We start from the raw sequence: 57,671 nt of genomic DNA on the forward strand, positions 1-57,671 counted from the left end.
GCTTTTTGGCAAGATCGCAGCCTTTTTTCTTGGGGACTTTTTTTACAGCCCCTTTTTTCGTTCATATCAGAAACCACGTCCTCCGCCATGACCTCTGCCAAAGCTCATTCCCGTGGAATTAGAAGTAACAATGCCGTCAATAGTCACGGATTCCGACTGCGACCCTGCCGTAATGGTGTAGGTTTCGCCTTCCTTCAGGTCAGTGCTTGTGAATACAACGCTCTGCCAAGTCTTTATTGGGGTAAAGCTTAAGATCTCCTTGTCGTCACTGTCAGTGATAGTCAGTTTTTCGTTTGCTGAAACTGTCGAACCAAGATCGTGCAGAACACTGTATTGTGTGGAGTTGTCACCGAAGCCTTCTTCCATTCCAACTGCACCACAGGCGATGAGCGTTCCCCCTGTTACAGTTGCAGTGCCGTTGTAGTCAAGTGCACCGTTGCCACCGTTAGTAGGTCCGCAAACGCAAACTGTACCGCCTGCCATTGTGAAGTTGCCATTTGAGTCAAGTCCGTCGCCGTCAGCGTCAACGGTTACAGTTCCTCCGTTGATGTTAAGTTCAACACCGTCCTGTGACGAGAATTGGTCAGCACCCATTCTGTCTGTTGATCTAGTGTCGCTTCCGCCTGCGCAGTTTATTCCGTCATCGCTTGCTACCACTGATATGGTGCCACCGTCTATTGTCACGATAGATCCCTCGATGCCCTCGTAGCTCTTTGTGATGTCTACAGTGCCGTCGGATATGGTCAGATTTCCGTCAGCGTGCATTCCGTTGTCACCAGACGCCACAGAAATGTTTCCCCCTGTTATAACAATGTTTCCGTTGCTGTGTACTGAATCGTCTGCCGAATCTATCTTGAACTCGCCGCCGCTTATGTTCACCTCGTTGCCTGCCTTTAAAGCCTTTGCAGATGTTGAAGTGCTGTCCGTTGTATCTGTGCTGTCGCTGTCTGTAGTAGTGTTGGCCGTAGTCTCGATAGTCAGTCCCGTGTCGTCAGCCGTAGGCATTGCAGGCGGATCTCCACCCATACCGTTTCCGTTATCGTCAGGTCTGCCCATTCCGTTCGGACCACCACCACCGTTGCTCATGTTGTTCTGCCAATTTCTGTTTGGTGTACCGTCAGACTTCATAGAAGCGTTTGCACTTCCACCTCCTGTGGTGATGTCAAAGCTTCCGTTCTCGATAGAAAGCACAGTTTCCGCCTCGAATGCGTCATTGTTTGCGACTACTGTGAAGCTTCCCCCTGTCACGCTTATAAAGCCTTTGTCAGAAGCCTCTGCGTTAGTGGATTTTATGCCGTTCGTGCCTGCGGAAATGTTGAATGTTCCGCCAGATATCTTAACGCTGTCCTTGCCCTCCATAGCGGTTGAAGCCGAGGTCACATTGATATTGCCGTCAGTGATAACAAGATCGTCCTTTGAAACTATGCCGTGCTTGTAGTTCGCATTCACAGTAAGTGTACCGCTGCCGTTTATAGTAAGGTCGGCTTTGGAGAAAATAGCACCGTCTGTGTTGCTGTCATCTTCTCCTAAAGAGTAGCTTGCACTGTCCGTCAAAACGTTCTCTATGCCGTCCTCCAGCACGATATAAACTTTTTTAGCTTTGCTCACAAGCAGGGGAGCGTTGTCAGCACAAGTTATGTCAACTCCATTGAAAATAAGCTTTATTTCAGACGTCTTGTCCGCTGAAACGATTATCCTGCCGTTGGTCGCCGTGCCTGAAAGAATGTAAGTGCCTGCCTGCGAAATGGTAACAGTTTCCCCTTCTGAGGTCGCACCCTCACCGTCTATAGCCGCACTGCCATCAGCAAATCTGATCCCTACTGAGCTTTCCTCGTCATATCCAACGTCAATATCCTCTGCCGCAATGCTTGCGTCAATGTCAGACTTTGCCGCCTGAGAAACACTGCTTGTGGTCTGTGAAGAATTTGCACTCTCTGAACAGCCTGAAAAAGCAGTTACCGTGATAAAAAGCGCCGCCGTGATAGCTGCCAGCTTTTTAGTGTCCGAAATTTTCATGAAAATACCCCCTTGTATGGTAAAAAAGGTTGAAAAAAACCGCACAAGACCGCTTTAGCCTTGTGCGGTTTTGCTTATGGATACTTTTGTTATTTTGTCAGAATGATTGTTCCTCAATGTCTGCTGCCACTGCACACATTATCTCAAGGTTGCCGTTTCTGCATCTAAGTTCGTCAATAAGCTGCTTTTCGTTAGCATCACCCTTTAGCTCAATGCGGTATTTCAGCTTGAAAAGACTTCCCATATTTGTGGTCTTTACCGAAACAAGCTCACATTCTGAAAGATACTTTTCAAATATATCGTCAAATACCTCAGTGTAATCAAGGCTTTCAGGGATAGTGATACTAAGATCCTTGTGACCCGACTTCTTTTTGCCAATAGGCAGAAGCGTGTAAATAATGTTCAGCAGGCTCACGCACACAGCAAGCATAAGAGCCAACGCAAGGTGGTTCGTGCCCGTCGCAAGACCGACAGCCATTGAAAGGAATATAGCGCATATGTCCATGGCACTTCCCGGTACAGAACGGAATCTTACCAAGCTGAATGCACTCATAACAGCCACACCGGTACCGATGTTTCCGTTTACAAGCATTATCACTACCTGTACTATCACAGGCAGCAAAGCAAGCGTCATCATAAAGCTCTTAGTTTTTTTCTGCCTAAAGTTGAATGCAAACGCTATTATAAGACCAAACACCAACGAAGCCGCAGTGCAGAAAACAAATTCGTTTGTAGTTATCGCCGCCACGGTCGTTTCAGTGGTGGTCACAGTAGTAGCCGCAAGAGTAGTTGAATTAAGCACAGCTTATCACCTTACCTTTATGTATTTTTTCAGAAAATTCATTAAGATACGCAGTTCCGTATTTTGAGAATGACGCAGGATATATCTCCAGTTCATCAAGTATAGCCGATAACCAAAGTGGCATAGCGTTCGGTATCTTTATCTCCATTACCCTCATGCCAGCAGGCAGAAGCTCTTTGCCCCAAATGCCATTGTCAAGCTCCTTTTGCTCCTCACGGTAAAGAATGTGCGTGTCAAAGGTCAGCCTGAGGGACGGGTCTTCTGCACCGCAGTAAGCAAGCCTGTCATAGCTAAGATACATTGCAGGAGCAATGCCCTCATAGAATTTGAGAAAATATTTCAGCTCGTTCTCTATCTGTGGATTATCATGAGGTACATCTTTGCCTGCAAAGAAATCACGGGTCTGTGCAAGGGTCATTTCAATACGTCTCTTGTAGACCACACCCTTGTATTTCTTTTTAAGCTCCACAAAGACCATGTCTTCATCATTAGGTACGCCGTAGCTCCTCACTCTCAGCTTTTCCTTGTAAACAGGCTTTTCAATGGAGTTTCTCACAAGCTGATGACTTGGTGTGTCATAATATATGTTGCAGATAGTGCTTTTGTAATATCTGTCTTTGACAAAATGCCCATCGAGCTTTTTTATAAGCTTTTCATAAGTCGGTTCATCAACGATATATTTTTTCTCTATCCGTCTGAACACTTCCTGATTGCCATTCATATCCACGCCTCTTTTCGTGATTTTTTCGTATGTTTCGTGTAAACTTTCCTTTGATTAAAAGTATATATGAATAACTTTAAATATAGCTAAACCTTATATGTATTTTGTGTGAATGTTTATGAATATTGCAAAATACCTTATATTTATATACAAAAAAACGGGTGAACTTCTGTCCACCCGTGGAAATTATTTTGTACTATATTATTCCGCAATAGCCTTGTGGAAGATCTTCTTACCCTTTTTGATAACAACAGGCTCAGAGAGATCAACAAGACCCTTAGGGTCAGTGAACTTCTCACCATTCACCGCAATGCCGTTCTGTGTAACAAGACGTCTAGCCTCGCCATTTGAAGGGCAAAGTCCGCACTTAACAAGAAGCGTAAGAATACCTATCTTGCCGTCAGTAAGATCAGCCGCCGCAATAGTCGTGCTAGGCATATCGTCGCTGTTTCCACCGCCTGCAAAAATAGCCTTTGCCGCAGCGTCAGCCTTGTCAGCCTCCTCCTTGCCGTGAACAAGCTTTGTCAGCTCGTAAGCCAAAAGCTCCTTAGCCTTGTTGTATTCAGCACCCTCCATGTGTTTCTCCATTTCCTCTATCTCCTCGATAGGAACGAATGTGAGCATCTTCAGGCACTTGATAACATCAGCGTCGCCAACGTTTCTCCAATACTGATAGAACTCGTATGGAGAAGTCTTTTCAGGGTCGAGCCATACAGCACCCTTTTCTGTCTTGCCCATTTTCTTGCCCTCAGAGTTGAGCAGGAGAGTGATAGTCATTGCGTAAGCGTCCTTGCCAAGCTTCTTTCTGATAAGCTCAGTACCGCCCAGCATATTAGCCCACTGATCGTCACCGCCGAACTGCATATTACAGCCGTAATCCTGGAAAAGTCTGTAGAAATCGTAGGACTGCATTATCATGTAGTTGAACTCAAGGAAAGTCAGTCCTCTTTCCATTCTCTGCTTGTAGCACTCGAATGTAAGCATCTTGTTTACAGAGAAGCAAGCACCAACGTCACGAAGTACATCAACATAATTAAGGTCGAGAAGCCAATCGCCATTGTTTACAATAATAGCCTTGTCATCAGAAAAATCAATGAAGTGTGACATCTGCTTTTTGAAACATTCAACATTGTGGTTGATAGTTTCCTTTGTCATCATTTTTCTCATATCTGTTTTGCCTGACGGGTCGCCTATCATAGCCGTACCGCCTCCGATAAGAACGATAGGCTTATTGCCTGCCATTTGCAAACGCTTCATAAGGCAAAGCGCCATAAAGTGACCAACGTGGAGTGAATCAGCGGTCGGGTCAAAGCCGATGTAGAAAGTTGCCTTACCAGCGTTGATAAGCTCCTTTATTTCCTCCTCATCAGTAAGCTGAGCGAGAAGACCTCTTCTTTTCAGTTCTTCAAATACTGTCATTTTTCATACCTCCGTATTATTTTTTTGCGGTACATAAATAAAAAATCCCCTGACAGAATATCTGTCAGAGGACGAATTATCGTGGTACCACCTCAGTTTATCGGGGAAACTCCCGACCTTACAGGCTCAGCAGAAAGCGAAGCCATAGCACTGTAACGTGTGCAAAACGTTTCGCCTTACGCAAAAGCTTTCTCAGCGAACAGCTCAGGAATGTATTCACACTTTGTAGAAATGCTTTCTCGCACCGACCGAAAGCTCTCTGAAATTTCGCAAAAGGCTACTTATTTCCGTCATAGCATTTAAACCTATTGATATGACTATAGCACACTTTCACCCTTTTGTCAACCCCCTTTTTGTTAGAAGTGAGGAGTGAGGAATGAGGAGTGAGGAATGAGAAGTGAGGAGTGAGGAATGAGGAATGAAGGTATCGCCTGCGGCGATGATTATTGTAGGGGACGACGCCCTCGGCGTCCCGCTCGGAGGTGCGAGGCTTGAATCATCACAAACTATGCCGATGTATAAAGACGGGCAAACTTTTTACCCCTGCATTATCCCCCGCTTTTTTAAAGAATTAACTTATTCGTCTACAAATGTACAAAAACATATGATATAATAAAATTTATATGATTTTATTTAGTTGGGAGAAAGAAAAATGCTGAAGCTTTTTAGGTATCTGAAAAACTATAAAAAAGAAAGCATAATCGGTCCGCTGTTTAAGCTTATCGAAGCCTGCTTCGAGCTTGCAGTGCCACTCGTTATGGCTAATATCATCGACGTGGGTATAAAAAATCAAGATAAGCCCTATATCTATAAAATGGGTGGCGTGCTTGTCCTCCTCGCCTTCTGTGGTCTGGCTTGTGCGCTGACTGCTCAGTATTTCGCCGCAAAAGCGTCCCTAGGCTTTGGAACAGCCCTCCGACGTGACCTTTTCAAGCATATCAATTCACTGTCCTATGCGGAAATAGACAGCGTTGGAAGTCATACCCTCGTCACAAGAATGACAGCGGATATCAATACCGCTCAGCAGGGTGTGAATATCCTCCTTCGTCTGTTTCTTCGTTCGCCTTTTATCGTTTTAGGCTCAATCATAATGGCATTCTCTATCTCAGTGAAGCTTACCCTTATCTTCCTGATAATCGCACCTTGCCTTGCCTATGTCATCTACCTTATAATGCACATCACTATCCCGCAGTATAAGAATATCCAGAAAAAGCTGGATAAAACTAACCTTATGACAAGCGAAACTCTCACAGGCGCAAGAGTTATCAGAGCCTTTTCCCGTCAGAAAGACGAGGAGAAAGAGTTCGCTGATAATACAGAAGAACTTAGACGCCAGCAGATTATCGCAGGAAGAATTTCCGCCCTTATGAACCCTGCCACATATGTCATCGTAAACTTTGCAATAATGGCTATCATATGGTTCGGCGGCAAAACGGTTTATACAGGCTTTATCTCACAGGGCGAAGTGATAGCCCTTGTAAACTATATGAACCAGATACTCTTAGCACTCCTTGCTATGGCGATACTTGTTACAAATATCACCAAAATGCAGGCTTCCGCTATCAGAATAAATGACGTTTTCGATGTGGAGCCAAGTGTATCCGATAAGGATAATAAGCCTGTCGCAACTGACGGTAATGCCCCATGCGTAGAGTTTAGGAACTGTTTCTTCTCGTACGCATCAGCAGAAGCCGACTCCCTTTCGGGTATAAGCTTCAAAGCCATGAAAGGCGAAACTATCGGTATAATCGGTGGTACAGGCTCGGGTAAAACCTCTCTTATCAACCTTATACCAAGATTTTATGACGTCCGTCAGGGCGAAGTCCTCGTTGACGGCGTTGACGTAAAAGAGTACCCATTCTCACAGCTCAGAGGCATGATAGGCATTGTTCCTCAGAAAGCTGTACTTTTCAAAGGAACAATAAGACACAATATGCAGTGGCGTGATAAAAACGCCACGGACGAGGATATCTGGAACGCTCTTGATATCGCTCAGGCAAAAGACTTTGTAGAGAAAAAGCCTGATAAGCTTGACGAAATGATCTTGCAGGAGGGCAAAAACCTCTCAGGCGGTCAGCGTCAAAGACTTACCATTGCAAGAGCATTGGTTGGTGATCCTGAGATACTCATTCTCGATGACTCTGCCTCTGCCCTCGACCTTGCCACAGATGCAAGACTAAGAAAAGCTATCCACGAAAAAACAAGCGGCATGACCGTTTTCATAGTTTCACAGAGAATCTCATCTATAAAAAGTGCCGATAAGATAATCGTTCTTGACGATGGCAAAATAGCAGGTATCGGCACTCATTCAGAGCTTTATAACGGCTGCGAGGTATATAAAGAAATATGCCTTTCACAGCTTTCAGAAAAGGAGGCGCAGGCAAATGGCTAAGCAAAGCACAAAAAACAAGCTTGATACCTCAGCTCTCAGACCGCTTCTAAGATACGCAAAACCGCATATGTGGCTGTTCATACTGTCCATGGTCTTTGCGGTCATAACCGTTGCCACCACACTTTATGCTCCTATCCTCGTCGGCAACGCTGTTGACCTTATCATAGCCAAGGGACTTGTAGATTTTGACGGAATTATCAATATCATCATCAAGCTTGGCGTAATAGTCACCGTAACAGGCATTGCCCAGTGGCTTATGTCACTTTGTACAAATAAGATAACCTATTGCGTGGTAAGAGATATCCGAAACGATGCTTTCGCAAAGCTCCAAAAGCTACCCCTTTCTTATATCGACTCCCACCCTCACGGTGATATAATCAGCCGTATAATCTCCGACTTGGAGCAGGTGTCAGACGGACTTCTCATGGGCTTTTCACAGCTTTTCACAGGCGTATGTACAATTTTTGGTACACTTGGCTTCATGCTCTCTATCAACGTGAAAATAACTCTTATCGTGGTTATCCTCACTCCGCTTTCCCTATTTGTCGCAAGATTTATTGCCAAGAACACATTCAAGCTTTTCCACCAGCAATCAGTTGCAAGAGGCGATATGACCAGCCTTGTTGAGGAAATGACAGGCAATCAGAAGGTAGTAACAGCATTCGGCTATCAGGAAGAAGCTGAGGAGCAGTTTGAAGAAGTGAACCTGAAACTCCAGAAAGTTGGACTTAACGCCACATTCTTCTCCTCACTCACCAACCCATGCACACGTTTTGTAAACAACCTCGTCTACATGGCTGTCGGTATCGTGGGCGCACTCTCTGTAATAAAAGGCGTGGGCTTCACAGTTGGTAACCTTAGCTGTTTCCTCACCTATGCGAACCAGTATACAAAGCCTTTCAATGAAATATCAGGCGTTATCACCGAGCTTCAAAGTGCATTCGCTTCTGCAAAGCGTGTCTTTGAGGTCATAGACGAAACAGAGGAGATACCTGACAGCTCTAACGCTACTGTCCTTACCTCCGTTGACGGCACATTGGACGTTGACAACGTGTCATTTAGCTATGTGCCTGATGTGAAGCTTATCGAGAATTTTAACCTCCATGTAAAGAGCGGTCAGCGTACAGCTATCGTAGGACCAACAGGCTGCGGCAAGACCACCATGATAAACCTCCTTATGAGGTTCTATGATACCGACAGCGGCGAGATACGCATAAGCGGCGAGCCTATAAAGGATTGTACCCGTGACTCCATGAGAAGTATGTACGGCATGGTCTTGCAGGAAACTTGGCTGAAAACAGGCACCATAAGAGAGAACCTCTGCTATGGCAAACCTGACGCCACCGAGGAAGAAATGATAGCCGCCGCCAAGTCAGCCCATTGTCACGGCTTTATAAAGCGTTTGCCAAAGGGCTATGATACCGTTATTTCAGACAGCTACAGCACTATCTCCGCAGGACAGAAACAGCTTCTCTGTATCGCACGAGTAATGCTCTCGCTGCCGCCAATGCTCATTCTGGACGAAGCTACATCGTCTATAGATACCCGTACGGAGATATTGGTACAGCGTGCCTTTGAGAAAATGATGCAGGGCAGAACGAGCTTTATAATCGCCCATAGACTTTCTACTATCAAGAACGCAGATACTATCATAGTAATGGATTCGGGACACATAGTAGAGCAGGGAAGTCATGATGAGCTTATGGCAAAGAACGGCTTCTATGCTGATCTCTATAACTCACAGTTTGCTGTGACCTGATCCCAGCGTTTGTTTATAAAAAAACTGATGTAGGGGCGGCCTTTGGTCGCCCTTTTGTATTTTGCACTATTTTTTATCCCGTCTGTCTTTTCGATCCCTCCATTACCCCACCCTTATTTTTATCATAAAAATTATTGACTTTTATCTTAAAATTGTTGTATAATGTTATATATTTCACGGGATATACACAATCGTGTTTTATAATGTATAGTAACGAAAATCTAAGGAGTGCCTATGTTCGGATATGTCCGCCCTTTCAAACCATATATGCGAATGTTTGAATATGATATCTATAAAGCTGTCTATTGCGGACTTTGCAAGGATATGGGCAGGCGCTATGGCTTTGTGACACGCTTTACCCTTAGCTACGATTTCGCATTTCTCTCCCTTATGGATCTCTCTGTGAGGGGAGTGAAGCTTGACGCAGAAAAGCAACGCTGTATCGCACACCCTCTTAAAAAGACCATGTGCGCAAAGTGTACCTGCAATCTTAAATATACGTCCTCAGCCGCCGTGATACTCACATATCATAAGCTTCGTGACGATATAGCCGATAAAGGGCTAAAAGGCAAGCTTGCCGCATTTGCACTTCTGCCTTTTTTCAAAAAGCCCTATAAGAAAGCGGCTCGCCTTTATCCGGATCTTGCCCCTGCCGTTGAAAACGCAATGGAATTGCAAAATAAAATAGAGCGTGAAAAAACAGCAGGCATAGACCTTGCCTGCGAGCCTACCGCACTTATGATGCAAGCCGTTGCAGGAAATCTTTGCACCAGGCAGGACGAACGCCGACCGCTCCTTGAACGATTCGGCTACCTCCTCGGCAGATTTATCTATATCTGCGATGCTCTTGACGACCTGCCCGATGACCACGAGAGTGAAAGCTACAATCCGCTCCTTGCAAAATTTCCACCCACCGAGGGCATAAATGCGGACTATCTCAAAAAAGTTCACGCCTTTTGTGATGACAGCATAAACTTCACCCTGGGCGAAATGGCAGATATCTATGTGAAGCTCGATCTTAAAAGATATCGTGATATACTTGATAATATCGTGTATCTTGGACTTAAAAATGTCTATACTCAAATAAGAAGCGGAAAATTCCGCAATAACAGGAAAGGAAATAACGATCAATGATCTCCAAAGACCCTTATAAAATTTTAGGCGTATCCCCAACAGCTTCAGACGCTGAAATAAAATCAGCTTATAAAGAGCTTGTGAAAAAATATCACCCCGACCAGTATCAGGATAACCCCCTAGCTGACGTAGCTGAGGAGAAAATGTCCGAGATAAATGCCGCCTACGATCAGATCATGACTTCAAGACGTGGGGGAGGATACCAGTCCGCGGAAAGCGGCTATGACGGCTATGCCTCTTCGCAGGGCTTTGACTCAGGCTATATCAGAAGCCTTATCCAAAGCGGAAGCTATACTCAGGCAGATCAGATACTTGATAATGTGTCCTCCTCGGAAAGAAATGCCGAGTGGTATTTCCTTAAAGGCACTATCTGCCACCGCAGAGGCTGGCTCAATGAGGCTTATAACAACTTCACAAGAGCCGTTCAGCTCGACCCAAATAACATGGAGTACCAAAGCGTGTTAGCCCAGATGAACAGACAGCGAAGCGGCTATATGAGCGGCAACCCAACTCAGGGCTACCAAGCAGGTGGCATGAGCGGACCTGACTGCTGTTCCTCCCTTTGCTGTGCAGACTGCTGCTGTGAAATGATGGGCGGCGACCTTATACCGTGCTGCTAAAGACCCATGAGAAATAAAATAGCTTTTCGAGTGGCACTTGGCGGCATATGCTCTGCTGTCTGCCTGCTTTTGATGTTTTCAAGCAGCTTTTTGCCCATGCTCGATTATACTATCCCTACCTTTGCCGGCTTCATGATGGTTGTGATGATAGTGGAGGTGGATAAAAACTGGGCGATAGCCACCTATTGCGCAGTGAGCCTGCTGAGCATCTTTGTCACCCCAAATTATGAAGCGACCCTGCTTTTCATATTGTTCATGGGGTATTATCCAATACTTAAATATTATCTCGACCAAAAGAAAAACCGCCTGTTGGTGTGGGCAATAAAGCTTGCAGTGTTCAATGTGGCGATAGTCATATTCTTTTTGGCTTTTCAGTATATCTTTACTTCGGTGGATATGCTCGAGGGCATGGAGATGTTTGGCAAGTATGCCGTGCTTGTTCTGTGGGCGGCGGCAAACCTGTTTTTCTTTATCTATGACTATGCCCTCACACAGTTGACAGATATGTACATAAATTGGTTTAGGAAAAAAATACTCAGAAGAAAATGACGGTGACGTTTTTATGAACGAAGAACAAGAGAAAGAAATATTAAACGAGGCGAAAATACAAACTGCAAGGCACAAGAAAAAAATACAGATAATAAGCCTTGTTGCAATAATAGCGGTCATAGCAATGGCTACAGTGGCGTGTATACCTCTTATAAAAGCGCTTCACAGCAAGGCAGGCATTGCAGCCTTGGAGCGTAAGCTTGATAACTACAGTGGCATTGTGGGAGTGCTTATCTTTACTTTCATACAAGCTCTTCAAGTGGTCATAGCGGTCATACCGCCTATACAAGTGGTGGGTGGAGTGCTGTTCGGCTGGTTCTGGGGTGGATTGCTATCATTCTTAGGTACGCTCCTTGGCACAATGGCAATATTCGTGCTTGTGAAAAAATTTGGCAGACCGATAGTGGAAGCCTTTGTTGACGAGAAACAGCTAAAAAAATTCAAATTCCTGCAAAATGAGAAAAAGATAACCGTTATCCTTATAATCCTCTATCTCATACCGGGAATACCCAAGGACGTTATCTCATATATCGTCCCCCTGACTCCCATAAGCAAGAAGGATTTTTTCTATTATGTCATGCCATGCAGACTTCCAGCAATAATGCTCTCCACGATTTTGGGGAGCAATGTAAAAAGCGGCAACTTCACAGTTGTACTTGTGGTGCTTGGAGTAGCTCTAGTAGCAGGTATCGTTGGCTTTTTGTTCAAAGATGTTATAGTGAATAAAATGAAACAACATAAGAAGAACAAATAAGTAAAATTGCACAAAGTTGAGTTTAGATGAAAAAAATATAAAAAAGTGCTTGACAAAAGGCTCTTGTAGTGGTATAATAAATATCGTTGATTGAGCGGTAAGCTTGAAAGACCACCAAAAACGCCTGGTCAGGCAGTATGCGGGTGTAGTTCAGTGGTAGAACTCCAGCCTTCCAAGCTGGTCATGTGGGTTCGATTCCCATCACCCGCTCCAATATATCTTAAACTTTTATCCGAGTTTGAGATATCAATGAGTACAGTATGCGTCATTAGCTCAGTTGGATAGAGCAACCGCCTTCTAAGCGGTAGGTCACTGGTTCGAATCCAGTATGGCGTACCATTAAACTCGTTCCAGATGAAAATCTGCTGCGAGTATTTTCTTCTAATATGTATGGTGGGTATAGCGTAGCTGGCCTAACGCGTCAGTTTGTGGCACTGAAGACCGTGAGTTCGAATCTCACTACCCACCCCACTGAATACGTTCTGCATTATGCAGAGCGTATTTTTTTTTTGTTTACATATCGTAGGGCGACCTTTGGTCGCTCGTTTTTTATGTACCTACGACAATGACCTATATCCTACCGACTTGAAATATATCCCACCTGCAAATAGACAGAAAAAGGACGGCAACTTAAAAGCTGCCGCCCCGATCCAGAGGTTATATATTTTATAAAGCGAAATTTTTGTTGTAAACAGCCTCGGCTATCCTGAATGTTTCGTCATCAAGTGCAGGAACAGCGTCAGCAGTAATCAAGGCGGCACCTCTCTCAAAAGCGTCCTCCGCAATGCCATCGGCACCATGCTGAATAACAACGCTTCGTAACTCAGAGCAATCCACGAAAGCCTTTGCGCCAAGCTTCTTTACAGATGATGGGATAACAACTTCTCTCAAAGCATTACAGCCACGGAAAGCCTCGCTTCCAACATAAGCGATCTTGCCTGATATTCTCACCGTCTTAACTACAGTATTCTGAGCAAACGCTCTCTTGCCTATCCTGCTAACGGAATCAGGAAGATAAACGCTCTCGAGCTTCTCACAAAGTGCAAATGCACACTCGCCTATCTTTCTTACAGATCCTGCGAACTCAACCTTTTTCAGAGCAGAGCAGCCGAAGAATGCGTAGTCGCCAACAACCTCGATCCCAAATGGTATAGAGATCGCTTCCAGACCTGAGCAGAATGTGAAAGCATTCTCTGCGATCTCGATCATTGTTGACGGTATCTCAAGCTCTCTCAGAGAAATGCAGTTCTGGAAAGCTCCGTTTCCTATGGAAACTATATTTTCATTAAGATAAATTTCTTTCATTGAAGAGCAGAAACCGAATGCAGACTCACCGATCTCTCTTACGCTCTCAGGCAGGTCAGCTCTCTCCAAACTGTCGCAATTGTAGAATGTGAAAGGCAGTATCATTTCAACACCATCAGGTATAGTCGCAAATCTCAGAGATTCACAACCGCAGAATGCCATCTCACCAATAAACCTTACGCTCTCAGGTATAGTCACATTCACCAGTGAACAGCATTTGTAAAATGCCTTTCTTCCGATGATAACAACGTCCTTTGAGATAACAGCACATTTAAGGTCGTAAAGATGTGCGAAAGCACCGCCTGCAACAGCTATGACCTTTTTGCCGCGAAGCTCAAAAGGAAGCTCCAGCACTTCGATATGGCTGTCACCGCAGTATCCAGTGATAATACACATATCGTCAGCCGTAACATATTTAAAACAGCCCGAGATCTTCTCGCTGCTGATACTGCTGCTTGCAGTTACACCAACGCTCTCAAGTGCTTTTTTGAAACCATTGTCGCCCATAAAATTAATGCTTTTCATCAGCGTGACCTCCATTATACCCACTATAAATATATACCTCGTAACTGAACTTAAACGTTTTCTGTATTTTCTAATGAAATTATACTACAGTATACTATGTTTGTCAATGGTATTCGCAATATTTTATTTATAAAAAATTAATTTTCAGAACTTTTTCACTGATTGTGAACGGCTTTTTTGTCACTTTTCACAATTAATTTACGCAAAATAATTTTAGTTTTCACATATCGTTCTCAATCTATGAGAACACTGTAATTTTATGGTAGCAAACGTTTTCGCAAATGACGCAAAAGACTAATACCAATTTATAGAATTCGCTTGATTAAATCGACCAAACCATAAGATGATGTATTTCTTATATTTGTAAGATTGTCATAAATTATGTTTATATAATATTAATAAAGAATGATATACCGTTCATGATAATGCAAGAAAGCACCAGTAACTGCATTAAAATAGGAGATTAACATACTAATAATAAGCAAAAATGTATAATACTATCATAAAGGTTTACAAAATAGAAACTTAATTATTACAGATTGTAATAATTTATGGCGTATAATAATATAAATGAAATCGTATAAGTACATAAATACAAAAACTGGAAAGGACTGATCCGTTATCAACATAATAAGAAAAATAACAGCAGTGATAATTTCATCAGTTATAATGATAAGCTTTGTGGCATTTGCACCGCAGGAATCCACTAAGACTTATGTGAATGTTATAACAGCTTCTGCCGCTGACTCGATGACAAAACCTGTTTTGATAAAAAGACAAGCGTATTCAAACAAAATAGAAGCAGGAGTAAAAAATCTCGCCACCTTTTCATCAAAGACTACATTTGAGGTCTATGTAAACGGACGCTATGTAAGAAAATATACATGGCAGGCACTTAAAAAGGATAACTATATAAATATAACCGATGACGGCAAGCTTTATCTTAAAGCTTCCACAAAATATAAAGTCACCGTCAAAGCGGTAAACGGCAGTGCCAAGTCAGAGTCATCGGTCCTCAACGTAAAGACGGCAGCAAAAACATACTATCATATAGATAAAAACGTTCAGCTTTATAGCTTTAAAAACGGTAAGTTCAAGAAATCCTCAAATACAAAAGCCTCTGTGGCTGTGTCGGGTACTCTCACTACCGATAAAAATAAGCGTGTGGCAGGTCAGAGCAAGAATATCGGCGGAGCAGATTATGTCCTTATCAATGAAGGTGATCATAAGGGTAAGTACGTCAAGGTAGGAAAAGGTGTGAGGCGTACACCTGAGAGAAAAGCAAGAATAAAAACAGCCGTTGATTATGCCGCAAGCATGAACGGCGGAAGATATGTCTGGGGCGGAACAAAGTATAAGGCAACGGACTGCTGTGGATTGACAATGCAAGCCTATAGAAAAGCCGGTGTGAATATGTATAACAGCGTATATTCGCAGGCGAAAATGGGAAAAGCAGTGTCTTTGAAGAATATAGAAGCAGGCGACCTGATAATCTGTAATAACTATGGCCATGTAGCAATGTATATAGGCGGTGGGAAAATAGTCCATGCCATGAGTACATATTATGGGATCAGAATACAGCCTCTTGCAAATATCAAGTATTGCGGAAAGATAAACACTATCAGGAGAATACTGTAAAGCAAAGCAATCTTGCGGCATAACAAACTGTCGAATAACTGTATCGGCAAATTTTCAAATGTAAATGTAGGGGCTGGCGCCCTCGACAGCCCGATTTTGTTTGCTCGATAATACTTGCGATATCTGCACAATTTTTCCTTGACAATCTCGCTGACCAGTGTTATAATAAAAAAGCAGAAAAACTGCGAAAAATCGAATAAAGTTTGCAGGGGGACCCAGGCAAAAAGCTGGGTTGAGAAGGTAAAACCTGACCCTTTGAACCTGTTGGTCAAGACCAGTGTAGGAAGCAAGTTTTGTGTAAATTTACCTCCTGCATGGTCAGGAGGTTTTTTGTTTCCCCTTTTCCATAAGAAAGGAATAAAGTATGTTAAAATGTTTGTCAGTGGCAGGCTCGGATTGCTCCGGTGGCGCAGGTATACAAGCCGACCTTAAAGCCTTCAGCGCTAATGAAACTTTCGGCATGAGCGTTATTACCTCTGTCGTCGCTGAAAATACTACCCGTGTGCTGTCTGTTTTCAACGTACCCGTTGAGGAGATACAAAAACAGATAGACGCTGTGTTTGAGGATATCCACGTCGATGCCGTAAAACTCGGTATGCTCCCAACTGCCGAAATTATTTCAGCAGTTGCGGATAAGCTTAATGAGTATAAACCAAGTATTATCGTCTGCGATCCCGTCATGGTCGCTACAAGCGGCGACGCTCTCTCTGAGGGCGGAACTGTTTCCACCATGAGGGAAAAGCTCTTTCCTATAGTTACGCTCCTTACACCGAATATCCCCGAAGCCGAAGCTATCTCAGGCTTGGAGATAAAGAATGAAAACCATATGGAAAAAGCCGCAAGGATAATAATGGATATGGGCGTAAAAAACGTCCTCGTCAAAGGCGGTCATCTCACTGGCGACGCTGTGGATTATCTCTGTACCCCAGAGGGCGTTCATAAGCTTGCCTGCAAGCGTGTTGATTCGCCTAATACCCATGGCACTGGCTGTACTTTGTCATCTGCCATAACTGCAAACCTTGCCCACGGTATGGATATGCTCTCCGCTGTAACAAAGGCGAAAAACTATATCACCGAGGCAATAGAAAAATCATTCACAGTGGGCAAAGGACATAGCCCCGTTAATCACTTTTATGACTATTACGATTTGAAAGGAACTGTTCTATGAGAAATTATAAAACTCAAATGGAAGCCGCTAAAAAGGGTATCGTTACCCCTGAAATGGAAACAGTGGCTAAGAAAGAAAATATGGACGTAAACGAGCTTATGGCTCTTGTTGCAGCAGGTCAGGTGGCGATCCCTGCTAATGTGAACCATACTGCTCTCTCTGCCGAGGGTATCGGTAAAGGTCTTAAAACTAAGATAAACGTAAATCTCGGTATCTCAGGTGACGCTAAGAATTATGACATTGAGATGCAGAAAGTGGATATGGCTATCAAGTTCGGCGCTGAAGCTATCATGGATCTGTCAAACTACGGTAAGACCAATACTTTCAGAAAAGAGCTAGTAGCAAAGTCGCCTGCCATGATAGGCACTGTTCCTATGTATGACGCTATCGGCTACCTCGATAAAGACCTCCTTGAGATATCCGCTCAGGACTTTCTTAAGGTAGTAAAAGCCCATGCAGAAGAGGGCGTTGACTTTATGACTATCCACGCAGGTATCAACAGACGTGCAATCGAAGCTTTCAGACGTGAGGGAAGAAAAATGAATATCGTTTCCCGTGGCGGTTCACTGCTCTTCGCATGGATGATGATGACAGGCAACGAGAACCCATTCTTTGAGTATTATGACGAGGTGCTTGAAATACTCAGAGAGTATGACGTTACTATCTCACTTGGCGACGCACTCCGTCCGGGATGTCTTGCAGACGCTTCCGACGCTGCTCAGATCTCCGAGCTTGTCGAGCTTGGCAACCTCACAAAGAGAGCGTGGGAAAAGGACGTTCAGGTAATGGTAGAGGGTCCGGGTCATATGGCAATGAACGAGATCGCCGCAAATATGATAATGGAAAAGAAGATATGCCACGGTGCACCTTTCTATGTCCTTGGACCTCTGGTAACAGATATCGCCCCTGGCTATGACCATATCACATCAGCTATCGGCGGAGCTATCGCCGCAGCAAGCGGTGCAGACTTCCTCTGCTATGTTACCCCTGCCGAGCATCTCAGACTTCCTGACGTTGACGACGTTAAGGAGGGCATAATCGCCAGCAAGATAGCAGCCCATGCTGCAGATATCGCAAAGGGCGTAAAGGGTGCAAGAGATATCGACGATAAAATGGCAGCGGCACGTCACAAAATGGATTGGGACGAAATGTTCGAGATAGCACTTGACGGTGAAAAGGCAAGAAGATTCTTTGAGCAGACCCCACCTGCCGACAGACATACCTGCTCCATGTGCGGCAAGATGTGTGCCGTTAGAACAACAAACATGATACTCGAGGGCAAAGAAGTGAAATTCTGCTCAGAGAAGTAGAAAACTCGATGTAGGGGCGAACAGCGTTCGCCCGCATGATATAAAAATTGAATGTCAGCTCGACAATTGTACGAAAAATCGGACAATTACATGAGAGCAGATATAAAAAGAATGTAATGTGCAAGAGGAGCGTCTTGCGAACTTTTTCATAAAAAGTATTCAGCGAGGGAACCCGTGTTTCGGGGTGAGAGGGTGCAATGGAGCACCGACCGAAAATAATTTACGTCAGATCGTGAGCGGATAGCATAGCCACGGTCTGTGCGCCGCTGGATAACTTGCTCTTTTTCGTTCGGCGGTGCGATACGATATGGAGGAATAAAAATGAAAAAGACAAACATTCACAAATTGGTATTCGCAGCAGTATTGGTAGCCCTTGCAGTGGTAGGCTCGCTTGTTTCGTTCCCTATCGGCGCTTCAAAGTGCGCACCTGTTCAGCACCTTGTAAACATAATCGGTGCAGTTTTCCTTGGACCTGCATGGGCAGTGGGCGTTGGCTTCACAGCCGCACTTCTCAGAAATCTTCTGGGACTTGGCTCTCTCCTTGCGTTCCCAGGCTCAATGGTTGGCGCATTCGTTGCAGGTATGCTCTATAAGTACATAAAGAAGCTCCCTGCCGCTTATGTTGGCGAGCTTTTCGGCACATCAGTCCTCGGTGGACTTCTTGCATACCCTGTTGCAAGATTTCTCGTTGGCGCACCAGCCGCAGCAATAACAGTTTATATCCTGCCTTTCTTTGTAAGCTGTGCAGGCGGTACAGTTCTTGCTATCGTTATCGTTACAGCTCTTAAAAAGGCAAAAGTATTTGATAATTTTCTTGGCTTCTCAAAGGAGGTAAGAGCATAATGGGCTCTATAATTGAAAGCTGTGCGAAAGCAGCAGACAAGGTAAGAGATATATGCCCTTTGGTGCATTGTATCACAAATTATGTTACTGTAAATGACGTTGCAAACTGCATTCTCGCCATTGGCGCTTCACCTATCATGGCAGACGATATTGCAGAAGCAGCAGATATAACTTCTATCTCAAAGGCTCTCGTTATAAACATGGGTACTCTCAATGCAAGAACGGTCGAGTCAATGGTAGCCGCCGGAAAGAAAGCCAACGAGCTTGGCGTTCCTGTGGTTTTTGACCCGGTTGGAGCAGGCGCATCAAATTTCAGAAATGAAACTGCAAAGCGTATACTTGAAAATGTGGAAATAAGCATACTCAGAGGAAATCTTTCTGAAATGTCATATCTTGCAGGACTAGAAGTTTCCACAAAGGGTGTTGACACCTCGGAAGCTGACGAGAAAAACGACCCTGTTTCCGTTGCGAAAAAAACAGCCGCAAAGTATAACTGCGTTGCAGCTATCACAGGTGCGGTGGATACTATAACAGACGGAAAAAGAGTCGCAAGGATATCAAACGGTCACCCATATCTTTCAAAGGTAACAGGCACAGGCTGTATGACAACAGGACTTGTAGGCTCATTCGCAGGTGCTTGCGACGATATGTATACCGCCGCTGTAACAGGCATTGCAAGCATGGGCATAGCAGGCGAGTTCGCATATGAAAATGCTGGAGAGATAGGCTCAGGAAGCTTCCATATTTCTATCATTGACGCAATCAGCAAAATGAATAGTCAGGTATTTGCGGCTAAGGCTAAGATAGAAGAAGTTTAGTATTGCAATATTTCAAATCTAGTGGTATCATATCAATGTGATGCCACTAAATTTTATGTGGTGATGTTGCTTGCAGGGGCGAACAGCGTTCGTCCGTTTGCATTGCATATTATACTTTTTCATACAAAGGAGAATGAAAAATGACCGTAAGATTTGCTTGTGAAAAGGATATACCGCAAATGAACAGCTTGCTCTATCAGGTAGAGAGAGTTCATCAGCAGGGCAGACCTGACCTTTTTAAAGAGGGTGCGAAAAAGTATACTGATAACGAGCTTAAAGATATGCTCAAGGATAAAACCAAGCCTATATTTGCCGCAGTTGATGAAAATGATGTGATGAAGGGCTACGCTTTTTGTGTGTTTCAGGAGCATAAGGGCGACAATGTTCTCACGGATATAAAGACTTTGTATATCGACGATCTGTGCGTTGATGAAAATTGCAGAGGTCAGCATATCGGCTCGGTACTTTACGAGGCGGTGAAGAAATTCGCTAAGGAGCAGGGCTGTTATAATGTTACTCTCAACGTGTGGGAGTGTAATCCGTCGGCAAGAAAATTTTACGAAAAAGCAGGGCTGAAGCCATACAAGACAGGTATGGAAGTTATTTTATGATAAAAGATAAGAGGGTAAAAAAATGGACAAATCGAAAATTGACTACACGCTTTATCTCTGCACTGACCGTGGACTTATGTCCTGCGAAACTATCGAGCAGTCGGTAGAGGAGGGCGTAAGAGGCGGATGTACAGTTATCCAGCTAAGAGAAAAGGACTGCACTTCAAGAGAGTTCTATGAGCTTGCAGTCAGAGTAAAAAAGATAACGGACAAATACAATGTGCCGCTTATCATCAACGACAGACTTGATATTGCACAGGCTGTTGATTGTGCAGGCGTTCATCTGGGACAGAGCGATATGCCATGTGCAGTTGCAAGAAAAATCCTCGGTGAGGACAAGATAATAGGTATTTCTGCGGCAACTCTTGAAGAAGCTAAAAAAGCACAGGCAGACGGTGCAGACTACCTTGGCGTTGGTGCAATGTATGCCACCAACACAAAGACAGACGCAAGAGCTGTCACAAAGGAACAACTTGTAGAAATAAGAGCCGCTGTGGATATCCCTATCGTAATAATAGGCGGAGTTAATCAAAAAACTGTGCCGAACTTTAAGGGCATGGGTATTGACGGCGTTGCGGTAGTTTCTGCGGTGGTTTCTCAGCCTGATATTGAAAAGGCGGCAAAGGATCTTCGTGAGCTTTGCGAGGATTGCTTCGGAAGATAAGATGTTGAACGGGCGGTTATTAAGACCGTCCGTTTTTTGTTTTGAAAAATGTATGATTTTGTTTTTCGATTTTACACAAATTATACATTGTGCTATTGACGATTAAGTCAAAATCGGTTATAATAAATGAAAAAGCTTTGTTTTTTTGGATTAAAACGCTAATGCGTTGAAATAGTAATGTATGTTAGGAGAGTAAAAATGAAAAAAACTAAGATCGTATGTACTATCGGACCTTCCACAGATGACGAAAACATTATGCGTGAGCTTATGAAAAACGGCATGGACGTTGCGAGATTCAATTTCTCACACTCTGACCACAGTGTTCATAAGGCTCGTTTTGAAACTGTATGCAAGCTAAGGGAAGAACTTGGCGTTAATATTGCAACTCTTCTTGATACAAAAGGACCTGAGGTAAGACTTAAAAACTTTAAGGATCACAAGCCTGTTACTATCAAGGACGGCGATACGTTCACACTTACCACAAGAGAAGTGGAGGGTGATGAAACTATCTGCTCTATCACATTTCCACAGCTTCCAAAGGACGTTTCTGTAGGCACTAGAATACTTATCAATGACGGAAATATCGAGCTGAAAGCACTGAGAGTTGACAACACTGATATCGTCTGCGAAGTAATTCACGGCGGCGTTGTTTCTGACCACAAGGGTATAAACGTACCTGATGTGAACCTTTCTATGCCTTACATTTCTGATGCTGATATGGCTGACCTTGAATTTGGCGCAAAAATGGGATTTGACTATATCGCAGCTTCATTCGTAAGAACAGGCGCTGACGTTATTTATCTTAGAAAATTTACTCAGAGCCTTGGCTGGTTCAATCCTAGAATTATCGCTAAGATAGAAAACGCTCAGGGTGTTGCCAATATCGACGAGATCCTTGACGCTGCTGACGGAATAATGGTAGCAAGAGGAGATATGGGCGTTGAGATACCTTTCGAGCAGATACCTGCTATCCAGAAAGAGCTTATCAGAAAAGCCTACAACGCAGGCAAGAACGTTATCACAGCAACTCAGATGCTGGAGTCTATGATAACAAACGCACGTCCTACAAGAGCCGAGATAACCGACGTTGCAAACGCTATTTATGACGGCTCGTCTGCTATAATGCTTTCAGGGGAAACTGCCGCAGGTAAATATCCTGTTGAGGCTGTCAAGACCATGAGCCTTATCGCAGAAACGACCGAAAAGGATATCGACTATATCTCACGTTTCAAGAAAAGAGCAGACGAGAGAAATTCATCTATCACTGACGCTATCTCACACGCTACTGTTACAACTGCCCATGACCTTAATGCTGTAGCAATCCTGACAGTAACAAAGGGCGGAACAACAGCAAGAACGCTTTCAAAATTCCGTCCGAACTGTCCTATAATCGCACTTACAACTGACGATACAACATATCATCAGCTCAGCCTTTCATGGGGTATCAGAGCAGGCGTTATCGAAGAGAAAACAAACACTGACGAACTCATCAGACACGCTCTGGAGCGTTCTGTGGAGCTTGGCTATCTGAAGAAGGGCGACCTTGTCGTTATTACAGCAGGAGTACCGCTTGGAATGAGCGGAACGACAAATCTGCTCAAAGTCGAGAGAGCGTAGTTTTTATGTGAGGAGTGAGGAATGGCAGTGCCATACCGAGCAAATCACCAACACAAAGTAAAAGCACCCACGAGCGAAGATAGCAAAAGGTACAGGGGCACGCCCCTGGTCAGGGTCAAGGGGTGAAACCCATTGTGGGTACAGGGCAAAGCCCTGTCGGAGCTTGAGGCAGAGCCTCTATAGGTGCAAGCCTACTAAGCGGTGCAGAAAAGCAACAGAAGAATTGCAAAAATATCAATTACAAAGCGGTGTGGGAGCGGAATGCTCTGCACCGCTTTTGTAGCAAAAAAATGTTTGAGCTTTTTGTAGGCGATCACTTTTTTATTCAAATAATTTTCCGTGAATTGGGTAACCAATTCTAACATATGAAAGAAGTATGGCGTAAGAGTAATATTTCTGAATGTGACTTGACTTTGATTTTGAAGTATGTTATTATTTTAACATACGAGCGGTAGTATTATTAATAGGTATGCAATACAGAATATTGAGGTAATATGTGCTGCCCGAAATCTTATGTCAGGAGAGTATAAAATGGAAAGACAGTTTTATGACGAATGGGAAGGCTTTAAGCCCGGCAGATGGTCAAACACTTCTATCAATCTTCGTGATTTTATCCAGAAGAACTTCACACCATATGACGGTGACGACAGCTTCCTTACAGGCCCTACAGAAGCAACTACTAAGCTCTGGGAACAGGTAATGGAGCTTTCAAAGAAGGAGAGAGAAGCCGGCGGTGTTCTCGATATGGACACTAAGATCGTTTCTACTATCACCTCACACGGCCCTGGTTACCTTAACAAGGATCTTGAAAAGATCGTTGGTTTCCAGACTGACAAGCCTTTCAAGCGTTCTCTTCAGCCTTTCGGCGGTATCAGAATGGCTATGAATGCTTGCGAGCAGAACGGCTACACAGTTGATCCTGAAGTTGTAAAGATCTTTACTGAATATAGAAAAACTCACAATCAGGGCGTTTTTGACGCTTACACACCTGAGATGAAGCTTGCCAGACACGCTGCTATCATCACAGGTCTTCCAGACGCTTACGGCAGAGGAAGAATCATAGGCGACTACAGAAGAGTTGCTCTTTATGGTATAGACTATCTCGTTGAGGACAAGAAGGATCAGCTTGCTACCTCACTGGTAAGAATGACTTCTAAGAACATCAGACTCAGAGAAGAGCTTTCAGAGCAGATCAGAGCCCTTGGCGAACTCAAGAAGCTTGGCGAGATCTACGGCTACGATATCTCACGTCCTGCTAAGAACGCTAAGGAAGCTATCCAGTGGCTGTACTTCGGCTACCTTGCTGCTGTTAAGGAGCAGAACGGTGCTGCTATGTCACTTGGCAGAACTTCTACATTTATCGACATATACATCAAGAGAGATATGGACAGAGGTATCCTCACAGAGCAGGAGGCTCAGGAGCTTATCGACCACTTCATCATGAAGCTCAGACTTGTTAAGTTCGCTAGAACACCTGAGTATAACTCACTGTTCTCAGGCGACCCAACTTGGGTAACAGAGTCTATCGGCGGCGTTTCTATCGACGGTGTTCCAATGGTAACAAAGACTTCATTCAGATATCTCCACACACTTGAGAACCTTGGCCCTGCACCAGAGCCGAACATGACAGTTCTGTGGAGCACAAAGCTTCCTTCAAACTTCAAGAAGTTCTGTGCTAAGACTTCTATCAAGACTTCTGCTATCCAGTACGAGAACGACGACCTTATGAGAGTTACACACGGTGACGACTACGCTATCGCTTGCTGCGTATCTTCAATGAGGATCGGTAAGGAAATGCAGTTCTTCGGTGCAAGAGCTAACCTTGCTAAGTGCTTGCTTTATGCTATCAACGGCGGTGTTGACGAAAGACTTAAGATACAGGTTGGTCCTAAGTATCGTCCAGTTACAGGCGATTACCTCGATTATGATGATGTAATGGCTAAGTATGACGATATGATGGAGTGGCTGGCTGGTCTGTATGTAAATACACTGAACGTTATCCACTATATGCACGATAAGTATTCTTATGAGAGAGTTCAGATGGCTCTTCATGACAGAGATGTTAAGAGATACTTCGCTACTGGTATCGCAGGTCTGTCAGTTGTTGCTGACTCACTTTCTGCTATCAAGTACGCTAAGGTAAAGTGCATCAGAGATGAGGACGGAATCGTAACTGACTACGAAGTTGAGGGCGATTTCCCTAAGTATGGTAACAACGACGAGAGAGTTGACAAGATCGCAGTTGACCTCGTTAGAACATTTATGGACAAGATCAGAAAGCACCACACATACAGAGATGGTGTTCCTACAATGTCTATCCTTACTATCACATCTAACGTTGTTTATGGTAAGAAGACTGGTTCTACACCTGACGGAAGAAAGATCGGTGTGCCTCTTGCTCCTGGTGCTAACCCAATGCACGGCAGAGATACTCACGGCGCTTCTGCTTCACTTTCTTCAGTTGCTAAGCTGCCATTCAGACACGCTCAGGACGGTATCTCAAACACATTCTCTATCATTCCTGACGCTCTTGGCAAGGACGACAAGGTATTCATGGGCGACCTTGATATTGAAAGCATAGCTAAGGAGCTTAACGAAGATGGGGTTTAATGTTAAAAAGGACGAGGACGAGGCTCAGGTAAACGAGCTTGTTGACGTCATTGACAGACTTATGATGGGCGGTCAGGGTCATCTTACGATAGACATTGACGAAACTGAAGAAGGTCTGAACGTTAAAACTTACAGCACTTCCGATTGTGGCGGTGACGGCAAGACGGCTTGCTGTCAGCCTACAGAAGAGGACGCTGTTGACAGAGATGAAGATTAACTCCCTATTTTAGAAAACGGCGGAGGTTCGTTCTCCGCTTGTTTTCCATAAATACTAAGAAAGGAATGTAATACTATGGCAAACTTTGAACCAACAGAGGCACAGGTAGACAACCTTATCGGACTTCTTGACGGATATGCTGAAAAAGGCGGTCATCACCTTAATGTAAATGTACTTAACAGAGAAACTCTTCTGGACGCTCAGGCTCACCCTGAGAAGTATCCACAGCTCACTATCAGAGTTTCAGGCTATGCTGTAAACTTCGTAAAGCTTACTAAGGAGCAGCAGGACGACGTTATTTCAAGAACGTTCCACAAGAGCCTTTAATTTGAGCTTTGCCGCATAGAATGAGTTTCTTTGCGGATAATATGCACACGGGCGGTCGGCGTCGTCTTACATGGAACATCTTGTTTTATGTGGATGAGAGCTGCCGCTCGTTTGTTACTTTTTGTGGATAGGTGTGCGGTGATATAAATTTGTGAGCGAGCAGAAACGGGACGTCGAGGGCGCCGTCCCCTACAGAATGGTTTGTGCAGGCTGAACGGGCGTGCGTTTATGTGAAATAAAAAAGGAGGGATATCCCATGGAGGGATTTATACATTCTACGGAAAGCTTTGGTACGGTGGACGGACCGGGGATAAGGTTTGTTATTTTCTTTCAGGGCTGTCCTATGCGGTGTCTTTACTGCCACAATCCTGATACTTGGAAGATAGGCACTGGTACAAAGAGGACGGTTGAAAGTCTGCTGGCGGAATATGACTCGGTAAAAGAGTTCATGAAAAACGGCGGCATTACCTGCACGGGCGGCGAGCCTTTGGTACAGATAGACTTTGTGACGGAGCTTTTTGAAAAGGCTAAGGAAAAGGAGATACACACTTGTCTTGACAGCTCGGGCATCACTTTTACGCCTGACAGCACGGAAAAGTTTGAAAGGCTTTGCAAATGCACTGACCTTGTTATGCTGGATATCAAGCATATTGACCGTGAGAAACACAAAAAGCTTACGGGACACTACAATGACAACATTCTTGCGTTTGCGAAGTTTTTGTCGGAGCATGGTGTGCCTATATGGATACGTCATGTTGTTGTGCCGGGTATCACGGACAAGGAAGAATACCTTTTCAGGCTGGGCGAGTTTATCTCACAGCTCAAGACTTTGAAAGCGCTTGACGTTCTGCCTTACCACACTATGGGCAAGGTAAAGTATGAGCAGCTCGGTATAGATTATCCTCTTGGTGACACGCCGCCTCTTGACAAGGAGGACGCTGTTAAGGCGAGAGATGTTATCATGAGAGGGCTTAAAGCGGCGTTGAAAAAGAGAAAATAGGCTTTGCATAAGCCGTAAAAGCGGGCGAACGCTGTTCGCCCCTACAGATTATATTGGGTCATTTTAATACGGGCAGGCTTTGGTCTGCCTGTTTTTTTGTGTAAAAGTATATATTTTTCTCGACAAGTTTTTGAAAATATTCTGCATATTTGGATAATTGACGGCAGGCTTAAAATATGGTAAAATGAATGAGTAAGGAATACAGCAATAGAATATTGTTAGGACAGGTTTATATTGGAAACGCACATTCTCTGAATGATAACGAACAACACAGCGTCTGCGAAAGGGCTGTAGGTTTGATATCATAAGGAGGATTTTTTTATGCCAAAGAATTTGTTTCAGGAGATAGTTTTTACGGTGCTGATGGTGTTTGTGATGGTATACGCCATGATATGCTACAACATTGCACTCAACATGGGCGGAATGTCAAATGCCGTATTTCTCAAGGCTTTTCATGAGCTTGTGATAATGGCTCCGATAGCCTTTGTTCTTGACTTTTTTGCTGTGGGAAAGATAGCAAAGAAAAAGGCTTTCAGCATTGTTGATGTGAGAAAGGATAATCCTTTTCATCTTGTGCTTGCCATATCTGTTATCTCTGTTATTTTTATGTGCCCGCTCATGAGCCTTGCGGCTACGCTGCTTTTTAAGGACGCAGGCAGAGAAGTTATTGCGGTATGGTTAGAAACAACGGCTATGAACTTTCCTATGGCTCTTTGCTGGCAGCTTTTCTATGCAGGTCCTATAGTGAGGTTTGTCTTCGGACTTATTTTCAGAGAACGTGAACAGAAAAGCGGGGCTGTATCTGCAGCTGCGGAATAAGGTTTTTACGAGTGGACTTCAGTCTGCTCGTTTTTTATTTTACACTGAAAAATAAAAACTAAAAAAAGTGTTAAAAGCCTTTACAAAGGCAGGCGGTTGTGTTATAATAGTAATCGTAAAAATTTGCGTGAAAAAGGAGGAGCTTATAGTGCAGAAGGCGTATCTGATTTTGGAGAACGGTACTATTTTCGAGGGTAAAAGTTTCGGCGCAGCTGGCGAAGCTATTGGCGAAATTGTTTTTACTACGGCCATGACAGGCTATCTCGAAACACTTACTGACCCTAGTTACTACGGACAGATAGTTGTTCAGACATTTCCGTTAATTGGTAACTATGGTGTTATTCCTGAGGATTTTGAAAGTGAATGTCCTCATGTTAAAGCTTATATTGTTAGAGATTGGTGTCAAGAGCCTAGCAACTTCCGTTGTGAGGGTGATCTTGACACTTTTTTAAAGCAGCATAACATCGTTGGTCTTTACGGTATCGACACTCGTCAGCTCACAAAAATAGTTCGTGAGTCGGGTGTTATGAACGGAAAGATCGTTCCTGAGGGTTCAAGCTTCGGACTGACAGATCTGAAGAACTACACGATAGTTGAGGCTGTAAAGAACACGACCTGCTCGGAGGAGAAAACATTCGAGCCTGAGGGAGAGGTCAAGAGAAAGGTAGTGCTTTACGATTTTGGCGCAAAGCACAACATTGGAAGAGAGCTTGTTAAGAGAGGCTGCGAGGTAACTGTTGTTCCTGCATACACAAAGGCAGAGAGGATAAAGGAGCTTGCACCTGACGGCATAATGCTTTCAAATGGACCTGGAGATCCTGCGGAGAATGTGGAGATAATCGAGGAGCTTAAAAAGCTTTCTGAGATGAAGATACCTACTTTCGGAATTTGTTTGGGTCATCAGCTTTTGGCGCTTGCACATGGTGCGATGACACACAAGCTGAAGTATGGTCACAGAGGTGCGAACCAGCCTGCTGAGAACACTGAAACAGGCAGAGTTTACATAACATCACAGAACCATGGATATGCAGTAGAGAACGATTCGCTCCCTGAGGGTGAAGCAAAGGTGCTTTATGTAAATGCCAATGACGGCACTTGTGAGGGTATCAGATATCTCAACGAGCCTGCATTTTCTGTACAGTTCCACCCAGAGGCTTGTGGTGGTCCGCATGATACTGACTTCTTGTTTGATGAGTTTATTGAGCTCATTGATGAGAATAAGAAATAAGCTCTGATTTTTTGAAGTATAGAAATTATTGATCTCAGTTTCTGCAACAGTAGGGGCGAACAGTGTTCGCCCGTGGCTGACGGAATGTGTTTGATATGACTATTGTAGTGTTCATTATTCGAGCGGCTTTTATATGGGGCGGTCGTGATAGTGAACGGGCGAACGCTGTTCGCCCCTACATTATGTTTTACTGAGGTCGTTAAGCTTTAACACAGAGGGCTGCTGGGTGCGGTTTTCGAGAGTGTGAGAAGGGATAACTCCTCACTCCTCACTCCTCACTTTCAGCGTTTCCCTAAACTTTTCAGAAAGGATTGAATTTAAGTGCCTTTAAATAAAGATATAAAACGAGTTCTCGTTATCGGCTCGGGTCCTATCGTTATAGGTCAGGCTGCAGAGTTTGACTATGCAGGTACACAGGCTTGCCGTGCGCTCAAGCAGGAGGGTCTGGAGGTTATTCTTATAAACTCTAACCCTGCTACTATCATGACGGACAATGCTATGGCTGACAAGATATACATTGAGCCGCTTACTCTTGAAACTGTTAAGAGAGTTATCAAAAAAGAACGTCCTGACAGCCTGCTTTCTACCCTTGGCGGTCAGACGGGTCTTACGCTTTCTATGCAGCTTGCTAAGGAGGGATTCCTTGACAAGTATAATGTTAAGCTTCTTGGTGCTAACCCTGAAACTATCGACAAGGCTGAGGACAGACAGATGTTCAAGGACACTATGGAGTCTATCGGTCAGCCATGTATCCCGTCTAAGGTCGTTAATACTGTTGAGGACGCTGTAGACTTCGCTAATCAGCCTGGTATCGGTTATCCTCTTATCATCAGACCTGCTTTTACCCTTGGCGGTACTGGCGGAGGAATCGTTAATGATGAAGAAGAACTGAAAGAGATCACAAGGAATGGTCTTTATCTTTCACCTATCACTCAGGTGCTTGTTGAGAAATGTATCGCAGGCTGGAAAGAGATCGAGTTCGAGGTAATGAGAGACGCTAAGGGCAACGTTATCACTGTTTGCTCAATGGAGAACTTTGACCCTGTTGGTGTTCACACAGGCGACTCTATCGTTATCGCTCCTGCTGTTACGCTGGCCGATAAGGAATATCAGATGCTCCGTTCCGCAGCTTTGAAGATAATCGATACTCTTAAAGTAGAGGGTGGCTGCAACTGTCAGTTCGCTCTTAACCCTGACAGCTTCGAGTATGCTGTTATCGAGGTAAACCCTAGAGTTTCACGTTCTTCCGCACTTGCTTCTAAGGCGACAGGTTATCCTATCGCTAAGGTTGCAGCTCAGATAGCTATCGGATATACTCTTGACGAGATAAAGAATGCTGTAACAGGCAAGACTTATGCTTGCTTTGAGCCTGCACTGGACTATGTTGTTGTTAAGCTCCCTAAGTGGCCTTTCGACAAGTTCGTTTATGCTAAGCGTGAGCTTGGCACACAGATGAAGGCTACAGGTGAAGTTATGGCTATCGGCTCAACTTTTGAGCAGGCTATAATGAAGGCTGTAAGAGGTGCTGAGATAGGTCATGACTGCCTTATCTCACCTAAGATGCTTGACCTTGATGACAAAACTATCCATGACAGACTTTCTGACTGCACAGACGAAAGACTTTTCGTTGTATACGAGGCTCTCAGACGTGGCGTTTCTGTTGATGAGATACACAGCATCACTAAGATAGACGAGTGGTTCCTCTACAAGCTCTGCAAGCTTATAGACATGGAAAAGACGCTCAAGAATGACTTCAACGAGGAAACTTATCTTGAAGCTAAGAAGATAGGCTATACTGATAAGGTCATCGAGAAGATAACCGGCAAGAAGATAGAAAAGCCTGTTCATGCTGTATTTAAAATGGTTGATACTTGTGCGGCTGAGTTTGCGGCTATGACACCTTACTTCTACTCAACATATGACAACGAGGACGAGGCAAGCGAGTTCATTGCAAACAGGGGTCATGACAGAAAGACTGTTATAGTATTCGGTTCAGGTCCTATCAGAATAGGTCAGGGTATCGAGTTCGACTATGCGTCAGTTCACTGCGTATGGGCTTTGAAAGAAAAGGGCTATGACGTTGTTATCGTAAACAACAACCCTGAGACAGTTTCAACTGACTTTGATACTGCTGACAGACTTTATTTCGAGCCTCTTACTGACGAGGACGTTATGAACATCATCAGAGTTGAAAAGCCTGTTGGAGTTGTTGTGGCATTCGGCGGACAGACTGCTATCAAGCTCACAAAGCATATGGCTGAACATGGTGTAAACATTCTGGGTACTCCTCCTGACGCTATCGACGCTGCTGAGGACAGAGAGAGATTTGACGAACTGCTTGAACAGCTTAAGATAAAAAGACCGCAGGGCTTCACTGTTATGACTTGTGACGAGGCTCTTGAAGTTGCAAATAAGATACATTATCCTGTTCTTATGAGACCTTCTTACGTTCTCGGCGGACAGAACATGATAATCGCATTCAACGATGATGATATCAAGGAATACATGGCTATCATTCTCGACCAGGGAATAGAGAACCCTGTACTTATAGACAAGTATCTTATGGGTACTGAGCTTGAGATAGACGCTATCTGTGACGGCGAGGATATCCTTATCCCTGGTATCATGGAGCATATCGAGAGGACAGGTATCCACTCAGGCGACTCTATTGCGGTTTATCCTGCATGGAACGTTTCTGACAGCTTGATAAACAGAATTATTGAGTGTTCAAAGAAACTTGCTATCGCACTTAACACAAAGGGTCTTGTAAACATTCAGTATATTGCATACCATGACGAGATATATGTTATCGAGGTAAACCCACGTTCTTCAAGAACTATCCCTTACATTTCTAAGGTAACGGGCGTTCCTATGGTAGACCTTGCAACTAAGTGTATGCTTGGCGAGAAGCTGAAAGACATGGGCTACGGCACTGGTCTTTACAGAAATTCACCATATGTTGCCGTTAAAGTTCCTGTATTCTCATTCGAGAAGCTTATCGGCGTTGACAACCACCTTGGACCTGAGATGAAGTCAACAGGTGAGGTACTTGCAGTTTCTAATTCTCTTGAAGAGTCACTGTATAAGGGCCTTACTGCTGCTGGCTACAAGCTTGGCAAGAAGGGCGGAGTATTCATCACTGTCAGAGATTCTGACAAGGGCGAGATACCACAGACGGCTAAGATGTTCGCTGATCTTGGATTTAAGATATACGCTACAAACGGCACTGCTAAGGTGCTTCACGAGCATGGCATTGACGCTGAGGTAGTTGCTAAGATACACGAGAACGAGGACAACAACACTCTTACACTTATCGAGAGCGGAAAGATAGCTTATGTTATCTCAACTTCTTCAAAGGGCAGGATACCTACAAGAGATTCTGTTAAGATAAGAAGAAAGACAGTTGAGTGGAACATTCCTTGTCTGACTTCTATCGACACCGCAAACGCTATTGCGGCATCTATCAGAAGTAAATACACTGAGTCAACTACTGAGATAGTTGATATCAACAACATGAGAACTGAAAAGCAGACATTTGAGTTCACAAAGATGCAGGGCTGCGGCAATGACTACATCTACTTCAACTGCTTTGACCAGAGAATAGACAATCCTGAGGGTCTGGCACTCAGTCTGTCTGACAGACACTTCGGTATCGGCGGCGACGGTGTTATCCTTATCTGCCGTTCAAAGGTCGCAGACGCTAAGATGAGAATGTTCAATCTTGACGGTTCTGAGGGTAAGATGTGCGGAAACGGTATCAGATGCGTTGCTAAGTTCATGAGAGATAACGGCATTGTTGACAAGGACGAAATGACTATCGAAACACTTTCGGGTATCATGACAGTTTCACTTATCCGTCACTACAGTGAGGTAAGCGGTGCTACTGTAAACATGGGCAAGGCTATTCTTGCTCCTCACCTTGTTCCTGTTGAACTTGAGCCTGACGAGAACGGCAGGGTAGTTGACAGAAAGGTGAACATTGCAGGAAATGACTACAACATCACCTGCGTTTCAATGGGCAACCCACACGCTGTTGTATTCATGAACAATGTTGATATCCTTGACATTGACAAGGTAGGTCCTGAGTTCGAGCATGACAAGATATTCCCTGAGAGAGTGAACGCTGAGTTCATCAAGGTGATCGACGACCACACACTCAAGATGAGAGTATGGGAGAGAGGCTCCGGCGAAACTTGGGCTTGCGGCACCGGTGCTTGTGCAGCAGCAGTTGCGGCTGTTCTTAACGGATTCTGCAAAAAGGACGAGGAAATATCTGTTATACTTAAGGGAGGCACTCTTAAGATAAGATACACAGACGAGGCTGTATATCTTACAGGCGACGCTGTAACAGTATTCTCAGGTCACATCGTAATGTAAATTTCGCAGCGGACACTGCGTTAAAAAAGCGGCAGCCGCAGAGCGTTTTGAATGTGCTTTGCGGCTGTGTGCGTTTTATAAGTTTGACCCGTGAAACTTCGGGTCGCAAAAATGAAAAGGAGTTGGAATTATGCCAAGTATAAACGAAAATTTCCTCAAGCTGGAAAAGAACTATCTTTTTATAAACATTGCCAAGAAGGTAAAGGCCTTCACTGAGTCTCACCCTGAGGCTGACATTATCAGAATGGGTATCGGCGACGTTACTCAGCCTATCGCAAAGTGCGTTGTTGAGGCGATGAAAAAGGGCGCTGACGAAATGGGCGTCAAGGAAACATTCAAGGGCTATGAGGACAGCGGTGCAGGATATGACTTCCTGAAAGAGGCTGTTGCAGGCTACTACAAGAGCTTCGGTGTTGACATTCCTGCTGACGACATCAGGATAAATGACGGTGCAAAGTCTGACTGCGGAAACATTGTTGACATTTTCGGTGACGACAATGTAGTGCTTATCACTGACCCTGCATATCCTGTATATGTTGACACAAACCTTATGAACGGCAGAAAGGTAATTTATGCTGATTCAAACGAGGAGAACAACTTTGCGGCTATGCCTGACGAGAACGTAAAGTGCGACATTATTTATCTTTGCTCACCTAACAATCCGACAGGTTCTGTTTACACTAAGGAGCAGCTTAGAGTTTGGATAGACTATGCAAAGAAGAACAACGCTATCATCATTTACGATTCTGCATACGAGGCATTCATTACAGAAAAGGACGTACCAAGAAGTATTTTTGCTGTTGAGGGTGCAAAGGAATGTGCTATCGAGATGTGTTCACTTTCAAAGACAGCAGGTTTCACAGGTATGAGATGTGGATATACAGTTATCCCACACGAGCTTGTTGTTAAGGCATCTGACGGCAGTGAAGTATCTATCGCTCAGCTTTGGGGCAGACGTGAAGGCTCAAAGTTCAACGGTGTATCATATCCTGTTCAGTGTGCTGCTGCGGCTGTATTCACTGAGGAGGGTCAGAAACAGACAAGAGCAAACATTGAATACTATCAGAACAACGCAAAGGTAATGGCTTCCACACTTGACGAGCTTGGTATCAAGTACACAGGCGGCAAGAACTCGCCATACATTTGGCTGAAATGCCCTAACAACATGGGTTCATGGGAGTTCTTTGATTATCTTCTTGAGAATGCAAATGTTGTTGGCACACCTGGCGCAGGTTTTGGCAAGAACGGCGAGGGCTGGTTCAGACTGACTGCGTTCGGCGACAAGGACAGAACTGTTGAGGCTATGGAGAGAATAAAGAAGCTGCTTTCTAAGTAGTGAGGAGTTAGGAGTGAGGAATTATTCTTGCTTTTACTCTGATATTCTCGGATAGGTTTTATATGATCTTAAAAGGGCGGTTTTGACCGCTCTTTTTTTTGTTTGCAAATTCTACCGCCGCAAAATCGCCTCGCTCTTTGCGGGGTGGGGTTGTAAAATGAGATAGTAAAAGCGGTGCAGATTTTTTACTCCGACACCGCTTTGTTATTTGCTTTAGTTTGTGTTTCTTCTACTTGGTAGTGGCTCTTTGCTAGGTTTGGCTATGCCATTCCTCACTCCTCACTTCTCACTTTGCCTACACCTTTATTCTCCGATACTCTCCCGGAGTCATATTTTCATACCGTTTGAATACCACGGAGAAATAAGATCCGTCCTGAAAGCCCGTTTCATCTGATATCTCACCTATGGTCTTGTTGGAATACACAAGCAGATCCTTTGCGTGCTGTACCCTTACTTGCGCAAGATACTCCATAGGTCTGAGCTGAAAATTTTTCTTGAAAAGTCTGCATAAGTGCTGCTCGGATACTCCTGCGATTTTTGCAAGCTCGTTAAGCTTTATTTGCTCCGGATAATGCTCTTCAATATACTGCAATACGTCTGCCAAGGCAACAGATTGTGCGGTATAAAATGACGAAAGCCTGTTATCAGCTATTTTACGATATTCTATAAGAAAGTCGTAAAGCTGTGCTGAAGCGTAATGATTGCCATAAAGCTTATCACTTTTCAGAGTATAATAGATGCGTGTTATGATACGGCGTAATCTGTCCATATCTACCCCTTGAATGGCGGTGAACTTATTAAGCTTCCACTGCTCCAAGAGGGGAATGACCTGTGAGCCGGAAAAGGCTATCCAATCCAGATACCACGCATCGCTTAGCGCATGATACTCATGAGGACAGAATGGGGGGATATAGAAAACAGTATCGGGCGGTATTTTTGTGGTTTCTCCGTTTATTATGACCTCGCCCTCCCCTGAGCGTGACAAAAATATTTGTGGGTACTCGTAGCCATCTGCACGTTTTATTGGAAACTGCCAGCTTTCAAGTCCCAGACCTACCACATAAAAGGGCAGGTTTTTTTCGTCGCCTATGACGGGATATATCTGTTTGTACATTATTCTGCACCCCCAATTTACATATCTTTATAATACCACTGGGTTTGGGGTTTGTCAAGATAAAACTATTCTTTTGCTGAGCTTTTAAAGAAAAGCGAAAAGATAAAGGCGAATGTCATGGCTGCAGTTATACCTGCGGCGGAGGCGGTAAGTCCCCCTGTGAAAATGCCTAGGAAGCCTATTTTATCTATCTGTTCACGGACACCGTTATAGAGAAGATAGCCGAAGCCCGTGAGAGGGACAGTTGCGCCACAGCCTGCGAGGTCTATAAGTGGCTTATAAAGTCCCAGCGCACCCAGAAGCACGCCGCCTGTGACGTATGCCACCAGTATTCGTGCGGGGGTCAGTTTTGTGAAGTCCATAAGCACCTGTCCTATGGCACAAAAAAGACCTCCTATAAGAAAAGCCCATAGATAGTCCATTAGTTTGCTCCTTTCATATCTTTTTCCCCTGACAGCCACACGAGATGTGAGATAGAGGGGATAGATTCCCCTTGCTGATTTACTGTTGGTGACATTAGCGCACCCGTGGCAGCAAAGAGGATATTTTTTATTTCACCTGCACGGAGCTTCGGGAGAAAATAGCCGCACAGAACGCTTCCTGCACAGCCACAGCCGCTTCCCCCTGCGTGGATATCCTGCTCGTCAAAGTCATAGAGCATCATGCCGCAATCTTTATGATTGTCACGGATATTTATATTTTCACGCCCGAAAAGCTCACAGAGAATACGGCTTCCAACTTTGCCAAGGTCGCCTGTGACAATATAATCGAAGTCGGAGGGGGTCATGCCTGTGTCGGTGAAAAATGTGCTTATGGTGGAAAAGGCTGCAGGTGCCATGGCTGCACCCATGTTGTTGGCATCGCTCACGCCCCAGTCAACTATTTTTCCGATAGTACAGCCCCTGATGTAGGGGGGCTTGTCCGAGGGGGCAACCACCAATGAGCCTGAGGCTGTGGCTGTCCACTGAGATGTGGGAGTGCGCTGTCCACCGTAGTTGAGGGGAAAGCGGTACTGTCTTTCAGCGGTGCAGAAGTGGGAAGATGTGACCGCCATTGCTTTTTTTGCGAGGTCGTTGTCAACGAAAAGAGAGGCGAGGAGAAGTCCCTCAGCCATGGTGGAGCAGGCTCCGTAAATGCCGAGAAAGGGCATTTCAAAGGCTCTTACGCCATAGGTAGTGCCGACACACTGATTTAGCAGGTCACCGCCGAAAAGCACGTCTATATCCTCGGGGGAGAGGGCGGCTTTATCCAAAGCGTGAAGCACTGCCTGCTTTTGAAGCTGACTTTCGCCCTTTTCAAAGCTATCTGTGGATAAATAGGGATCGTCATTTATTTTGTCAAAGTAGTCGCCCAAAGGTCCTTCGTTTTCTTTCTTGCCGCCTATGGCTGCGAAAGAGATGACAGAGGGTGAGGTTTTCATAAGCTTAGTGGCTTTCATTTTATCACTCCTATTGATGAATATCGTCATTTGATGTTATTTTCTACATTGCAGATGAAAATATGCAAAAAAAGTTTGGCGTTTTAAACGTAAACTTAAAACTATCTTAAAATAAGCTTGTTTTGATCTCAAAATCGTTGACATATTCACAAAAAAAAGATATAATTAAATAGTCGATTTATTGTTGATTATGTAGTGTTTTGTTAAGTGGTATGTGTGAAGGGAGGATATGTCCCGTCGGGGGCATAGTTTTAGATGAAGAAAAATGAAGATAAGCCGGTGGTCATAAAGCTTGACCGAAAAAAAATAAAGCAGTCGGCTAAAGGCAGGGTGAAGCGAAACTATATCGCCTGCATAGCAGTGTGCTTCATAATGGTATTTATTGCAGGAGAATATGGCTCGACCACGCAGAATGTGTCAAGCTATGATAATTCTCACGTTGCTGATCTTAAATATGACGCCGAAGATAAGGAAGAGATCATTGAGGATATGGTTAAAAATGAACTTACGGCAGAACAGGTCAGTGACAAGTGGCAGATAGATAATCCTGACACTGTAAAAAAGTGGTTGGATGCTTATAAAAAATACGGAGTTGACGGGCTAAATTCAAAGGAAGTCACGTTCTTTGGTTCATCAAACGACACTTCTAATCTGGAAGCACTGGCGGACGCTTTTTCTTTTAGCCGAAATGCAAAGGAAAAGGCACAGACCTATCTTAATGACAGGCTCAATAATTTTACAGCCTCTGCTTCGGTTTATTTTGACAGTGCAACAAGCTCTAATTCCTATCAGTTTTCGTTGCTTACTGCCATAATGAATGTTTTAGGAAAAAAATCCACATGGGATACTATAGTTTCATTCGTGTATTTTGTTTTCCAGTTGATGTTCACCATATTCATAGTGAATGTGCTTTGGGTATGTGAGAGAAGATTTTTCCTTGAAAATCACACATACAAGAAAACTAAGATAGGCAGACTAGGCTTTCTTTTCCGCGAGAGAACGCTTCACCCCGCAAGGACTATGTTTGTAACTAGCATATATCAGACCTTATGGGCGTTTACTATCGTGGGATATCCTATAAAACATTATGCCTATTCAATGGTACCGTTCATATGTGCGGAAAACCCTAACATCAAGACGAGAAAGGCAATAAAGCTTTCTATTGCCATGACTAGGGGATACAAGTGGCAGCTTTTCAAGGTGGATCTTTCTATGATAGGCTGGACACTGCTTTCGAGCATATCGTTCGGTGCGGTGGGAGTATTCTGGTCTAACCCATACACAACTGCGATAGACGCAGAGGTGTATTTACAGCTAAGGCGTGAGGCTATCAAGAACAAGATAGAGGGCTATGAGGAGCTTAATGACAAGCTGCTTGACCTTGACCTTCTGGAAGAGCTTATGGCTGAGGAAGCTGCACAAAAGGGTGAAAATCCTGACATTGTTAGAAGCATACCGATATGCACGATAAAAGTGCCTGAAAATAATGAGAATGGGGGCGGTGAATAATGGAGAGAACGCTGACGCTTGACGATCTGCGGGAATTTGAGCAATACCCAGGTCTTGCGGTAGACAGAAAGGCGCATTTCAGCCGATTTGCCAACAAGACTATAGTTCACCGTGACTATCACAGAAACTATACACTCATGACGTATATACTGCTGTTTTTCATATTCGCATTTATAGGCTGGATATGGGAAGTGGGCATACACATCGTTGAGGACGGAGTTTTCGTCAATCGAGGAACCATGTTTGGCCCGTGGCTTCCTATATATGGCTTTGGCGGTGTGTGCGGAATCATATTGCTGAAGAGGTTTATAGACCATCATGTGGCGACTTTTTTCCTTGTTGTGGGGTTATGCTCGGTGGTCGAATATGCAACGAGCTGGTATCTTGAAACGTTCAAGCACATGAAATATTGGGATTACACGGGATATTTCTGCAACATCAATGGCAGGATATGTCTTGAGGGAGCGTTGATATTTGGCTTTGCAGGCTGTGCAGGAATATACATCATGGCACCGTTTTTTGATGATCTTTTGAAGAAGATACCATTCAAGGCAAGGTTTGCGGCGTGTGTGATACTTGTTGTATTATTCTGTTGTGACGCTGTTTACTCAAAGGCTAATCCTAATCAGGGCAAGGGCATAACTGATTATGCGGCTTACAATCTGCCTTTTCACAGGGTCGTGGTTAGTGAGGAGCTAGGAGTTAGGAGTGAGGAATTATTATTGCTACACTCTGATATTCTCGGATAGGTTTGATATGATTTTTAGAAGGGCGGTTTTTGACCGTCCCTACGGATTTTTTGGGGATAGAAAAGCGGTGCAGAGTTTTCACTCCGACACCGCTTTATCTTTTGTTCTTTATTTAGTGCTTGTGATTTACTCGGTTTGGCTATGCCATTCCTCAGTCCTCACTCCTCATTCCTCATTTAATTAGAGTTTTAATCCAAAGCTTATTGATAATGCCGAATTTACTGCGGACATGGAGCTTACGTCAAGTGTTCCCATTTTCTCCTTTAGCCTTTTCTTGTCCAATGTACGGATCTGTTCCAACAATACCACGGAATCTTTCGCTAGTCCGCAGGTGCCGCCGCCAACTTCTATATGTGTCGGCAGTTTCGCTTTATCAAGGCGGCTCGTTATTGCCGCTGCTATCACTGTGGGTGAATGCTTATTGCCTATGTCATTTTGTACTATCAGCACCGGTCGCATACCGCCTTGCTCTGAGCCTACCACTGGGCTGAGATCTGCATAATATATATCGCCCCTGTGTACAGTCACTTGTAAACACTCCTATTCTATGGGCTTTCGCCTTGATTTGCAGGCTTTTGCTCCTGCTTGTTCCTATTATTGCCTTATTATCGGGGTATTATACCAAAGTATCTATTTTGTTACAAGGTGCAGGGCTGTTTTATTTTATGCGGCAGCAGTGCTTTGGGTGAAAAGTCAGTATTGGTTGACTTTTCACGGTCAAAGTGATATACTTAACATAGTAAATAAAGGCGTAAATGCCTTGAAAGGAATGATTCTATGAGCGAAGGCTGCACACATGATTGCGAAAACTGTGCTTCAAAATGCTCTGATAAAAAGAGCTTGAAAGAGGAGCTTAATGCTGCGAGTTCTGTGAAAAAGGTATATGCAGTAATGAGTGGAAAGGGTGGCGTAGGCAAGTCTTTGGTGACAAGTATGCTTGCAGTAACGGCACAAAGACGTGGTTTTAAGACCGCTGTGCTGGACGCTGATATAACAGGCCCGTCTATACCGACAGCGTTTAATATCCACGAGAGAGCTAATACCAATATGTATGGCATTATCCCTGCGGTGAGCAAGACTGGTATCGAGATAATGAGCCTTAATCTGCTTCTTGAAAATGAAACTGACCCTGTTGTATGGCGTGGCCCTGTTATCGCAGGTGCAGTGAAGCAGTTTTGGACAGATGTGGCATGGAACGACGTTGACGTGATGTTTATAGATATGCCACCTGGAACAGGCGACGTGCCACTGACAGTTTTTCAATCCATTAAGGTTGACGGCATAGTTATCGTCACTTCGCCACAGGAATTGGTTTCCATGATAGTCGAGAAAGCGGTGCATATGGCGGATATGATGAAAGTACCGGTGCTTGGAATAGTGGAGAATATGTCATATTTTGAGTGTCCTGATTGTGGAAAGAAGCACAATATCTATGGTGAGAGCCATGTGGACGAAGCGGCAGTGAAGTTTGGTATCGACGCTGTGGCGAAAATGCCTATAGATCCGAAGTTTGCGAAAGCTTGCGATAACGGTGAGATAGAAGAAGTCGAGGGCGGCTGGCTGGATACGATCGCGGATAAACTTCTCGGTTAAAGTGAGGAGTGAGGAGTGAGGAATGGCATAGCCAAACCGAGTAAATCACAAGCATAAAGTAAAAGTCAACACCGAGCGAAGCGAGCAAAAGGTCCAGGGGCACGCCCCTGGTCAGGGTCAAGGGGTGAAACCCATTGTGGGTACAGGGCAAAGCCCTGTCGGAGTTTGAGGCAGAGCCTCAATAGGCGTAAGCCTACAAAAGCGGTGCAGAAAAGCAATAGAAGAAAAACAAACTAAAAGCAAAATCAAAGCGGTGTCGGAGCACAAAACTCTGCACCGCTTTTTCCATCCCATAGCACAACGTAAAATCCGCAAAGAGCGGAGCGATTTTGCGGCACGGCGAATTTGTCTGAACAAGATGTAGGGGCTGGCGCCCTCGACAGCCCGTTTCGGAGCGGTAAGGTTTGATTATTCATGAATTTGTGTAGACGTGCCGTGTGCGGAAATGTTGTGCCATACAGTGTTTTGAAAAAATATGCCGAACGTTGTGCGGATAACGTAGAATTGGACAGGCAAACGAGAAGCGGGACGTCGAGGGCGCCGTCCCCTACATGGTTTGTGAAATGCAAAGCATTGTGTGGATATCGCAAAAAAAGCAGGCAAGTCAAAAAAACTGACTCGCCTGCTTTCGCTATATTCAGTAATTATTAGAAACCAAGAATGCCCTTGAAATCTTCAATAAGCTTTTCTTCCTGTGCTTCTGCATCAGCTCTTGTGTCGCCGATAGTTGTGTAGTATGCCTTGATCTTTGGCTCTGTGCCGGAAGGTCTGATTATTACACTTGCGCCCTGCTCAAGCTTGAATGCGATAACATCTGACTTTGGAAGTGTAAGAACTGTCTTTGCACCTGTTTCAAGATTTGTTTCCTCAGATGCAAGATAATCTGCTATGTCTACTACCTTGAGTCCGCCAATAGCCTTAGGTGGATTAGCTCTCAGATCTGTCATGATCTCCTTCATTCTCTCCATTCCGCTTGCACCCTCGCACTGGAATGACTTCTGGCTGTGGAGATAGTTGCCGTACTTCTTGTACATATCTTCTCTTGCCTGAAGCAGTGAGATGCCCTTTGTTCTGTAGAATGCTGCCATTTCACAAATGAGCATTGAGCCTACTACTGCGTCCTTATCTCTTACATATGAGCCTGCAAGATAACCGTAGCTCTCTTCAAATCCGAAGATATATCTGTCGTCCTGTCCCTCTTTCTCAAGGAAACCAATCTGCTCGCCGATAAACTTGAAGCCTGTGAGAACTTCTCTAAGCTCTACATTGTATTCTGCTGCTATCTTCTTGCATATGTCTGTTGTTACGATAGTCTTAACAGCTACAGGGTTCTTTGGCATTGTGCCAAGAGCTGTTCTTTCCTGACAAATATATTTGAGGAGCATTGCGCCTACTTCGTTTCCGCTGAACAGAACATAGTTGCCCTCTGGGTCAGGTACTGCGATACCAACTCTGTCACAGTCTGGGTCTGTTGCAAGAAGAAGATCAGGCTTTACTGTCTTGCAAAGCTCAAGTCCCTTTGCAAGGGCTTCCTTTATCTCAGGGTTAGGGAACGGGCAGGTAGGGAAGTTTCCGTCAGGATTTTCCTGCTCAGGTACTACTGTTACTTCCTTTATGCCTATCTTCTTAAGGATAGCTCTTACAGGCTTGTTTCCTGTGCCGTTAAGAGGTGTGTATACAACCTTGAGTCCGCTGTCTGCTACGAGGTCAGTATGTACGCCCTGCTGTGCTACCTTGTCAAGATACTTGTCGATAACTTCCTGCTTGATGTATTCGATCTTGCCTGACTTGATACCGTCCTCAAAGTCGATCACCTTTGCACCGCCGAACATCTCAACTGCGTTGATCTTGCCAATAACTGTGTTTGCAACATCGAGTGTGATCTGACAGCCGTCCTCGCCGTAAACCTTGTAACCATTGTACTTTGCAGGATTGTGTGATGCAGTTATAACGATACCTGCCTGACATTTAAGCTCTCTTACAGCCCAGGAAAGCATTGGAGTCGGCATAAGCTCTGAATAGATGTATACCTTTATGCCGTTTGCAGCCAGAACCGCAGCAGCTTCCTTTGCGAACTTGTCAGACTTGATACGGCTGTCATATGCGATAGCTACGCTGCCGTTTTCAAATGCGCCGTTTACATAGTCTGCAAGACCCTGTGTTGCACGTCTGATAGTGTAAACATTAAGTCTGTATGCGCCTGCACCGATAACTCCTCTGAGTCCGCCTGTGCCAAATTCAAGATCTCTGTAAAATCTGTCCTGGATCGCAGCCTCGTCGCCCTCGATAGATTTGAGTTCTGTCTGGAGATCAGGATCGTCAACAGCCTTTTCACACCAAAGCTTGTAAAGTTCCATTTCTGTCATTGTTAAATCACCTCATATAAATATTTCGCTTATAAAATACACATTTCTATAGAATACATTATAGCACACTCCCATATTTATTTCAAGAGTTGTAACAGTTATTTAACAAATTCCTGCAACTATTTACAAATGAGTTTTCGGAAACTTTTCGGGGCATAATGCTAATTTCGGGACAGGGTGAATATAAATATAAAAATAGTATATGTGAGAGGTGGAAAATGTGAAAATATTAAGGAAAATATGCTCGGCAGTGTTATGTGCGGCGGTGGCAGTGTTTATGGTGTGTTCGCTGGCGGAGGGGAAAGAAAAAGCAGGTGCACTGTCAGCGGAGGACTTTGTGCCTGCGGACACTGTGGCGGTGAGCGATATCATAGAGGGGCTTACGGCTAGGTCTGCAGTGGTGACGGAGATGACCACAGGCAGGGTGCTTTTTGAGAAAGAGCCGCAGGAGCAGTGTGAGTGCGGTCATTATGCGAAACTCATGGTGCTTTTGCTTACAGCAGAAAAGATAGACAGCGGTGAGCTTTCCATGAGCGACACGTCAGTGGTGTCGGAGTATGCCAACTCTCAGCAGGGAAGCCAGATATGGCTTGACAAGGGAGAGAAGATATCTGTGGAGGAGCTTATAAAATCAGTGTCTGCAGGCAATGCAAACGACGGCTGTGCAGCGCTTGCGGAAAAGGTGGCAGGTTCGGCAGACAAGGCGGTGGAGCTTATGAACAGCCGTGCGAAAATGCTTGGCATGAATGGTACTATTTACACTAATTGTACCGGCATGGGAGAGGGCAATGTTACAACAGCGAAGGACACGGCTTTGCTTTGTTCGGAACTTGCAAAATACAAAAATCTCACTCCTTACCTTACCTGCTGGCTCGACACTGTGAGAGACGGCAAGGCGGAGCTTGTAAATCTTAATAGGCTTGTGCGTACTTACAAGGGCGTAACAGGCATGAAAGCGTGGGGAAGTGAAAAGGCAGGGAGCTGTATTGCGGCAACGGCTGAAAAAGGGGATATGTCAGTATGCGTAGTGCTTAACGGCTGCGATTCGCAGGAGGATATGAATGCTGAGGCGAAAAAACTTCTGAACTTGGCGTTCGATACATATGAGATATACACCCCTGAACTTCCTGAGGATATGGTAAAGGAAACTGTGGTGTGCGGAGGAGAGGAACTTTCTGTGGAGCTTGCTCCCGAGGGGCTTTATCCTATAGTTATACCGAGGGGAACATATCGTATGGTGGAGTGCGATTTTACGGCAGAGGAGAAGCTTGACGCACCTGTGAAAAATGGCGAAACTGCGGGAGAAATAAGATACACCATGGGCGGCGAGGTGATATTAGAGGGAAAGATAGTCGCCTGCAAAGAGGTGAAGAAAATGAATTTTATCTGCGGCATAAAAAAGCTTGTGTACAATTTGCTGAGTATGTAATATTATATTTGTTTAAAATGTACAAAAGATGATTTCGCTTTATAAAACTCTTGAAATGTTCACAAAAATATAGTATAATTTATCTAGTATTAACGGAGAAACGTGTTTTATGGTATCACGCTCTCCGACAGGTAAGGAAAGGAAATGAAGGATAATGTCATTAAAGCTTAACACAAAGTATCTTGAGGGTTTTGTAAGTGAACATGAGTATGAGGGCATGGCTGCTCAGGTAACTGCCGCTCATAACACTCTGGTGAACAGAAACGGTCTGGGAAATGATTTTCTCGGCTGGGTAACACTCCCTGAGGATTATGATAAGGAAGAATTTGCAAGGATCAAGGCTGCTGCCGCAAGGATCAAGGAAAAGTGCGATGTTCTCATCGTTATCGGTATCGGCGGATCTTATCTTGGTGCAAGAGCTGCTATCGAGCTGCTCAAGTCGCCATTCTACAACAATCTTAAGAAGGATACTCCTGACATCTATTTTGTCGGAAACAATATCAGCTCGGCTTACCTCAATGAGGTGCTTTCAATTTGCGAGGGCAGAGATATCTGCGTAAACGTAATTTCAAAGTCGGGCACGACAACTGAGCCTGCACTTGCTTTCAGAATTTTCAAGAAGCTTCTTGAAGATAAGTATGGCAAGGAAGAGGCTAAGACAAGAATTTTCGCCACAACTGACAAGGCTAAGGGTACTCTTAAGCAGCTTTCTGACGAAGAGGGCTATGAGACATTCGTTGTTCCTGATGACGTTGGCGGAAGATTTTCAGTTCTCACAGCAGTTGGCCTTCTCCCTATCGCAGCAGCAGGCTGTGATATCGACAAGCTCATGGCTGGCGCAAGAGAGGGTATGAAGAAGTATTCTGCTGATGATAACAACGATTGCTATAAGTATGCAGCACTTAGAAACATTCTCTACAGAAAAGGCAAGAGCGTTGAGATGCTCGTTTCATATGACCCTTCATTCACAATGATGGGCGAGTGGTTCAAGCAGTTGTTCGGCGAGAGCGAGGGCAAGGACGATAAGGGTATATTCCCATCTGCCGCTACTTTCTCTACAGACCTGCACTCACTTGGTCAGTTCATTCAGGACGGCTCAAAACTTATGTTTGAGACAGTTATGCACATCAAGACACCAAAGAGCGACCTGTTCTTGGAGCCTGACAAGGATAATCTTGACGGACTTAACTTCCTCACAAATCAGAATATGTCAGTTGTAAATGAAAAGGCATATCAGGGTACTATCCTTGCTCACACTGAGGGCGGCGTTCCTAATATCGTTATAGATGTTGATAAGCTCGATGAGGAAAACCTTGGCGAGATGATCTACTTCTTTGAGAAGGCTTGTGCTATCTCAGGTTATATGCTTGGTGTAAACCCATTCAATCAGCCGGGCGTTGAGAGCTACAAGAAGAATATGTTCGCTCTTCTCGGCAAGCCGGGTTATGAGTCACAGAAGGCTGAACTCGAGGCTAAGCTGGGCTAATATCCTAAAGGCAGAACAAAAGGAAATTTTGAGCGTTTCCCCTTCGGGGGTCTGCTCTTAAAATAAATGCTTTAATAAGCGGAACGGAGAGTTTATATGATTAATTTGATTCCAGGTAAAAAGGGCACAGGCAAGACTAAGATACTTGTTGATTCTATCAAGAAGGCTGCTGAAAATGCTACAGGCAACGTTGTTTGCATCGAAAGAGGTATGCAGCTTACCTATGACCTTCCTCATAATGTAAGATTGGCTGACGCTGAAGAATACGGTATCAACAGCTTTGACAGCTTCTATGGCTTTGTTGCAGGTCTGATGGCTGGCAACTATGACATTCAGGAAGTTTTCGTTGACGGTATCCTGAAGATCGGCGGCAGAGATTATGACGCTCTTGGCAATATGCTTGAAAAGGTAGCAGTTCTCACAAAGGACGTAAACGTTACTTTCACAGTATCTGCTGACGTTGACGAGCTGCCTGCAAAGGTAAAGGCTTTCATCAAGTAAGGCTTTGCGCTTCGTTTATTGGTATTTTGATAGCAAAAACGAAAAAATTGAAAAAAAAGTATTGACAAATCACGTTTCTCAGGTTATAATGGAATTTGTGATGTTTGAGGTGCAAGTATGAATGTACAGTTGAAGGAACTTTTCGATATAATCGGAGAGCGAAAAACGATCGATTATTCCATAACAGTAGACAAGCTGTCGGAGTATGGCGGATATTCTTTTGCATCGCCCGTTGCGGTAACAGGTGAGATAGAGAACAGGGCAGGGGTGGTAACGCTCAGGTTCAAGACTGTTTTTACTATGGATCACACCTGTGACAGATGTCTAAAGGAGTTCAGCAGGGAGTATGTTTATGACTTTGAACACACTCTGGTGAGAAGTGTTCAAAGCGACAGGGACGATTATGTGGTCTGCGAGAACAATACTCTTGATCTGGACGAATTAGCTATTTCAGATTTGTTGTTACAGCTGCCTACAAAAATTCTTTGCAGGGATGACTGCAAGGGTTTGTGTTACGTTTGCGGACAGGATTTGAATGAGGGCAAATGTAACTGCTCTTGACGGGAAATAGCTGAACAGACTATAATGATTTTACTGACGAGGAGGTGCCAGAATGGCAGTACCAAAGAGAAAAGTATCCAAGGCTAGACGTGACAAGAGACGTTCAGCAGTTTGGAAGCTTGACGCACCTGCACTTTGTAAATGTTCTAACTGCGGTGAGCTTACTTCACCACACAAGGTTTGCAAGAATTGCGGTTATTATAAGGGCGTAGAGGTTATCAAGAAGGAAGCATAATTTTTGATAAGCACATAGAGCAGAATGGCTTAGGCCGTTCTGCTCTTTTTTGTTGTAGCAGTGAAAAAGGCGGGCAAACGCTGTTTGCTTCTACATATTTGTAGTAAAAAAATCTATGGAATGTGGGTGCTGTATTTCTCGTATGGTTGACAAAACGTGAGAAATTGTGTTATACTATATGATGTATCAATGTGCAAATTTATATGAAATGAGGTCGATATATATGTCATTGCCGATCGTTGCAATAGTGGGCAGACCTAATGTTGGTAAGTCTACTCTTTTTAATAAGCTTATCGGTCAAAGACTTTCTATAGTTGAAGATACTCCTGGCGTCACAAGAGATAGGATATATGCAAAGTGCGAATGGCTCGGACACGAGTTCATGCTGGTTGACACGGGCGGAATCGAACCTGAGTCTGATGATATTATCCTTGCTCAGATGCGCAGACAGGCGGAGCTTGCTATACTGAAAGCTGATGTCACCATTCTTGTGACAGACCTTAAATGCGGAGTTACTGCTACTGATTATGAGGTGGCACAGATGCTTTTGAAATCGGGCAAGCCTATCGTGCTTTGCGTGAACAAGGTGGATAATGTGGGCGAACCGCCTATGGAGCTGTATGAGTTCTATAATCTCGGTTTGGGTGAACCGTTCCCTGTTTCTTCTGTTCATGGTCACGGAACGGGCGATCTCCTTGACGAGGTGCTGAAATATCTTCCGGAGGAAAATGAAGAGGACGATGATGATGATTCGATAAAGGTCGCTGTTATCGGCAAGCCTAACGTTGGAAAGTCCTCTATAATAAACAAGATATGCGGTGAGGAACGTGTTATCGTGTCAAATATTGCAGGCACTACCCGTGACGCTACTGACTCGGTTGTGGAAAATGAAAAGGGCAAGTTCGTTTTCATAGATACGGCTGGTATCAGACGTAAGTCAAAGGTGCTGGAGACTATTGAGAAATACTCTGTGTTGAGGGCTTATATGGCTGTTGACAGAGCCGATGTTGCGGTTATCGTTATTGACGCAACTGTGGGATTTACTGAGCAGGATTCAAAGGTGGCAGGCTATGCTCACGAAAAGGGCAAGGCTTGCGTTGTTGCGGTGAACAAGTGGGACGCTGTTGAAAAGGACACTAACACCATGAACGAGTTCCAGAAAAAGCTTCAGGACGATTTCAGCTTCATGAGCTATGTGCCTTTTGTGTTCATCTCTGCAAAAACAGGTCTGAGAATGGACAAGCTTTTTGATACTATCAAGTTCGTTGCAGAGCAGAACTCTATTAGAATACCGACAGGAAGACTTAACGATGTTCTTGCATATGCTACCCAGAGGGTACAGCCACCGTCTGACAAGGGCAGAAGGCTGAAGATATACTACATGACGCAGGTTTCTACCAAACCGCCTACATTCGTGTTTTTTGTAAACAGAGCCGATCTGTATCATTTTTCCTATCAGCGTTATATTGAAAACCAGATAAGAGAGACCTTCGGACTTGAAGGCACGCCTATCGTTTTCAAGATAAGAGAGCGTGACAAGGACGACGTTAAATAAAATTCTGGAGGTTATTTTGTGGACATATTTTTAAGTCTGGCATTCACTATAATTTTTTCCTATCTTTTCGGAAGTCTTAATTCTGCCATAATCGTGTGCAGAGTTTTAAAGCATAAGGATATCCGTGATTACGGAAGCAACAACGCAGGTTTGACCAATGTTCTGAGAGTATTCGGAAAAGGGCCTGCGGTGGCAACGCTGTTGTGCGATCTTGCAAAGGGCGTGCTTGCGGTAGTTATCTGCCGACTTGTAGTGACAAACGGTTTCGGCGTGACATTTTTTCATGACGATAAATTTATCGGATATCTTGCGGGCTTTTTTGTAATGCTTGGACATATTTTCCCGGTATTCTATGGTTTTCACGGCGGAAAGGGCGTTCTTATTGCGGCAACGACCCTTATCGCTATCGACCCACTGACCTGTGCTTTCTCGGTGGCTGTTTTTGCTATCGTGCTTGCGGCAACAAAATACGTGTCTGTAGGTTCTATATGCGCCGCTATCGCATATCCTGTTTTTACGCCTATCGTTCAGCTTTTTATCATCAAGGGCGACGGCGTTCTTGCAAATACTCTTATGGCAACGGCTATCGGTCTGCTTATCATTTATATGCACAGACCTAATATCAAACGCCTTATGAACGGCACCGAAAACAAATTCGGAAGCAAGAAAAAGGCGTAAGGGAGGTTTTATTATGGCAGATATTACTATACTCGGTTCAGGCGGATTTGGTCTTGCACTGGCAATAATGTGTGACAATGCAGGGCATAAAGTAACAGTATGGTCAAAGTTTCAGGACGAGATAGATGCTATCAAGAGAACAGGCGAGCTTAAAGCAAAGCTCCCTGGCGTTCAGGTGAACAAGACTATCGAGCTTACAACGGATATAAGCTGTGTTAAGGATAAAGACATGGTGATACTGGGCATACCTTCACCTTTCCTCAGAGAGGTCTGCGAAAGCGTTGTGCCTTATCTTGAAAGCAGAACGATAGTTGTGAACACGGCAAAGGGTCTTGAGGGCGGAAGCCTTAAAACTATGTGTTGTGTGGCGAGAGAGTGCTTTCCGAACAATCATGTTGCGGTGCTTACTGGTCCGTCACACGCAGAGGAAGTGGCAAGAAAAGTTCCCACTACTGTTGTTACTGCTTCTGACGACAGGGAGGTTTCATATTATATACAGAACACTCTTTCTAACGATACGTTCAGAGTGTATGTTAATGATGACGTTATGGGCTGCGAGATAGGCGGCTCGCTGAAAAACGTCATCGCTTTGGCGGCAGGTGTTTGCGATGGTCTTGGACTTGGTGACAACACAAAGGCTGCACTTATGACAAGGGGTATCAGAGAGATATCACGTCTTGGAGTTGCAATGGGCGCAAAGCTTGAAACCTTTGGCGGACTTAGCGGCATAGGCGACCTTATCGTTACCTGCTGTTCAATGCACAGCAGAAACCGCCGTGCGGGTATTCTCATAGGCAAGGGAGTTACCCCTGAGGAGGCTGTAAGACAGGTCGGCACTGTTGAGGGCTATGTTTGCACCAAAAACGCATGGGAGCTTTCAAAGAGAATGGGAATTGAAATGCCTATCACAGAACAGCTTGCAAAGGTGCTTTTTGAGGGTGAGCCTGCGGCTAACGCTATCAAAAATCTTATGGGCAGACCAAACAGAAATGAAACTGAGTCAACTTTTCTGAGTTAGGAAAGCGACCGTTGAAAGGACGGATACATATGCTTAAAAGATACACTATCAAGACAGAACGCAGAGGGCTTTACAACATCACGAGCTATGTAAGGCAGGCTGTCACAGAATCAGGAGTGCAAAGCGGCATTGCAGTGGTATTCTGTCCACACACCACGGCGGCGATAACCATAAATGAGAATGCCGACCCCGACGTAAAAACTGATCTTCTTTACGCTTTGGAGGAAACATTTCCGAACAGACCGCAGTTCCGTCACGCTGAAGGAAACTCTGACGCTCATATGAAGTCAAGCTGTGTTGGTGCGTCGGAAACTGTTATCATCGACGATAACGAACTTCTTCTCGGCACTTGGCAGGGTATCTATTTCGCTGAGTTTGACGGACCGAGAACAAGAAACTTTTTTGTGAAGATAATAAAGGGCTGATTTTGGTGAGTGTGTGGAAAATCATACACTTTTGGTGTTTTTCCTCTTTACAATCTGCTGAAAATATTGTATAATTAATATGGATAATTCCAACGAAATATGTGTTAAGGAGTGCTTTGAAATATGGAACCTAAATATAAGAGAATATTGCTCAAATTAAGCGGCGAGGCTCTTGCAGGCGATAAGAAAATAGGTCTTGACTATGACGTTATCACCTCATTCGGCAAGAGCATAAAAAAATGTGTTGACGCCGGCGTTGAGGTAGGTATCGTTGTAGGCGGCGGCAATTTCTGGAGAGGCAGATCGAGCGGTGCAATGGACAGAACAAGAGCCGACCATATCGGTATGCTGGCAACTGCTATGAATGCACTTGCTGTTGCAGACGGCCTTGAGAACTGCGGTCTTGAAGTGAGAGTACAGACGGCTATATCCATGCCGCAGGTGGCTGAACCTTACATCAGAAACAAGGCTATGCGTCACTTTGAAAAGGGCAGAGTAGTTATCTTCGGCTGCGGCACTGGTAACCCATTCTTCTCAACTGATACGGCTGCTGCACTGAGAGCGGCTGAGATAGAGGCTGACATATTCTTTAAGGCTACCATGGTAGACGGTGTTTATGACAAGGATCCTCACAAGTATCCAGACGCTGTTAAGTATGACACACTTACATTTGCTGATATCCTTGCAAAGGGTCTGCAGGTAATGGACTCGACCGCTGCGGCAATGTGTAAGGACAACAATATCCCGATACTCGTTTTCGATCTAGCAAGACCTGACAATATCTATGACGCTTGCATGGGCGAAAATATAGGCACTCTCGTAAAATAATAAAGAAATCAAGAAAGGATCGTTTGAATATGAAACAGATCAAGGAAAATGCTAAGACAAAAATGGAGAAATCCATAAACGTTATGCTTTCGGACTTTGCAGGCATCAGAGCAGGCAGAGCTAATCCGTCCGTACTCAACAAAGTCCAGGTAGAATATTATGGCGCAATGACACCTGTCACACAGATGGCGGCAGTTTCTGTTGCTGAGGCAAGAGTGCTTGTTATACAGCCATGGGATAAGTCAACTCTCAAGCCTATCGAAAAGGCTATTCAGGCTTCTGATATCGGCATCAATCCACAGAATGACGGCACTGTTATAAGACTTACTTTCCCACAGCTCACTGAGGACAGACGTAAGGAGCTTGTTAAGGATATCAAGAAAATGGGCGAGGAGTGCAAGGTCGCTATCCGTTCTATCAGACGTGACGCTATGGAAAAGTTCAAGGCAATGAAGAAGAACAACGAGATCACAGAGGACGATCTTAAGGACTGCGAGGACGAGATCCAGAAGCTTACTGACAGGTTCGTTAAGGAAGTTGACGGTCACGTTGCCGAAAAGGAAAAAGAGATACTCTCTATCTAAGCCATGGCGAAGAATGAGAAGATAAACCTTGGAGAGAACGTGTCTGTGCCTGTTCATGTGGGTGTTATCATGGACGGCAACGGCAGATGGGCGAAAAAGAGGGGTATGCCCCGAAAGTTCGGACACAGAGAGGGCGCAAAGACCTTTCGTGCCATAACAAGACACGCCAAGGCGCTTGGAATACAGTATATAACTTACTATGCGTTTTCTACCGAGAACTGGAAAAGACCTAAGGACGAGGTAGACGCAATTATGGATCTTTTTGAAAAGTATCTTGACGAGGTCAGGGACTTTATCGAGGAGAATATCAGGGTGCGCTTTATAGGCGACAGAACAAGACTCAGCGAAAATCTGCAAAGGAAAATGGCTTCCGTTGAGGAGGACTCAAAGGACTTTGACTCTATGACCCTTGTGCTTGCTATCAACTACGGCGGCAGGGACGAGATTTGCCATGCGGCTAAGACATTGGCTCAGCAGGTGAAAGAAGGCAAGCTGGAGCCTGAGGATATCACAATGGATATGATAGAGAGAAATCTCTACACTGAGGAGATACCTCCTGTTGACCTTGTTATAAGACCTAGCGGAGAGCAAAGATTGTCAAACTTCATGATATGGCAGGCGGCTTACGCGGAGTTTTATTACACAAATATCCTATGGCCTGACTTCAAAGGCAGCGACCTTGACAAGGCTGTTATCGCATACAGCGAAAGAAACAGAAGATTTGGAGGGGTGTAAAAAATGTCTACCCGTATTAAATCTGCGGCAGTTGCCATTGTTATCGCAGTGATACTGCTTATCGCACACGGAACGTTCCTGTTCAACATTGCGGTGGGCGCAATTTCTGCACTTGCAATATATGAGATATTCAGGGCGACAAAAATGACAGAGCATAAGTATCAGACCATTGCCTGCTGTGCGTTTGCCTTTGTGGACGCTTTCATGCCTGTGTTCTACAGACATGGCTGGCTGTACTTTTTCAGCTACAAGCTTTACATGGGGCTTTTCGTTATAGCAATGTGTCTGCTTTATCTTAAAGAGCATACAAAATTCCAGTATACAGAGTTTTTCTTCATGCTGGGCGTGGGCATACTTCTGCCGTATTCATTCTCAACTTTGGTCACAATGGCAGGCTTGGGCGGCAAGGGCGTGTTTATGATAGTTCTTACTCTTGCAGCGGCTTGGCTGGCTGACAGCGGTGCTTATTTTGCAGGAACTTTCTTCGGCAAAACAAAGCTTTGCCCTGAGATAAGCCCTAAGAAAACTGTGGAGGGTCTTATAGGCGGTGTTATCTCAAATGGTATCCTTATGCTTGTAATAAGCTTGTTCTATCAGTTCGTACTTAAAGGCGAGCCTATCCACTATCTAGGTGTTCTAATCGCAGGTATGCTTGCGGCTCTTATCGGACTTGTGGGCGACCTTACAGCTTCGGTGATAAAAAGACAAACAGGTATAAAGGACTATGGCAACATAATGCCGGGTCACGGTGGAATAATGGATCGCTTTGACAGCGTTCTGCTCGTTGCACCTTTTATGTACTATATGTTCACACAGGGGCTTATACTTAAATAGAAAATTATGACTTTTAGGGGCAGGCTTAGGCTTACCCCTTTTAAGCGTTATTAAGGCAACACCGCTTGCAAACCATCTTTATGCGAAATTGCCTGAATTTATTTTATATGATGAGGGACAATAAATGAAAACAATGACCATACTCGGTTCAACGGGTTCTATAGGCACGCAGGCATTAGAAGTGGCTGCAAAGCATAATATTAAAGTAAAGGCGCTTGCGGCAAATTCTGACGTTGAAAAGCTTGCGGCTCAGGCTAAGAAGCTTTTGCCTGAGCATGTGTGCATCTACCGTGAGGACAAAAAGGCAGAGCTCGAAAAGCTTCTCAGTGGCACTGGCATAAAAATATCCACAGGCATGGAGGGACTTAAAGAGATAGCAAGAATGGACGGGGTCGATATCATGCTCAACTCAGTCGTTGGCATGGTGGGTCTTGTGCCAACCCTTACGGCTATCGAAAAAGGCACTGACATTGCCCTTGCAAATAAGGAAACACTTGTGGCAGGCGGTGAGCTTGTTATAAAGGCGGCTGCTGAAAAGGGAGTGAAGATATATCCTGTGGACAGCGAACATTCGGCTATCTTTCAGTGCCTGCAGGGAAACGAGGGCAATAAGCTCAAAGGGATAATCCTTACTGCTTCGGGCGGACCATTCTTCGGCAAAACAAAGTTTGACCTAGAGGGCGTGACAGTTGAGCAGGCTCTTAATCACCCTAATTGGTCAATGGGCAGAAAGATAACCATTGACTCTGCTACGCTTATGAACAAGGGTCTTGAATTTATCGAAGCAATGTGGCTTTTCAAGCTCAGACCTGAGCAAATAGAGATAGTTGTCCATAGACAGAGTGTTGTACATTCAGCGGTGGAGTATGAGGATAATTCTGTTATCGCACAGCTTGGCGTGCCTGATATGAAAATACCAATACAGTATGCTCTGCTTTATCCTGAGAGAGTGGAAAGCGATGTGAAAAAGCTGTCCCTTACAGACTATGGAAAGCTCACTTTCGAGAAGCCTGACTATGATACGTTCGATTGTCTTAGGGCTTGTATAAAGGCTGTCACTATTGGTGGAAATCTTCCTGCGGCAGTGAATGGAGCGAATGAGGAAGCCGTTGCGGCTTTTCTTGACGGCAGGATAGATTTTCTTGACATTGGCAGGATAGTAATGAGCGTTTGCGACAGCACCCCACGAAAAGAGATAAAATGTGTGGAAGATGTGCTGGAAGCTGACAGACTGGCTAGGGAAGAGGCTCGCAGACTGGCTTTGGCAATGAAAAATTAAGAGATAGTTTGCGGTGCTGAACCTATTGTCTTTTTGTGTTTGAAAGGAAAGAAATGAGTATATTATTTGCAATATTGATTTTTGAAGCTATCATAATAATACACGAGCTTGGTCACTTTATTGCGGCGAAAGCCAGCGGAGTAAAGGTCAACGAGTTCGCTATAGGAATGGGTCCTGCCATTATCAAAAAGAAAAAGGGCGATACCCTTTACGCTTGGCGTGTGTTTCCCATAGGTGGCTATTGTGCCATGGAGGGCGAGGATAACGGAAGCGAGGACGGCGGTGCGTTTTGTAATAAAAGCCTACCAAAAAGAATGCTTATCGTGGTGGCAGGCGTTATAATGAATCTTGTGCTTGGATATATTATCCTTTGTATCAGCACCGCAAAGTCTGACGGCATCGCAACCACCACTATATCGTGGTTTGAGGATAACGCTATGTCCCAATCGACCGGCTTGCAGGTGGGTGACGAGATAATCGAGGTCAACGGCATGAGGATTTTCACTACTATGGATATGTCCTATCAGTTTGGAAACGATGAGGACGGCAAGTTCGATATGGTGGTGAAGCGTGATGGAAAAAAGGTGGAGTTTAAAGATGTCACCTTTGCAACGGACGATAATACCATGCACATTGATTTCAAGGTCGCACCAAAAGCTGTGACCGTTGGCTCTGTGATAACTCAGTCTTTCAAGCAGGGCTGTACTGACGGCAGACTTATCTATATCTCCTTTGCCGACCTTATAAGAGGAAAGTATTCCATAAAAGACCTCAGCGGTCCTGTTGGTATCGTTGATACTATCGACAATGTTATCGACAGCGAAAGGGACAGCCAGTCAGGTAAAATAGATTGGTCGTCACTTATTGACACAATGTTGTCGCTGGGTGCGTTCATGACCATAAATATCGGCATTTTCAATCTCTTGCCATTGCCTGCACTTGACGGCGGAAGACTTTTGTTTCTTATTATCGAAGCGGTACGCCGTAAGCCTGTCAAGCCTGAGCATGAGGGAATGGTACACGCTATCGGTATGGCGGCTCTGTTGCTTCTTATGGTAGTGGTGACAGTGAGCGATATCATCAAGCTTGTTTAAAGGAGGAACTGTTTATGTCAGGTGAAAATAAGAGAAACGTAAGACCTGTCAAGGTGGGAGGACTTGTCCTTGACGGCAAAAAGATATATATTCAATCCATGCTCAATGTGCCATCTACGGACATAGAAGGCTCTGTTAAGCAGGCTGTGGAGCTTGAAAAGGCTGGCTGTGAAATAGTAAGAGCGGCTATACCAAACATGGAAGCAGTTAAGCTTATCCCTGCTATCAAAGAGAAGATCTCTATCCCTCTTGTGGCGGATATCCACTTTGACTATCGCCTTGCCATTGCGGCGGCGGAAGCTGGTATCGACAAGATAAGGATTAACCCCGGAAATATCGGCTCTATGGATAGGGTAAAAGCGGTGGTTAAAGCCTGTCGTGAAAGAAATATCCCTATCAGGATAGGTGTGAATGGCGGCTCTCTGGAAAAGGAGTTGCTTGCGAAATACGGTTCGCCAACTGCGGAGGCTCTTGTGGAAAGCGCAATGGGTCATGTGAGAATTTTGGAGCAGTGCGACTTTGAGGATATCGTTATTTCTATAAAGTCATCAGACGTGCCGACTATGATAAAGGCATACAGACTGTGTGCACAGACCTGTAATTATCCTCTGCACCTTGGAGTAACTGAGGCTGGCACCGAGAGAATGGGTCTTATAAAATCATCTATCGGTATAGGTTCGCTTCTGTGCGACGGCATAGGCGAAACTATAAGAGTTTCACTTACCGACGAGCCTGTAAAAGAGATATACGCCGCAAAGGATATTTTAAAGGCTATCGGCAAGAGTGGCGGAGTAAGGATAGTTTCCTGCCCTACCTGCGGAAGAACTAGGATAGACCTTATAGGTCTTGCAAAAAAAGTTGAGGAGGCCACCAAGGATATAGACAAGGATATCAAGATAGCCGTTATGGGCTGTGTTGTGAACGGCATAGGCGAGTCGGGCAACGCTGATATCGGCATTGCAGGCGGTGACGGCTGTGCGGTGATATTCAGCCACGGTGAAAAGCTCAGAAAGGTATCAGAGGAGGAGGCTTTGCCTGCGCTTCTGGCGGAAATAGAAAAACTTTAAAAGGATATACCATA

General features: G+C 44.5%; 51 protein-coding genes, 3 tRNA genes, 1 riboswitch and 1 other annotated feature. Of the genes, 44 read left to right on the forward strand and 10 right to left on the reverse strand.

What is annotated here, in order from left to right:
• Positions 1 to 66 precede the first annotated feature (66 nt).
• The 4 genes from WS40_RS02580 to tyrS all read right to left on the reverse strand — a co-directional run bounded on the left by WS40_RS02580 (position 67) and on the right by tyrS (position 4,958).
• Positions 67 to 2,016 carry a carbohydrate-binding domain-containing protein gene (locus WS40_RS02580; RefSeq protein ID WP_046439946.1) on the reverse strand — a complete coding sequence of 650 codons (1,950 nt, stop codon included), beginning with the start codon at positions 2,014 to 2,016 and terminating at the stop codon, positions 67 to 69.
• Between the two features lie 97 nt (positions 2,017 to 2,113).
• Positions 2,114 to 2,818 (reverse strand): DUF4956 domain-containing protein, encoded by a 705-nt coding sequence (locus WS40_RS02585; protein WP_325208375.1) that lies wholly within the window; start codon positions 2,816 to 2,818, stop codon positions 2,114 to 2,116.
• Positions 2,811 to 3,539: a polyphosphate polymerase domain-containing protein gene (locus WS40_RS02590; protein WP_046439948.1), complete on the reverse strand. Its 729-nt coding sequence runs from the start codon at positions 3,537 to 3,539 to the stop codon at positions 2,811 to 2,813. The genes WS40_RS02585 and WS40_RS02590 overlap by 8 nt, the downstream gene beginning before the upstream one ends.
• 201 nt (positions 3,540 to 3,740) lie before the next feature.
• The gene (tyrS, locus tag WS40_RS02595; RefSeq protein ID WP_022287434.1) at positions 3,741 to 4,958 is read right to left on the reverse strand and encodes a tyrosine--tRNA ligase; all 1,218 of its coding nucleotides are present in this window, start codon (positions 4,956 to 4,958) and stop codon (positions 3,741 to 3,743) included.
• Between the two features lie 64 nt (positions 4,959 to 5,022).
• Positions 5,023 to 5,261: a binding site (T-box leader), on the reverse strand.
• A 349-nt stretch (positions 5,262 to 5,610) separates the two neighbouring features.
• On the opposite strand from tyrS, the gene WS40_RS02605 reads away from it, so the two are divergent.
• The 9 genes from WS40_RS02605 (at position 5,611) to WS40_RS02645 (ending at position 12,637) form a co-directional block, all read left to right on the forward strand.
• On the forward strand, positions 5,611 to 7,350 hold the full coding sequence (locus tag WS40_RS02605) for an ABC transporter ATP-binding protein (protein WP_046439952.1): 1,740 nt from the start codon (positions 5,611 to 5,613) through the stop codon (positions 7,348 to 7,350).
• On the forward strand, positions 7,343 to 9,109 hold the full coding sequence (locus tag WS40_RS02610; RefSeq protein WP_046439954.1) for an ABC transporter ATP-binding protein: 1,767 nt from the start codon (positions 7,343 to 7,345) through the stop codon (positions 9,107 to 9,109). The genes WS40_RS02605 and WS40_RS02610 overlap by 8 nt, the downstream gene beginning before the upstream one ends.
• A gap of 234 nt (positions 9,110 to 9,343) precedes the next feature.
• The gene (locus WS40_RS02615) at positions 9,344 to 10,243 is read left to right on the forward strand and encodes a DUF5685 family protein (protein WP_046439956.1); all 900 of its coding nucleotides are present in this window, start codon (positions 9,344 to 9,346) and stop codon (positions 10,241 to 10,243) included.
• On the forward strand, positions 10,240 to 10,863 hold the full coding sequence (locus tag WS40_RS02620) for a J domain-containing protein (protein WP_022287430.1): 624 nt from the start codon (positions 10,240 to 10,242) through the stop codon (positions 10,861 to 10,863). Before WS40_RS02615 ends, WS40_RS02620 begins: the two co-directional genes overlap by 4 nt.
• A gap of 6 nt (positions 10,864 to 10,869) precedes the next feature.
• Complete coding sequence (locus tag WS40_RS02625) at positions 10,870 to 11,412, forward strand: hypothetical protein (protein WP_046439958.1); 543 nt, start codon at positions 10,870 to 10,872, stop codon at positions 11,410 to 11,412.
• A gap of 13 nt (positions 11,413 to 11,425) precedes the next feature.
• Positions 11,426 to 12,166: a TVP38/TMEM64 family protein gene (locus WS40_RS02630; RefSeq protein ID WP_046439960.1), complete on the forward strand. Its 741-nt coding sequence runs from the start codon at positions 11,426 to 11,428 to the stop codon at positions 12,164 to 12,166.
• Positions 12,167 to 12,305: 139 nt separating this feature from the next.
• Positions 12,306 to 12,379, forward strand: a tRNA-Gly gene (locus WS40_RS02635).
• 49 nt (positions 12,380 to 12,428) lie between these two features.
• Positions 12,429 to 12,505 (forward strand) — tRNA-Arg (locus WS40_RS02640).
• Positions 12,506 to 12,559: 54 nt separating this feature from the next.
• Positions 12,560 to 12,637: transfer RNA gene (locus WS40_RS02645), tRNA-His, on the forward strand.
• 195 nt (positions 12,638 to 12,832) lie between these two features.
• Here WS40_RS02645 and WS40_RS02650 read toward each other — a convergent pair.
• Positions 12,833 to 13,996: a leucine-rich repeat domain-containing protein gene (locus tag WS40_RS02650; RefSeq protein ID WP_046439962.1), complete on the reverse strand. Its 1,164-nt coding sequence runs from the start codon at positions 13,994 to 13,996 to the stop codon at positions 12,833 to 12,835.
• 648 nt (positions 13,997 to 14,644) lie between these two features.
• On the opposite strand from WS40_RS02650, the gene WS40_RS11310 reads away from it, so the two are divergent.
• From WS40_RS11310 to WS40_RS02730, 16 genes are all read left to right on the forward strand, one after another.
• Positions 14,645 to 15,634: a C40 family peptidase gene (locus WS40_RS11310; RefSeq protein ID WP_325208376.1), complete on the forward strand. Its 990-nt coding sequence runs from the start codon at positions 14,645 to 14,647 to the stop codon at positions 15,632 to 15,634.
• 197 nt (positions 15,635 to 15,831) lie between these two features.
• Positions 15,832 to 15,937, forward strand: a riboswitch (TPP riboswitch).
• A gap of 61 nt (positions 15,938 to 15,998) precedes the next feature.
• Complete coding sequence (gene thiD, locus WS40_RS02660; RefSeq protein ID WP_046439964.1) at positions 15,999 to 16,802, forward strand: bifunctional hydroxymethylpyrimidine kinase/phosphomethylpyrimidine kinase; 804 nt, start codon at positions 15,999 to 16,001, stop codon at positions 16,800 to 16,802.
• A complete protein-coding gene (gene thiC, locus WS40_RS02665) occupies positions 16,799 to 18,112 on the forward strand; it encodes a phosphomethylpyrimidine synthase ThiC (protein WP_046439966.1) in 1,314 nt (437 codons plus the stop codon). The genes thiD and thiC overlap by 4 nt, the downstream gene beginning before the upstream one ends.
• 321 nt (positions 18,113 to 18,433) lie before the next feature.
• A complete protein-coding gene (gene thiW / locus WS40_RS02670; RefSeq protein WP_046439968.1) occupies positions 18,434 to 18,955 on the forward strand; it encodes an energy coupling factor transporter S component ThiW in 522 nt (173 codons plus the stop codon).
• Positions 18,955 to 19,773, forward strand: a complete 819-nt coding sequence (gene thiM / locus WS40_RS02675; protein WP_022287422.1) for a hydroxyethylthiazole kinase — start codon at positions 18,955 to 18,957, stop codon at positions 19,771 to 19,773. Before thiW ends, thiM begins: the two co-directional genes overlap by 1 nt.
• Before the next feature lie 140 nt (positions 19,774 to 19,913).
• Positions 19,914 to 20,384, forward strand: coding sequence for a GNAT family N-acetyltransferase (locus WS40_RS02680; protein ID WP_041337144.1), 471 nt, complete (start codon positions 19,914 to 19,916; stop codon positions 20,382 to 20,384).
• 22 nt (positions 20,385 to 20,406) lie between these two features.
• Positions 20,407 to 21,048, forward strand: coding sequence for a thiamine phosphate synthase (thiE, locus tag WS40_RS02685; RefSeq protein ID WP_046439972.1), 642 nt, complete (start codon positions 20,407 to 20,409; stop codon positions 21,046 to 21,048).
• Positions 21,049 to 21,246: 198 nt separating this feature from the next.
• A complete protein-coding gene (gene pyk, locus WS40_RS02690) occupies positions 21,247 to 22,665 on the forward strand; it encodes a pyruvate kinase (RefSeq protein ID WP_046439974.1) in 1,419 nt (472 codons plus the stop codon).
• Positions 22,666 to 23,196: 531 nt separating this feature from the next.
• On the forward strand, positions 23,197 to 25,275 hold the full coding sequence (pflB, locus tag WS40_RS02695; protein ID WP_046439975.1) for a formate C-acetyltransferase: 2,079 nt from the start codon (positions 23,197 to 23,199) through the stop codon (positions 25,273 to 25,275).
• Positions 25,265 to 25,492, forward strand: a complete 228-nt coding sequence (locus WS40_RS02700; RefSeq protein WP_022287417.1) for a hypothetical protein — start codon at positions 25,265 to 25,267, stop codon at positions 25,490 to 25,492. Before pflB ends, WS40_RS02700 begins: the two co-directional genes overlap by 11 nt.
• Before the next feature lie 75 nt (positions 25,493 to 25,567).
• Positions 25,568 to 25,819, forward strand: coding sequence for an autonomous glycyl radical cofactor GrcA3 (grcA3, locus tag WS40_RS02705; RefSeq protein ID WP_022287416.1), 252 nt, complete (start codon positions 25,568 to 25,570; stop codon positions 25,817 to 25,819).
• 256 nt (positions 25,820 to 26,075) lie between these two features.
• Positions 26,076 to 26,819, forward strand: a complete 744-nt coding sequence (gene pflA / locus WS40_RS02710; RefSeq protein WP_046439978.1) for a pyruvate formate-lyase-activating protein — start codon at positions 26,076 to 26,078, stop codon at positions 26,817 to 26,819.
• Positions 26,820 to 27,140: 321 nt separating this feature from the next.
• Complete coding sequence (locus WS40_RS02715; protein WP_046439981.1) at positions 27,141 to 27,638, forward strand: DUF2798 domain-containing protein; 498 nt, start codon at positions 27,141 to 27,143, stop codon at positions 27,636 to 27,638.
• A 148-nt stretch (positions 27,639 to 27,786) separates the two neighbouring features.
• The gene (locus WS40_RS02720; RefSeq protein ID WP_410063336.1) at positions 27,787 to 28,866 is read left to right on the forward strand and encodes a carbamoyl phosphate synthase small subunit; all 1,080 of its coding nucleotides are present in this window, start codon (positions 27,787 to 27,789) and stop codon (positions 28,864 to 28,866) included.
• A 321-nt stretch (positions 28,867 to 29,187) separates the two neighbouring features.
• Positions 29,188 to 33,243, forward strand: a complete 4,056-nt coding sequence (gene carB / locus WS40_RS02725; protein ID WP_325208377.1) for a carbamoyl-phosphate synthase large subunit — start codon at positions 29,188 to 29,190, stop codon at positions 33,241 to 33,243.
• 130 nt (positions 33,244 to 33,373) lie between these two features.
• Entirely contained in the window at positions 33,374 to 34,579 is a 1,206-nt protein-coding gene (locus WS40_RS02730; protein WP_046439983.1) for an LL-diaminopimelate aminotransferase, read from the forward strand.
• Positions 34,580 to 34,874: 295 nt separating this feature from the next.
• On the opposite strand, the gene WS40_RS02735 is transcribed toward WS40_RS02730, so the two are convergent.
• The 3 genes from WS40_RS02735 to WS40_RS02745 form a co-directional block, all read right to left on the reverse strand.
• Positions 34,875 to 35,693, reverse strand: coding sequence for an AraC family transcriptional regulator (locus WS40_RS02735; protein WP_051706839.1), 819 nt, complete (start codon positions 35,691 to 35,693; stop codon positions 34,875 to 34,877).
• Between the two features lie 65 nt (positions 35,694 to 35,758).
• Positions 35,759 to 36,115, reverse strand: coding sequence for a stage V sporulation protein AE (gene spoVAE / locus WS40_RS02740; protein ID WP_022287409.1), 357 nt, complete (start codon positions 36,113 to 36,115; stop codon positions 35,759 to 35,761).
• The gene (locus tag WS40_RS02745) at positions 36,115 to 37,131 is read right to left on the reverse strand and encodes a stage V sporulation protein AD (protein ID WP_278945859.1); all 1,017 of its coding nucleotides are present in this window, start codon (positions 37,129 to 37,131) and stop codon (positions 36,115 to 36,117) included. The genes spoVAE and WS40_RS02745 overlap by 1 nt, the downstream gene beginning before the upstream one ends.
• Before the next feature lie 255 nt (positions 37,132 to 37,386).
• Here WS40_RS02745 and WS40_RS11315 point away from each other — a divergent pair, with 255 nt between their 5' ends.
• Complete coding sequence (locus WS40_RS11315) at positions 37,387 to 38,640, forward strand: DUF975 family protein (RefSeq protein ID WP_325208378.1); 1,254 nt, start codon at positions 37,387 to 37,389, stop codon at positions 38,638 to 38,640.
• Complete coding sequence (locus WS40_RS02755; protein WP_117956458.1) at positions 38,640 to 39,389, forward strand: putative ABC transporter permease; 750 nt, start codon at positions 38,640 to 38,642, stop codon at positions 39,387 to 39,389. Before WS40_RS11315 ends, WS40_RS02755 begins: the two co-directional genes overlap by 1 nt.
• Positions 39,390 to 39,569: 180 nt before the next feature.
• On the opposite strand, the gene WS40_RS02760 is transcribed toward WS40_RS02755, so the two are convergent.
• Positions 39,570 to 39,917, reverse strand: coding sequence for a type II toxin-antitoxin system PemK/MazF family toxin (locus WS40_RS02760; protein WP_022287405.1), 348 nt, complete (start codon positions 39,915 to 39,917; stop codon positions 39,570 to 39,572).
• Between the two features lie 249 nt (positions 39,918 to 40,166).
• Here WS40_RS02760 and WS40_RS02765 point away from each other — a divergent pair, with 249 nt between their 5' ends.
• Positions 40,167 to 40,982 (forward strand): Mrp/NBP35 family ATP-binding protein, encoded by an 816-nt coding sequence (locus tag WS40_RS02765; RefSeq protein WP_046439988.1) that lies wholly within the window; start codon positions 40,167 to 40,169, stop codon positions 40,980 to 40,982.
• Between the two features lie 647 nt (positions 40,983 to 41,629).
• Here WS40_RS02765 and WS40_RS02770 read toward each other — a convergent pair.
• The gene (locus tag WS40_RS02770) at positions 41,630 to 43,348 is read right to left on the reverse strand and encodes a phospho-sugar mutase (RefSeq protein WP_046439990.1); all 1,719 of its coding nucleotides are present in this window, start codon (positions 43,346 to 43,348) and stop codon (positions 41,630 to 41,632) included.
• 220 nt (positions 43,349 to 43,568) lie between these two features.
• Here WS40_RS02770 and WS40_RS02775 point away from each other — a divergent pair, with 220 nt between their 5' ends.
• From WS40_RS02775 to ispG, 16 genes are all read left to right on the forward strand, one after another.
• Positions 43,569 to 44,777, forward strand: coding sequence for a D-alanyl-D-alanine carboxypeptidase family protein (locus WS40_RS02775; RefSeq protein ID WP_138338688.1), 1,209 nt, complete (start codon positions 43,569 to 43,571; stop codon positions 44,775 to 44,777).
• Between the two features lie 154 nt (positions 44,778 to 44,931).
• Entirely contained in the window at positions 44,932 to 46,263 is a 1,332-nt protein-coding gene (locus WS40_RS02780; RefSeq protein WP_041337158.1) for a glucose-6-phosphate isomerase, read from the forward strand.
• Positions 46,264 to 46,359: 96 nt separating this feature from the next.
• A complete protein-coding gene (locus WS40_RS02785; protein ID WP_022287400.1) occupies positions 46,360 to 46,764 on the forward strand; it encodes a hypothetical protein in 405 nt (134 codons plus the stop codon).
• A gap of 117 nt (positions 46,765 to 46,881) precedes the next feature.
• A complete protein-coding gene (locus tag WS40_RS02790) occupies positions 46,882 to 47,325 on the forward strand; it encodes a YceD family protein (RefSeq protein WP_046439992.1) in 444 nt (147 codons plus the stop codon).
• Between the two features lie 52 nt (positions 47,326 to 47,377).
• On the forward strand, positions 47,378 to 47,560 hold the full coding sequence (gene rpmF, locus WS40_RS02795; RefSeq protein WP_022287398.1) for a 50S ribosomal protein L32: 183 nt from the start codon (positions 47,378 to 47,380) through the stop codon (positions 47,558 to 47,560).
• Between the two features lie 223 nt (positions 47,561 to 47,783).
• Complete coding sequence (gene der / locus WS40_RS02800) at positions 47,784 to 49,115, forward strand: ribosome biogenesis GTPase Der (protein ID WP_046439994.1); 1,332 nt, start codon at positions 47,784 to 47,786, stop codon at positions 49,113 to 49,115.
• Between the two features lie 18 nt (positions 49,116 to 49,133).
• A complete protein-coding gene (plsY, locus tag WS40_RS02805; protein WP_117923025.1) occupies positions 49,134 to 49,793 on the forward strand; it encodes a glycerol-3-phosphate 1-O-acyltransferase PlsY in 660 nt (219 codons plus the stop codon).
• Positions 49,794 to 49,806: 13 nt separating this feature from the next.
• Positions 49,807 to 50,811: an NAD(P)H-dependent glycerol-3-phosphate dehydrogenase gene (locus tag WS40_RS02810; protein WP_046439996.1), complete on the forward strand. Its 1,005-nt coding sequence runs from the start codon at positions 49,807 to 49,809 to the stop codon at positions 50,809 to 50,811.
• Positions 50,812 to 50,840: 29 nt separating this feature from the next.
• Positions 50,841 to 51,236, forward strand: coding sequence for a secondary thiamine-phosphate synthase enzyme YjbQ (locus tag WS40_RS02815; protein ID WP_041337162.1), 396 nt, complete (start codon positions 50,841 to 50,843; stop codon positions 51,234 to 51,236).
• 123 nt (positions 51,237 to 51,359) lie between these two features.
• Positions 51,360 to 52,064: a UMP kinase gene (pyrH, locus tag WS40_RS02820; RefSeq protein WP_022287393.1), complete on the forward strand. Its 705-nt coding sequence runs from the start codon at positions 51,360 to 51,362 to the stop codon at positions 52,062 to 52,064.
• A 29-nt stretch (positions 52,065 to 52,093) separates the two neighbouring features.
• Positions 52,094 to 52,648: a ribosome recycling factor gene (frr, locus tag WS40_RS02825; protein ID WP_046439999.1), complete on the forward strand. Its 555-nt coding sequence runs from the start codon at positions 52,094 to 52,096 to the stop codon at positions 52,646 to 52,648.
• 3 nt (positions 52,649 to 52,651) lie between these two features.
• The gene (locus WS40_RS02830) at positions 52,652 to 53,383 is read left to right on the forward strand and encodes an isoprenyl transferase (RefSeq protein ID WP_138338704.1); all 732 of its coding nucleotides are present in this window, start codon (positions 52,652 to 52,654) and stop codon (positions 53,381 to 53,383) included.
• A gap of 3 nt (positions 53,384 to 53,386) precedes the next feature.
• Positions 53,387 to 54,217 carry a phosphatidate cytidylyltransferase gene (locus WS40_RS02835; RefSeq protein WP_046440001.1) on the forward strand — a complete coding sequence of 277 codons (831 nt, stop codon included), beginning with the start codon at positions 53,387 to 53,389 and terminating at the stop codon, positions 54,215 to 54,217.
• Between the two features lie 124 nt (positions 54,218 to 54,341).
• The gene (locus WS40_RS02840; RefSeq protein ID WP_046440003.1) at positions 54,342 to 55,496 is read left to right on the forward strand and encodes a 1-deoxy-D-xylulose-5-phosphate reductoisomerase; all 1,155 of its coding nucleotides are present in this window, start codon (positions 54,342 to 54,344) and stop codon (positions 55,494 to 55,496) included.
• A gap of 53 nt (positions 55,497 to 55,549) precedes the next feature.
• Positions 55,550 to 56,590, forward strand: a complete 1,041-nt coding sequence (locus tag WS40_RS02845) for a M50 family metallopeptidase (protein WP_046440005.1) — start codon at positions 55,550 to 55,552, stop codon at positions 56,588 to 56,590.
• 14 nt (positions 56,591 to 56,604) lie between these two features.
• On the forward strand, positions 56,605 to 57,657 hold the full coding sequence (ispG, locus tag WS40_RS02850) for a flavodoxin-dependent (E)-4-hydroxy-3-methylbut-2-enyl-diphosphate synthase (protein WP_022287387.1): 1,053 nt from the start codon (positions 56,605 to 56,607) through the stop codon (positions 57,655 to 57,657).
• The last annotated feature ends 14 nt before the right edge of the window (positions 57,658 to 57,671 follow it).

The sequence above is a fragment of the Ruminococcus sp. N15.MGS-57 genome, assembly GCF_000980385.1.
GTDB lineage: Bacteria > Bacillota > Clostridia > Oscillospirales > Ruminococcaceae > Hominimerdicola > Hominimerdicola aceti.

Bases quoted from the DNA above. Each gene is read 5' to 3' on its own strand.
- WS40_RS02580 (WP_046439946.1), bottom strand. From the start codon at position 2,016: ATGAAAATTTCGGACACTAAAAAGCTGGCAGCTATCACGGCGGCGCTT.
- WS40_RS02590 (WP_046439948.1), bottom strand. From the start codon at position 3,539: ATGAATGGCAATCAGGAAGTGTTCAGACGGATAGAGAAAAAATATATC.
- tyrS (WP_022287434.1), bottom strand. From the start codon at position 4,958: ATGACAGTATTTGAAGAACTGAAAAGAAGAGGTCTTCTCGCTCAGCTT.
- WS40_RS02605 (WP_046439952.1), top strand. From the start codon at position 5,611: ATGCTGAAGCTTTTTAGGTATCTGAAAAACTATAAAAAAGAAAGCATA.
- WS40_RS02610 (WP_046439954.1), top strand. From the start codon at position 7,343: ATGGCTAAGCAAAGCACAAAAAACAAGCTTGATACCTCAGCTCTCAGA.
- WS40_RS02615 (WP_046439956.1), top strand. From the start codon at position 9,344: ATGTTCGGATATGTCCGCCCTTTCAAACCATATATGCGAATGTTTGAA.
- WS40_RS02620 (WP_022287430.1), top strand. From the start codon at position 10,240: ATGATCTCCAAAGACCCTTATAAAATTTTAGGCGTATCCCCAACAGCT.
- WS40_RS02625 (WP_046439958.1), top strand. From the start codon at position 10,870: ATGAGAAATAAAATAGCTTTTCGAGTGGCACTTGGCGGCATATGCTCT.
- WS40_RS02630 (WP_046439960.1), top strand. From the start codon at position 11,426: ATGAACGAAGAACAAGAGAAAGAAATATTAAACGAGGCGAAAATACAA.
- WS40_RS02650 (WP_046439962.1), bottom strand. From the start codon at position 13,996: ATGAAAAGCATTAATTTTATGGGCGACAATGGTTTCAAAAAAGCACTT.
- thiD (WP_046439964.1), top strand. From the start codon at position 15,999: ATGTTAAAATGTTTGTCAGTGGCAGGCTCGGATTGCTCCGGTGGCGCA.
- thiC (WP_046439966.1), top strand. From the start codon at position 16,799: ATGAGAAATTATAAAACTCAAATGGAAGCCGCTAAAAAGGGTATCGTT.
- thiW (WP_046439968.1), top strand. From the start codon at position 18,434: ATGAAAAAGACAAACATTCACAAATTGGTATTCGCAGCAGTATTGGTA.
- thiM (WP_022287422.1), top strand. From the start codon at position 18,955: ATGGGCTCTATAATTGAAAGCTGTGCGAAAGCAGCAGACAAGGTAAGA.
- WS40_RS02680 (WP_041337144.1), top strand. From the start codon at position 19,914: ATGACCGTAAGATTTGCTTGTGAAAAGGATATACCGCAAATGAACAGC.
- thiE (WP_046439972.1), top strand. From the start codon at position 20,407: ATGGACAAATCGAAAATTGACTACACGCTTTATCTCTGCACTGACCGT.
- pyk (WP_046439974.1), top strand. From the start codon at position 21,247: ATGAAAAAAACTAAGATCGTATGTACTATCGGACCTTCCACAGATGAC.
- pflB (WP_046439975.1), top strand. From the start codon at position 23,197: ATGGAAAGACAGTTTTATGACGAATGGGAAGGCTTTAAGCCCGGCAGA.
- WS40_RS02700 (WP_022287417.1), top strand. From the start codon at position 25,265: ATGGGGTTTAATGTTAAAAAGGACGAGGACGAGGCTCAGGTAAACGAG.
- grcA3 (WP_022287416.1), top strand. From the start codon at position 25,568: ATGGCAAACTTTGAACCAACAGAGGCACAGGTAGACAACCTTATCGGA.
- pflA (WP_046439978.1), top strand. From the start codon at position 26,076: ATGGAGGGATTTATACATTCTACGGAAAGCTTTGGTACGGTGGACGGA.
- WS40_RS02715 (WP_046439981.1), top strand. From the start codon at position 27,141: ATGCCAAAGAATTTGTTTCAGGAGATAGTTTTTACGGTGCTGATGGTG.
- WS40_RS02730 (WP_046439983.1), top strand. From the start codon at position 33,374: ATGCCAAGTATAAACGAAAATTTCCTCAAGCTGGAAAAGAACTATCTT.
- WS40_RS02735 (WP_051706839.1), bottom strand. From the start codon at position 35,693: ATGTACAAACAGATATATCCCGTCATAGGCGACGAAAAAAACCTGCCC.
- spoVAE (WP_022287409.1), bottom strand. From the start codon at position 36,115: ATGGACTATCTATGGGCTTTTCTTATAGGAGGTCTTTTTTGTGCCATA.
- WS40_RS02745 (WP_278945859.1), bottom strand. From the start codon at position 37,131: ATGAAAGCCACTAAGCTTATGAAAACCTCACCCTCTGTCATCTCTTTC.
- WS40_RS11315 (WP_325208378.1), top strand. From the start codon at position 37,387: ATGAAGAAAAATGAAGATAAGCCGGTGGTCATAAAGCTTGACCGAAAA.
- WS40_RS02755 (WP_117956458.1), top strand. From the start codon at position 38,640: ATGGAGAGAACGCTGACGCTTGACGATCTGCGGGAATTTGAGCAATAC.
- WS40_RS02765 (WP_046439988.1), top strand. From the start codon at position 40,167: ATGAGCGAAGGCTGCACACATGATTGCGAAAACTGTGCTTCAAAATGC.
- WS40_RS02770 (WP_046439990.1), bottom strand. From the start codon at position 43,348: ATGACAGAAATGGAACTTTACAAGCTTTGGTGTGAAAAGGCTGTTGAC.
- WS40_RS02780 (WP_041337158.1), top strand. From the start codon at position 44,932: ATGTCATTAAAGCTTAACACAAAGTATCTTGAGGGTTTTGTAAGTGAA.
- WS40_RS02785 (WP_022287400.1), top strand. From the start codon at position 46,360: ATGATTAATTTGATTCCAGGTAAAAAGGGCACAGGCAAGACTAAGATA.
- WS40_RS02790 (WP_046439992.1), top strand. From the start codon at position 46,882: ATGAATGTACAGTTGAAGGAACTTTTCGATATAATCGGAGAGCGAAAA.
- rpmF (WP_022287398.1), top strand. From the start codon at position 47,378: ATGGCAGTACCAAAGAGAAAAGTATCCAAGGCTAGACGTGACAAGAGA.
- der (WP_046439994.1), top strand. From the start codon at position 47,784: ATGTCATTGCCGATCGTTGCAATAGTGGGCAGACCTAATGTTGGTAAG.
- WS40_RS02810 (WP_046439996.1), top strand. From the start codon at position 49,807: ATGGCAGATATTACTATACTCGGTTCAGGCGGATTTGGTCTTGCACTG.
- WS40_RS02815 (WP_041337162.1), top strand. From the start codon at position 50,841: ATGCTTAAAAGATACACTATCAAGACAGAACGCAGAGGGCTTTACAAC.
- pyrH (WP_022287393.1), top strand. From the start codon at position 51,360: ATGGAACCTAAATATAAGAGAATATTGCTCAAATTAAGCGGCGAGGCT.
- frr (WP_046439999.1), top strand. From the start codon at position 52,094: ATGAAACAGATCAAGGAAAATGCTAAGACAAAAATGGAGAAATCCATA.
- WS40_RS02830 (WP_138338704.1), top strand. From the start codon at position 52,652: ATGGCGAAGAATGAGAAGATAAACCTTGGAGAGAACGTGTCTGTGCCT.
- WS40_RS02835 (WP_046440001.1), top strand. From the start codon at position 53,387: ATGTCTACCCGTATTAAATCTGCGGCAGTTGCCATTGTTATCGCAGTG.
- WS40_RS02840 (WP_046440003.1), top strand. From the start codon at position 54,342: ATGAAAACAATGACCATACTCGGTTCAACGGGTTCTATAGGCACGCAG.
- WS40_RS02845 (WP_046440005.1), top strand. From the start codon at position 55,550: ATGAGTATATTATTTGCAATATTGATTTTTGAAGCTATCATAATAATA.
- ispG (WP_022287387.1), top strand. From the start codon at position 56,605: ATGTCAGGTGAAAATAAGAGAAACGTAAGACCTGTCAAGGTGGGAGGA.